This window comes from Streptomyces monomycini, assembly GCF_022271435.1.
In the GTDB taxonomy this organism is placed as follows: Bacteria; Actinomycetota; Actinomycetes; order Streptomycetales; family Streptomycetaceae; genus Streptomyces; species Streptomyces monomycini.
This window is the reverse complement of sequence record NZ_JAFIQY010000030.1, coordinates 1-57,671: the sequence shown is the minus strand read 5'-3', so window position 1 is coordinate 57,671 and position 57,671 is coordinate 1. Positions and strand designations below refer to the sequence as shown.

Here is a 57,671-nt window from a genome sequence, read left to right as displayed (position 1 = left end):
TCCCGCGCCGGCCGCGGTCCCCCTGCCCGGCAGGGGGACCACCCTCGGCTCAGGCGCTCTGCGCCTCCGGGTGCAGCAGCTCCGCCGCTATCCCGCGCGCGTGGTCCGACCACGGGGTGGGCCGCAGCGCCTGCGGGTCGACGCGCACCAGGACGCGGTGGCCGCGCGCGTAGGTCCGCTCGCCGTCGGCGGAGCAGAGCCGGAAGCCGTACGTCAGGCCGGTGCGGCCCAGGCGCTCGACCCACAGGTGGGCGGCGTAGTACCCGGGCCGGGTGACCGGCTGCTCGTACGAGACCTTCATCTCCTTGATGACGTTGCACATGTCGCCGGCCGCCGCCCAGTCCCCGTCGAAACCGAAGCCGCGGCCGTGCCAGAACTCGGCCCAGGCGCGCTCGACGAGCAGCGGGTAGCGCGAGTTGTGGAGCATGCCGAGCGCGTCGAGGTCGTCGAAGTGCACGGTGACGGGGACCAGCTGGCCGTACGGGACGGCGGGGGCTGCCTCAAGGGCTTCGACGCTCACGGGTGGGTGCTCCTGGTTCTGCGGCGGGCCGTGCCGCCGGCGTACGCGGGGCGGGACACGGCCGTACGGGGGTACGGCGGACTCCGCCCGATGCTGTTGACTGTTCAAGAAGTGAACCCAGCCATCGTAAGCGCCTGCTTAAAATGCTCCGGCCGCCGGGGCGGGCCGCGCCGCTCGGCGGGCCGCCCGGTCCGGTCGCCCCAGGTCGGCCCGGTGCCGCCTTAACATGACCCGGCCGGTGTCTCGCCCGGCCGACCCCCGCGACGTACGTGAAGAAGTGGAGCATTCATGGGCCTCGGTGTGCGCTGGACCGTGCACGGCGACGGGCGCACCCCCGCCCCCGGAGCCGTCGTCAGACCGGACGAACGGCTGTCCTGGCCGCGGACCGCCGGCCTCGGCGCGCAGCACGTGGTCGCCATGTTCGGCGCCAGCTTCGTCGCCCCGGTCCTCATGGGCCTGGACCCGAACCTCGCCATCATGATGTCGGGCGTCTCGACCGTCATCTTCCTGCTGGCGACGCGCGGCCGGGTGCCGTCCTACCTCGGCTGCTCGCTCTCCTTCGTCGGTGTCGCCGCCGTGATCCGCGCGCAGGGCGGCACCAGTGCCACCGTGACCGGCGCGGTCCTCGTCGTCGGCGTCGCGCTCTTCCTGGTCGGCGTGGCGGTGCAGCGGTTCGGCGCGCGGATCATCCACGCGGCGATGCCGCCGGTGGTCACCGGCGCCGTCGTCATGCTCATCGGCTTCAACCTGGCGCCGGTGACGGCGAGCACGTACTGGCCGCAGGACCAGTGGGTGGCGCTGCTGACCATGCTCTTCACCGGGCTGGCCGTGGTCTGCCTGCGCGGCTTCTGGTCGCGCGTCGCGATCTTCCTCGGGCTGGTCTTCGGGTACGGCGTCTCCTGGCTCCTCGACCTGGTCTTCGGCAAGATCCACTCGGTGAACGGCGCCGGACAGCTCACCGACCACTGGCGCCTGGACCTGTCGGGCGTCGGCAAGGCCGAGTGGATCGGCCTGCCGTCCTTCCACGCGCCGTCCTTCCAGTGGTCGGCGATCCTGGTCGCGCTGCCGGTGGTGATCGCGCTGGTCGCCGAGAACGCCGGGCACGTCAAGGCGGTCGGCGAGATGACCGGCGACCCGCTCGACGACAAGCTGGGCACCGCGATCTCCGCCGACGGCGTCGGTTCGGTGCTCTCCACCGCGCTCGGCGGCCCGCCCAACACCACGTACTCCGAGAACATCGGCGTGATGGCGGCGACCCGCGTCTACTCCACCGCGGCCTACTGGGCGGCGGCCGGTTTCGCGCTGCTCTTCGGCCTGTGCCCGAAGTTCGGCGCGGTGGTGGCCGCGATCCCCGGCGGCGTGCTGGGCGGCATCACCGTCATCCTGTACGGCATGATCGGCCTGCTCGGCGCGCAGATCTGGGTGCACAACAAGGTGGACCTGCGCAATCCGCTGAACCTGGTGCCGGTCGCCGCGGGCGTCATCATCGGCATCGGCGGCGTCAGCCTGAAGATCAGCGACAACTTCGAGCTGGGCGGCATCGCGCTCGGCACGATCGTGGTGCTCTCCGGCTACCACGTGCTGCGCGCGCTGGCCCCCGCCCACCTGAAGCAGCAGGGTCCGCTGCTCGACGAGGGCACCAGCGCGTACGACGAGGAGGACGCGCCCCACGAGCCGTCGGCCCCGGACGAGCCGCTGAGGCCGAAGCCGAAGCCGACGGAGTGAGGCCCCGGCTCAGCCGAGGTTCTTGACCGCCTCGTAGTACGTCCAGGCCAGCGCCTTGCACGAGGTCTGCTTCGCGCCGCTGTACTTGGCGCAGACCCGCTTGAGGTCCTCGTACAGCGCGCTGTCCAGGCGCGGCTTGTTCGCCGGGAAGGTGCCGGCCTTCTTGTAGTTGCGGTAGCCGAAGTCATGGCGCGCGCAGGATGTTTCGAACGGGAAGCCGAACGGGTTGTCGGGCGACTTGGAGCAGTAGTCGGTGCTCCAGTCGAACTCGTACGCGGCCCACTTCCCCTGGTCGCCGCGGGCCGCGAGCCAGCCGCTGTAGCTTCCGGCGTCGGTCTGCGTCCAGCCGGCCAGCACCTTGGACTTGTCGGCGGGGACGGCCTGCGCCGGGGCCGCGGCCGCCACCAGAGCGGTCACGGTCATGGCCGAGGCGGACAGGGCGGCGGCGAATCTTCGGGACATCTGCAACCTCCGAGGGGGAGCGGTCCCTTGGCAGGACGGACCGCTGTGTCGAAGGCCGAAAATAATCACTTCGGACGAGTCCCGGTGGGGTTTTGGTTGAACAGTGATCGGCGAACCGGCGCCCTACGGGCAAGAGGACGCCGCGGATTACCCCGATCCGGTCATCCGCCCCCGGGCCGCCTCTCCGGTGCACGCCCGGCTGCCACGCTGTGCGCATGACGACGACTCAGCAGGTCCCGGGCGGCCCGGAGACCGGAGCGGCCGCCCGCGCGGCCCGGCCGGGCAGGGTTCCCCCGCAGGCCACCGCGCCCCCGGCCGCGGTGGCCTCGGTGGCCGCGGTCCTGGCGCGGATGCGGGCGCTGGAGGCCACCCTCCCGCCCGCCGACGGCATCGCGGTGTTCAACCGGGTCTACCTGTCCGTCACCGAGGAGGTCGCCCGGCGGCTCGGCACGGGCGGCTTCCAGGACCCGTCGGCGGCGGGCGCCCTGGACGCGGTCTTCGCCCGGCGCTATCTCGCCGCGGTGGACGCGGCCGGCGCCGGCCTGACCGTACCGGCCTGCTGGCGCCCGGTGTTCCAGCTGCGCCGGCACCCCGGCGTACGGCCGCTGCAGTTCGCGCTGGCGGGCATCAACGCCCACATCGGCCACGACCTGGCACTGGCGGTCGTGGACACCTGCCGCGTCCTGGAATGCGAACCGACCGCTCTCGCGGCGGACTTCGACCGGGTCGGCGACCTGCTGACGGGTATGGAGGAACGCATCCGGGAGAGCCTGATGCCCGGCCCCGACCTGCTGGACGTCGCCGACCCGCTCACCCATCTCGCCGGTTCCTGGAGTCTGGAGATGGCCCGGGACGGCGCGTGGGCGGCGGCGCGGGTGCTGTGGAGCCTGCGCGGGCTGCCCGGGACGGCGCAGGAGTTCGCCGGACAGCTCGGGTCGGGCGTGGGCCTGGTGGGCCGCTGCCTGCTGACTCCGCTGGGCTGACGGGGGCCGCGTCCGGGCCGGGCCGCGTACGAAACGCCGTACGCGGCCCCCGTACCGTACGTGTCCCCGCGCCGTACGCGGACCCCGTCGGCTCTCAGTCCTCCGGCAGTTCGACCGGCGCGATCTCGTCGTACACGTCGCCCGGCCCGGGGTTGGCCGCGTCCGTGCTGCCGCCGAACTGCGTCATCACGCCCCAGACCGCGTTCAGCGCGGTCTGCACGGCGCCCTCGGCCCAGCCGGCCGTCCAGGAGATGTCGTCACCGGCGAGGAAGAGGCCGCGCTTGTCCTCGGGCAGCCGGTCCTGCATGAAGTGGGTGAACAGGCGCCGCTGGTAGCGGTAGTGGCCCGGCAGGTTGGCCTTGAACGCGCCCATGAAGTACGGCTCGTTCTCCCAGGAGACGGTCACCGGGTTGCCGATGATGTGCTTCCGGATGTCGACCTTCGGGTAGATCTCCGAGAGCGACTTGAGCATGACCTCCATACGGTCGTTGGCGTTCAGCGGCAGCCACTTCAGGCTGTCGTCGCACCAGGTGTAGGAGAGGCAGATGACGGCGGGCTTGTCCGGGCCGTCGTCCAGCAGGTAGGTGCCGCGGGTCATCCGGTCGGTGAGCGTCATGCTCATCACGTCCCGCCCGGTCTCGTTGCCTTCGTCGTCGACGGCCTTGTCCAGCCAGAACGGCCGGTCCACCGGCACGAACAGCTTGGAGGACTCCATGTAGTGGGTGCGCTCCATCGCCGTCCAGTGGTCGATGGGGAACAGCGCGTCGTCGCAGGCGATCTTCGACAGCAGCATCCAGGACTGCGCGGTGAACACGGCCGCCTCGTACGTACGGATGTCGCCGCTCGCGTCCGTGACGGTGATGCGGTTGCCGGCCGTACGGTGCAGCCGGGTGACCGCCGGGCGCGGGGTACCGCCGTGCAGGGCGGACAGCGAGGTGCCCGGCGCCCAGTGGACGATCTTCTCCGGCTCGCGCTCCCACAGGCGCAGCGGGAGCTGCTGGCTGCCGCCGACGATGCCGCGGTGGTGGTCGTCGGCCTCGGTGTAGACGACGCGCAGGATCTCCAGGATGGAGTTGGGGAAGTCGGTGTCCCAGCCGCCGGTGCCGAAGCCGACCTGGCCGAAGATCTCGCGGTGCCGGAAGGACGAGAAGGCGCTGGAGTCGCAGAGATAGCCGTAGAAGGTCTGGTTGTCGAGCTTCTCGACCAGCCGCGCCCAGATCTCCCGGATGCGCGGGACGTCGCGCTCGCGGATGGCGCGGTTCATGTCGGAGAAGTCCGCGCCCTCCTCCAGGCAGGCGTTCCAGGCGTCCATGACCTGGGTGTAGACCTCGGGCAGGTCCTCGACGGTGCGCGCGTAGTGCGACTCGCCCTTGAGGTCGACGACGGTCGACGGGGTGTCGGGCGCGAGCGGGTTGGGGAACGGCTTGGTCTCCAGGCCCACCAGGTCGATGTAGTGCTGGAGGGCGGTGGAGGACGGCGGGAAGCGCATCGCGCCCATCTCCGCCGTCAGCCCCGGGTCGCAGCCCTCGAAGCCGACGGTGCGCAGCCGGCCGCCTATCTGGTCCGCCTCGTAGACGACGGGCTTGAGGCCCATCTTCATCAGCTCGTAGGCGGTGATGATGCCGGACAGGCCGCCGCCGATGACGGCGACCTCCTTGCCGTGCTCGGTCGCGGGCACCTGGCCGAGGCCCGCCGGGTGGGCGAGGAAGTCGTCGTAGGCGTACGGGAAGTCCGGCCCGAACATGGTGATGGGCGGCTGGGCGTCCGCGTGGTGGGCGGCGGTGGGCACGGTCATCGGTTCGGGCTCCTTGCAGGCAGGTACATGAGGGGGGTGCGGTGCGCGCGGGCAGGCGTGCGAGCGGCGCGGTGGCGCCGCTGCGGGGGGGCCTTCAGGGGGGTGGCGGGGTCAGGTGAGCGAGCCGTAGAGGCCGGGGCGGCGGTCGGCGAGGTACGGGTTGTCCTCGCGCGAGCGCCTGAGCAGACCGGCGTCGACGTCGCCGAACACCAGCTCCTCGCCGCGTCCGGCGCGGGCCCGTACGGTCCCGTCCGGCCCGGCCAGGCAGCTCAGGCCGACGAACTCGAAATCGCCCTCCGGGCCGACCCGGTTGACGTAGGCGATGTAGAGCTGGCTCTCGAAGGCCCGGACCGGCACGAGCGACTCGGCAACGAACTGGAAGGGGTGCAGCTGGGCGGTGGGGACCAGCAGCAGGTCGGTGCCGGCCAGCGCGTGGGCACGGACGTTCTCCGGGAACTCCACGTCGTAGCAGATCATCACGCCGAGGCGCAGGCCGTCCAGATCCGCCTGGACGACCGGGCCGTCCCCGGGGGTGAACCATTCGCGCTCAAAACAGCCAAAAAGGTGCGTTTTGCGGTAGTTCATCATGCTACGCCCCTCGGGGCCGATGAGCTGTACCGCGTTGTAGACGGCCGCACCGTCGCGCTCGGGGTAACCGTAGAGCACCGCGATGCCGTGCTCGGCGGCCATGCGGGCCACCGTCCGGGCGGCCGGGCCGTCCGCGGGCTCGGCGAGCCGGTGCAGGTCCTCGCCGATGGCGTAGCCGGTCAGGAACAGCTCCGGGCAGACCAGCAGCCCGGCGCCGCCCGCCGCCGCCTCACGCGCCGCGTCCTCGACGGCCTTCAGGTTGTACGCGACGTCGCCGGGCCGTCCCGAACTCTGGAGCAGGGCGGTGCGCAGCGACGACATGGGACCCCTCGGAGGACACGACTGAGCGGACCGGCCGGCCGGTGCGGGCGCTTCGGCGCCGCGGCGGCCCGGCGATCGGCGGGACGCCTAGACGGTACGGTTCGGCGAACCGCCCGTACAAGGCATCACCATTGCGTGCAGCCGGGTGTTTCGTTGCGTGTTGTACGGCCGGGACGGCGATTCGTTGCGCCGTACGGTGCGGCAGGTGCTGCGGTGGCCTGTGAGGCCACGCCGCCCGGTGTCCGGGCCCGTCTCCTCCGCCGGTCGTACCGCGGCTCCCCGACACCGTCACCGGCGGCATCGTCACCCGGACCGGCGTCCCCAACCGCGGCGGCAGGCGGGGCGAGTCCTCCCTCCCCGATCCCGGCGACCGGTGCGGCGACGACCGGCGGGGCCGGCGCTCCGGCCGCCGCGGCCCGCAACGGCTCCCCCCGATGGGCCGGTTCGGCACCGCCCGTGGCGCGGTCCCGCGCCGTCACCGGCGATCTCCGCGATCCGTCGTCGGTCCATGACGCAATCGGCTCCGAACACATGATCGTCCTGTCTACGATGTGCTCATGCTCGCGTACGCCCTACCGGCCCTGTTCTTCGTCCTGTTCGCGATCGGTGTGCTGCGCGACCGGCGCCGCTTCAGCAACGCCGTCTACCTGGGTCTGACCGTCGTGTTCCTGGTGCCGGCCCTGCTCCTGCAAGTGCCGCGGATGCCCACGGTGGCGGCCGTGGCGGTCACCGTGCTCATCCTGCTGCTGCCGTCGCTCGGCGTCCTCGTCCTCGGGGTGTTCCTGATCCTCAACGGCGTGAAGATGATCCGCAAGGAGGGCCGGAGCCTGGCGAACCTGCTGTCGCTGCTGGCCGGTCTCGGCATCTTCGGCGTCATCGCGCTGCTGATCACGGCCGTGGCCACCGGGTCGCGCACCCTGGTGGCGCTCGCCGGCACCACCCTGCTGGTCGTCGGCTACGTGTCCTTCCTCTTCCTGTGCTTCGTGGGCTACGCGTTCCTCTACGGGCGGCTGCGGGTGCGCCGCAACGCCGACTTCGTGGTGGTCCTGGGCTCCGGGCTGATCGGCGGCACGCGCGTACCGCCGCTGCTGGCGAGCCGGCTGGAGCGGGCCCGTGCGGTGTACGAGCGCCAGGCACGGCGCGGCAACCCGCCGATGCTGCTGACCTCCGGCGGCCAGGGCCCCGACGAACAGCTCCCGGAGGCCCGGGCGATGGCCGCCTACCTGGTCGAGCGCGGCTTCCCCGCGGACCGGATCGTGTGCGAGGAGGAGTCCAGGACCACGGAGGAGAACCTGGCGTTCAGCAAGAAGATCATGGAGCAGACGGTGCCGGACCACCGGTGCGTGATCGTCACGAACAACTACCACGTCCTGCGCGCCGCCATCCTGGCCCGCCGCGCCGGCGTCAACGGCCAGGTCGTCGGGGCCCCCACCGCCGCCTACTTCTGGCCGAGCGCCACCATCCGGGAGTTCGCCGCGGTCTTCCTCTCCTACAAGCTCGTCAACCTCGGCATCTGCGGACTGCTCGTCCTGGGCGGCACGCTCGCCCTGCTGAGCGTCTGAGCGTCCGGGCCCGGCTGCGCCGGGGCCGGCCCCGGGACGTCTCGTCGACGGCGGGCATCGGACCGCCGCCCGGGTGCCACGCGTCGAGGAACGCGGCCTGCCTGCCGACGTCGACGAGTTCGCCCCGTGCGCCGATGCTGTCCATACGGTGGCAGGCGAACGGCCTGCCGTAGGGACAGCCGGAGAAGTCCTCGGGCAGGCCCTGCTCCGCCAGGCGCCGGGACCCGTCGCGCACATCGCTGCTCCAGCAGCCGATGTGGTCGAACCTGGCTCCCCCGGACGCGTCCCAGGGGCTGCCCGGGGGCCCTTCGACGAGTTCGATGAAGGGCGGGCCACCGGTGGTGAACACGATGCGGTGGTCCCGGTCGCCGAGCCGGTCGGACACCGGCTCGCTCCATCCGGTCCCGGCCGCCCGCCGGAAGTCGCGCAGGGACCGCTCGTTGTCGGGGACCACGAAGCACACATGGTGGAAGGACGTCATCCCGCCATGACCGGGTACGCCGTCCGCGGCTGGCTGACCGGGCGGGCCGGGCCGGGGCGAAGCCCGTACCGGCCCCGTGGACCGTATCGGCTCGCTGCCCCGTACCGGCCCGGTGACCCGTCTCAGCCCGGCGACCCCGAGCTGAAGCGGCGCAGCAGCGGGGAGAGGACCAGGACCGACTTGGTGCGTTCCACGAACGGTTCGCCCGCGATGCGTTCCAGCACCCGTTCGAAGTGCCGCATGTCGGAGGCGAAGACCTGGACGATGGCGTCCGCCTCACCGGTGACGGTGGAGGCGGACGCCACTTCCGGGTAGCGCGACAGACCCCGGTGGATGGAGTCCGGTGAGGTGTTGCGGCGGCAGAACAGCTCGATGAACCCCTCGGTCTCCCAGCCCAGCGCCGCCGGGTCGACCCGTACCGTGAACCCGGTGATGGCGCCTTCGGCGCGCAGCCGGTCCACCCGGCGTTTGACCGCCGGGGCGGAGAGCCCGACCTCCGCCCCGATGTCGGCGTAGGAGCGGCGGGCGTCCTCCGCCAGGGCATGGACGATGCGCTGGTCGAGTTCGTTCATCTGTCGCACTGCGGGTGGATCACTTCTCTGCGGTGGCCAATCGGGAGCGGCGGATGCCGTAGACGAAGTAGACCACGAGCCCGACGGCCATCCAGACACCGAAGACCACCCAGGTGACCGGGCCGAGGCTGCCCATCATGTACAGGCACAGCAGGAAGCCGATCGCCGGGAAGACCGGCGCCAGCGGCGTACGGAAGGTGCGCGGCATGTCCGGCTTGGTGAAGCGCAGCACGATCACCGCGACGTTGACCAGCGCGAAGGCGAAGAGGGTGCCGATGCTGGTGGCGTCGGCGAGCTGGCCGAGCGGAATGGCGGCGGCCAGGATGCCGCAGAACAGCGAGACGATGACGGTGTTGGCGCGCGGGGCGCCGGTCTTGGGGTGGACCCTGGAGAACACCTTCGGCACCAGGCCGTCGCGGGACATCGCGAACAGGATGCGGGTCTGTCCGTACAGCACGGTCAGGACGACGCTGGCGATGGCGATGACGGCACCGGCGGCCAGCAGCACGGACCAGAAGCTCTGTCCGGTGACCTCCTTCATGATCCCCGCGAGAGCGGCCTCCGAGCCCTCGAAGCCCTTCCAGGACTTGGCACCCACGGCGACGGCCGCGACCAGGCAGTACAGCGTGGTGACGATGATCAGCGACAGCATGATCGCGCGCGGCAGGTCGCGCTGCGGGTTCTTGGCCTCCTCGCCCGCGGTGGAGGCGGCGTCGAAGCCGATGTAGGAGAAGAAGAGGGTGGCTCCGGCGCCGCTGACGCCCGCGATGCCCAGCGGCATGAAGTTGGAGTAGTTGCCGGAGGAGATGCCCTGGACGGCGACGCCGCAGAACAGCAGCAGCGCGATGATCTTGATGGTCACCATGATCGTGTTGGCGCGGGCGCTCTCCTTGGCGCCGCCCAGCAGGAAGACCATGGCGAGCATCACGACGATCAGCGCCGGCAGGTTGAAGATGCCGCCGTCGCCCGGCGGCGCGGACAGCGCGGCGGGGATGGTGACGCCGATCGTGCCGGACAGCAGCTCGTTGAGGTACTCGCCCCAGCCGACGGCGACGGCCGCGACGGAGACGCCGTACTCCAGGATCAGGCACCAGCCGCAGACCCAGGCGACCAGCTCGCCGAGGGTGGCGTAGGCGTAGGAGTACGACGAGCCGGAGACCGGGATGGAGCCCGCCAGCTCCGCGTAGGACAGCGCGGAGAACAGCGCGGTGACGCCGGCGATGACGAACGAGATGATGACGGCCGGACCGGCCTTGGGCACCGCTTCGCCGAGCACGACGAAGATGCCGGTGCCCAGCGTCGCCCCGATGCTGATCATGGTCAGCTGCCACATGCCCAGCGAGCGGCGCAGGGTGCCGCCCTCGCCCTGGCCGCCCTCGGCCACCAGCCGCTCGACGGGCTTGCGCCGCATGAGCCGGGTGCCGAGGCCCCCGGAAGGGGCGGGGGGCCGGGGATCGCTGCCCGCTGCGGGCGGGGCTGCGCCGTGCTCCAACACTGGGGTGGCTCCTTCATCGCTGCCGGTCACGGTGGCGGACGACCGACAGCGGTTCCCGGGTGCGGGTACGCCGAAACGACCCGTGTCAGAAAGGGGGGAACCGCCGAGCAGGCGGTCCCCGCCACTCCACGTACAGCGCATGACTGTACGGGGCGCGCGTGAGCTGCCGTAATGCAGGATCCTTGCGCAACCGTGAACTTTCGTTGCGCACCTTGTCGCGGAACGGTCGTTCGTTGCGCACAAACGACAAATCTCACCGGTCGGACGTTCCCGGCCCGTCCACCCCGTAAACGCCTCCGGCCCCGCACCGAAACACTCGGTGCGGGGCCGGACGGCCGGTGCCCTGACGGGCGGCGGATCAGTTCCAGCTGGCGTGCAGCGGCTTGCCCTCCGCGTAGCCCGCGGCGCTCTGCACGCCGACGACGGCCTTCTCGGCGAACTCCTCCAGGGAGGCCGCGCCCGCGTACGTGCAGGAGCTGCGGACGCCCGCGATGATCGAGTCGATCAGGTCCTCGACGCCGGGGCGGGCCGGGTCGACGAACATCCGCGAGGTGGAGATGCCCTCCTCGAACAGGCCCTTGCGCGCCCGGTCGTACGCCGACTCCTCGCTCGTACGGTTGCGGACCGCGCGCGCCGAGGCCATGCCGAAGCTCTCCTTGTACGGGCGGCCGTCGGCGGTGTGCTGGAGGTCGCCGGGCGACTCGTACGTACCGGCGAACCAGGAGCCGATCATGACGTTGGACGCGCCGGCGGCCAGCGCCATCGCCACGTCGCGCGGGTGGCGCACGCCGCCGTCCGCCCAGACGTGCTTGCCGAACTTCTTCGCCTCGGCGGCGCACTCCAGGACGGCGGAGAACTGCGGGCGGCCCACGCCGGTCATCATGCGGGTGGTGCACATGGCGCCCGGGCCCACACCGACCTTGATGATGTCCGCGCCGGCCTCGATCAGGTCGCGCACGCCCGAGGCGGCGACGATGTTGCCGGCCACGATCGGCACCTGCGGGTCGAGCGCCCGGACGGCCTTGACCGCGCTGATCATCGACTCCTGGTGGCCGTGCGCGGTGTCCACCACGAGGGTGTCCACACCGGCCGCCAGCAGCGCCTTGGCCTTGCCGGCCACGTCGCCGTTGATGCCCACGGCGGCGGCGATGCGCAGCTTGCCGTCGGCGTCCGTGGCGGGCGTGTAGAGGGTCGCGCGGAGGGCGCCCTTACGGGTCAGGATGCCCGCCAACATGCCGTCGGCGTCGACCGCCGGGGCCAGCTTGCGGTTGGCGGCGTCGAGCCGGTTGAACGCCTCGCGGGGGTCGATGTCCGCGTCCAGGACCAGCAGGTCCTTGGACATGACCTCGGAGACCTGGGTGAAGCGGTCCACGCCGGCCAGGTCGTGCTCGGTGACGACGCCGACCGGGCGGCCGCCCTCGACGACGATGCCCGCGCCGTGCGCCCGCTTGGGCAGCAGCGACAGGGCGTCGGCGACGGTGGAGACCGGGGACAGCACGATCGGCGTGTCCAGGACCAGGTGGCGGCGCTTGACCCAGCTGACGACGTCGGTGACGACCTCGATCGGGATGTCCTGCGGAATGACGACCAGGCCGCCGCGGCGGGCCACGGTCTCGGCCATCCGGCGGCCGGCGATGGCGGTCATGTTGGCGACCACCAGCGGGATGGTCGTACCGGTGCCGTCCGGCGCGGACAGGTCCACGCCCTGACGGGAGCCCACCGCGGAGCGGCCGGGCACCATGAACACATCGTCGTACGTCAGGTCGTACGGCGGCTTGGCATCGTTCAGAAACTTCATACTGGCTCTCTCACCTGCGGGTTCACTGCTCGGGCGGGTGGGGAGTCAGCTTCCGAACCGGCACCGGTCAGGATGCGGCTCCTAGGACATCATCCCTGATGAATCCGCCCGAGGGCGAACCGGTGATCCCTTACCCCCGCCGCCGCCCCCGCCGCGCGCCCCTCCCGGGACGGCACCGCACACCGTGCGGCGACCTCTCACGGAACGCCACTTAGTGACTATGAGTAACCGAAATGGCTGGTCTTCGACGGTAGGGACGGCCGGTCACCTGCGGTTCGACATTGATGTGACCATATGACGGCCCGAGAGGTTCTTGCTGGCCAGCAGGTGGGTAGAACCGTGTACAGGCCGCTTCGGGTGTCGATCCGCCGCGACCGCCGGGCCACCGAAAGCCTGGGCGAGCACTTCGCATATGGATACGTACAGTAACCGCGACGCGCGGCGGTGCCCGGCCGGGCCGGGCGCAGCCGCATCGGCCGTGGGGGAAGGGGAGGACATGCGCGAAGTCCGACAGGGCGCCCTGCTGCTGCTCACGGCCGTGGCGGGGGCCGCCGTGGCGGCCTGCGACCTGGCACTGGGCCCCGACGTCAGCCTGGCCGGGCTGCTGCTGGTGGGCCCACTGGTGGCGGCGACGAGACTCGAAGGCGCGTGCACGGCCGTGGTCTCGTTCACCGCCCTGCTCCTGGGCATAGCCGTCGCCGGACGCGAACACACGCTGGCCCGCACCGACCAGCTGCTGTCCCTGACCGTGCTCGCCGCCGCCGCGGCCTACGCGACCTGGGCCTCGGACCGGCAGGCCGCCCTGGACAACCAGCTCGCCGGGGTCGCGGCCGCGGCCCAGCGCGCCATCCTGCGGCCGACCTCGTTCCGGGTCAGCGGGGCCTCGGTCTGCGCCCGCTACCGCTCCGCTGCGCCCCGCGCCGTCATCGGCGGTGATCTGTACGCCTTCGCCGACACCCCCAGCGGACTGCGGGTGCTGATCGGCGACGTCCGCGGCAAGGGCCTGGAGGCCGTACGCCTGTCCGCCGCGGCCATAGGGCACTTCCGCGACTGCGCCTACACCCGCAGCAACCTCGCCGAGGTGGCCGAGGAGGTCGACCGGCGGCTGATCGACGACCTCGGGCCCGAGGACTTCATCACCGCCGTCATAGCCGAGATATCCCCCGGCCGGCTCCGCCTGGTCAACTGCGGCCACCACCCGCCCCTGCACCTGCCCGCCACCGGCCCGCCCGTCCTGCTCACCCCGTCCGAGCCGACCACCCCCATCGGGCTGCTGCCGCTGCCGCGCGTGCAGGAGGTGGAGCTGTCCCCCGGCGACCGGCTGCTGCTCTACACCGACGGCCTCGCCGAGGCCCGCGACCCCGACGGCACGATGCTCGACCTGGCCGGGCTGCTGCCGGCCTGCTCACTGCCCGATCTCAACGACGCGATCGAGGCGGTGCTGTCGACGATGTGCCGGCACACCCACGGCGCCCAGGACGACGACGTCGCGCTCGTCCTGGTCGAGCTGGAGCCGAGCATGCCCCGGCAGCACCACGTCCGCACTCCGCCCGCTGTCACCCGTACGAGCGCCGAGCCTCCCGGCGGTCCGCGGCGGCCGGCCGTCCGCCCCTCGCCTTCCGCGGCGGTGTCCGACTGATCGGCGCGGTGTCCGGATGCGGGCGCGGGCGCACCGGCCCTGCCGCGGCTCCCGGCTCCGTCCCGGCTCCGTCCCGGCTCTGTCCCGGCTCTGTCCCGGCTCTCGGTCGTGTCCTGCCAGTCCTGCGTGTCATGGTTCCCGGTGCGCGTCCCCGTCACGGCTCCCGGTCCGCCGGCCGGCGCCGGGCCCGTTCCGGCGGGCCCACCAGCTCGTCCAGCACGTCCGTCATGGTGACGAAGCCGAGCACCACGCCCTGCTCGGCGCTGACGGCGGCCAGCTGGGTGCCGGCCGTCCGCATCGCGGTCAGGGTGTCGTCGAGCGGCGTGCCGCAGCCGACCCGCGGCATCGGGCGCAGCGCGTCGCGGGGGAACGGCCGGTCCCGGTCGGTGACGCCGAGGGTGTCCTTGATGTGGAGGTAGCCGAGGACCGTGCCGGCCGCTCCGGTGACCGGCAGCCGGGAGAAACCGGCGCGGGCCGCGGTGCGTTCCAGCTCGTCCGGGGTGACGGACCGGTCGACGGTGACCATCTCCGCCAGCGGGACGAGCAGCTTGCCGACCGGCCGCCGCCCCAGCGCCAGCGCGTCCCGCAGGCGCTCGCCGCCGGTGTCCGAGAGCAGCCCGGCGTGATGGGACTCCTGGACGATACGGGCGAGTTCCTCGTCGGTGAACGCGGCGGCGACCTCGTTCTTGGGCTCGGTCCTGAAGAGCCGCAGCAGGGCGTTGGCGAGGGCGTTGATGCTCACGACGACGGGACGCAGCGCGCGGGTGAGGGCCACCAGCGGCGGCCCCAGCAGCAGCGCGGCGCGCTCCGGCGCGGCCAGGGCGACGTTCTTGGGGACCATCTCACCGACGAGCATGTGCAGATACGTCGCCAGGGTCAGCGCCAGGACGAACGCGATCGGGTGGACCAGCCCGTGCGGGACGCGCAGCGCCTCGAAGGCGGGCTCGGCGAGGTGGGCGATGGCCGGTTCCGCCATCGCGCCGAGGAGCAGCGAGGAGGCGGTGACGCCCAGTTGGGCGGTGGCGAGCATCTCGGAGAGGTGTTCCAGGCCCCACAGCACCCGGCCGGCACGCCGGTCACCGGCCTTGGCGCGCGGTTCGACCTGGCTGCGCCGTACGGAGATCATCGCGAATTCGCCGCCGACGAAGAAGGCGTTGCTGAACAACGTCAGTACGGCGACGGCCAGTTGTACGGCGGTCACGGCCGCTCCCCTCCCCCGTCCGCGGCCCGGGCGCCGGACGAGGAAGCGCCCGCGGGCGCCGTCACCCGTACCCGCTCCGCCCGGTGCCGGCGCGCCGCGAGCACCGTCAGCCGCCAGCCGTCCGCCACCCCCACCTCGTCGCCGGGTTTTGGGATCCGGCCCAGCCGGGTGGCCAGCAGGCCGGCGAGCGTCTCGTACGGACCTTCGGGCGCCTCCAGGCCGATCCCGGCCAGCCCGTCCAGGCGTACCCCGCCGTCCGCCTCCCAGGTACGCGCCCCGGTCCGCAGCAGATCCGGGCCCGCCGCCGGGTCGTGCTCGTCCCGTACGTCGCCGACGATCTCCTCGACGATGTCCTCCAGGGTGACGATCCCGGCCGTACCGCCGTACTCGTCGATCACCACGGCCATGGTGCGGACCGTGCGCAGCCGGTCCAGCAGCCGGTCGACGGGCAGCGACTCCGGTACGAGCACGGGCTCGGTGGCCAGCTCCGCGACGGAGGTGGCGGCCCGCTGATCCGGGGTGAGGGCGAGGACGTCGCGGATGTGCACGGTACCGGCGACCTCGTCCAGGCCGCCGCGGTACACGGGGAACCGGGACAGTCCGGTGGCCAGGGTCAGCGTGGCCGCGTCGGCGGCCGTGGCGTGGGCCTCCAGGGCCCGTACGTCCACCCGCGGCGTCATGACGTTCTGCGCGGTCAGCTCGCTCAGGTGCAGGGTCCGGACGAACAGCTCGGCCGAGTCGGCGGGCAGCGCGCCCTCCTGCGCCGAGTAGCGGGCCAGGGACACCAGTTCGGCCGGGCCCCGGGAAGACTCCAGCTCCTCGGTGGGCTCCAGTCCGCAACGGCGTACGAGCCGGTTGGCGGACTGGTTCAGATGGCGGATGAACGGGGCGAACACCGCGCTGAAGGCGCGCAGTGGTCCGGCCACGATCCGGGCCACGGCCAGCGGCCGGGAGATCGCCCAGTTCTTGGGCACCAGTTCGCCGACGACCATCAGCACCACCGTGGACACACCGACACCGAGCGCGGACGCGACGCCGGGGGCCACCGTGCCGGGCAGTCCGGCCGCCGCGAGCGGGCCGCGCAGCAGCGCCGCCAGGGACGGTTCCGCGAGCATGCCGATGACCAGGGAGGTCACGGTGATGCCCAGCTGGGCGCCGGACAGTTGGAAGGCGAGCGCGCGGACGGCGCTCAGCACCCCTGCCGCTCCCCGCTCCCCCTCCTCCACCGCGCGCTCCACCGCACTGCGCTCGACCGTCGTCAGCGAGAACTCCGCCGCGACGAACACGGCACAGGCCAGCGTGAGCGCCAACGCCACCAGTAGGAGCAGCACCTCGGCCACCGCATCACCTCCCGCCGCACCTCGGTGCCCGGCGGCGGGCGGGTGAAACCTCGCGGGGGCGGGAGGGGAGGCGGGAGCGGGCGTGGGAGGCGGCTCGCGCGCGGGCGTGGAAGCGGGCGTGGAAGCGGGCGCGGGTACGGAAGCGGGCGCCGGTTTGTGGCGGCGGGCGCCGGTTCGTGGTGGCGGGGCGCGGTCGCCGGCTCAGTACGCCCCGGTACGGCGCCGGGCCCGCAGCCACCCGTGCACCGCCCACGCGGCCGCGGCACCCACCGCGTACCAGAGCAGGTCCGGCGCGTTGAAGGTCGAGCCGAGCACCAGGCGGGCCACCGCGCTGCGCCGGGAAAGCTCCGCCGGTACGTCGCTGAGCTGCGCGAACTCCACCGCCCAGCTGAAGGCCAGCGCCACGGCGGCCGCGACCGGCGGCCGGATGCGTGGCACGGCCACCACCACCAGCGCCTGGATCAGCACGGTGTACAGCGCGTCGCCCGCGTACTTGGCCACCTCGGGCCCCAGCCCCACGCGCGCCGCACCGGCCCGGACACCGAGCCCGGCGGCGACGGTCAGCAACGCCGCCACACCCGCCACCAGGCGCGTTCGCCCCCCGCCCCGCAGCTCCCCGCCCCCGTACGTCACGCCGTCCGTGCCCCCGGCTCCCGGCCCCGCGCCATCACGACGACCAGCCCGGTGTCCGTGTCGCGCCAGAAACCCACCGCGTCCGCGATGACCTCCTCCGCGACGCTCCAGTCGTCGGGCGCTGCGGACGCGTACTGCTGCCAGCCGCACACCACCAGAACCCGGCCGCGGTCGGCAGGGCACCACGACAGGTCCGTGAGGCAGTCCGCGAGTGCGTCCCAGTTGCGGCCGAACCAGGACGGCAGCCGCAGGGCCCCCGCGCAGCGGTCCATGAACTCCGCCTTGTCGGAGACTCCTTCGAGGTCGAGCAGCGCACCATGCCAGCCGGCCGCGCGCGCCGCGTCCAGCGCTTCCTGCGCGGGCCGGTCGTGCGGCCAGGGCACGACCCCGGGGGGCGTACTGCCGTCGAGCACCGCCGCGAGCGGCCGGGGCACGGGAGCCGTCATCGGAGCACCGCCTTGAAGGTCCGGTAGTGGTCGTCGGTGTAGTACGTCTCGTGGCTGTCGCCGGTGACGATCCGCCGCGCGCCGCGGTCCTTCGACCCCGGGGTGCGGACCGTGTACTCGTGGTAGTAGCCGCGCTTCTGCTTGGGCAGCTGCCGCTCGTGGTTGCCGAAGACCGTGCCGTCCTTCGGGTACGGGAACGGGCCGCGCGCGTCGATCAGCCGCAGCGTGTCGCGGGCCTGCGCGGGCAGCTTGCCGACCGGTACGGTCGCCATGCCCTTGGCCCAGTCCGGCGCGGTGGCGTTCGTGGCGCCCGCCGAGGGCGCCCCGTGCGTAGGCTTCGCGGTCCCCTGTCCGCTGCCGCCTCCGGAGCAGCCGGACACCAACAGCAGCAGGCAGGCCAGCAGCGCAGCGAGTACGCCGACAGCCGCGCGGGGAGCGGAGCGGATCACCATGCGCCGATGCTGTCACAGCCCGGCACGGGGTGCGCGCCCGCACCCCGTACAAGATCACTTAGCCGGCCGGTGCCGGGCGGACGGCGATTGACACGGGAGCGGACAACCGTCCGCACCAGGGCCCGAGCCCCGTCCGGACCGCCCGCTCAGACCCCGTCCGGATCCGCCCGCTCAAGACCCGTCCGGATCGCCCGCTCAGACCCCGTCCGGATCCGCCCGCTCCAGCGCCGGACGCGGGCCGGGCCCGGTCTCCAGCAGCAGGTGGTCGGCGGCGGCCGTGTCCGTGACCAGGCTGGTCACCAGCCCGGACCGCAGCACCGCGCCGATCGCGGCCGCCTTCTGCCGGCCGCCCGCGATGGCCACGACCTCGGGGATGCGCCGCAGCCGGTCCGCCTCGACCGTGATGCACCGCTCGCCCAGGTCCCGCCCGATACGGCGGCCGTCGGCGTCGAAGAGGTGCGCGGACATCTCGGCGGCGGCGCCCAGCGAGGCGTAGTGCTCCCGCTCCTGTTCCGAGAGCATGTCGTAGACGGTCGAGATGCCCGGCGCCCAGGAGCCGATGGAGACGCAGGCGACGGTGACCTTGTCGAAGTACTCGAACGCGCGGGCGATGCCGGTCTGGCCGCGCAGCGCGGCGGCCGTCGCCGAGTCGGGCAGCAGCATCGGCGCGTAGATCGGGTGCGCCTCGCCGCCGGAGACGTCGGCCGCCCGGCGTACCGCCTCGACCGAGCCGCGGTCCGCGGTGCCCGCGTCGTACACGCCGGTGAGCTGGACGACCGTGCACGGCGGGAGGCGGTGCAGCGCGGCCGCCATGTGGATGGTGGACCGGCCCCAGGCCAGGCCCAGCACATCGCCCTCGGTGACCAGTTCGCCGAGCAGGTCGGCCGCGACCTCGCCGAGGTTCTCCGGGTCGGGGGCGTCGTCGGTGGCATCGGCGGGCGACTCCACCACGACCGCGTGCCGCAGGCCGTAGCGGGCCCGCAGCGCGTCCGAACGCTCGGCGTCCAGCTCCGCCGGAACCCGGATCTCGATCCGTACGAGGTCACGCTCCAGCGCCGTCTCCAGCACCCGGGCGACCTTGAAGCGGCTGACGCCGAACTCCTCGGCGATCTGGATCTTGGACTTGCCCTCCAGATAGAAGCGGCGGGCCATGGCCGCGGCCTGCACCAGCTCGGCGGGGCCCATTGCGGACTGCGGGCGGCTGGCAACCACGAGATTCTCCCCTTGTGCGCACCTGATCGAGTCTTTGCTCATCCTTGCAGAAACCCGAGGTGGTCGGGGACCATCACCGCCCGGCCGTCGTGAACACCCGGTAGCGGCGACACCAAGAAACACCGGCGTGCGGGGATCGGTGCGCGCTCCCCGCACACCACGTGCGGCGCCGGCGCCCGCGCGATCAGGCGGGCGCCCCTGTGTCAGTGGGCGCAGCCCCAGCCGGCCGCGGCCGTCGCGGACTCGGCCTGCGCGCGCAGTTCGCGCACCGCCTTCGCCGGGTCGTCCGCGCCGTAGACCGCCGAACCCGCCACGAACACGTCCGCGCCGGCCTCGGCGCACCGCTCGATCGTGGACGCCGACACCCCGCCGTCCACCTGGAGCCACATCTCCAGACCGTGCTGGGAGATCAGCTCCCGGGTCCGGCGGATCTTCGGCAGCATGATGTCCAGGAAGGCCTGGCCGCCGAAGCCGGGCTCCACGGTCATGATCAGCAGCATGTCCAGCTCGGGCAGCAGGTCCTCGTACGGCTCGATCGGCGTGGCCGGCTTGAGCGCCATCGAGGCCCGCGCGCCCTTGGCCCGGATCTCCCGCGCCAGGCGTACGGGCGCGGCCGCGGCCTCCGCGTGGAAGGTGACCGAACCGGCGCCCGCCTCGATGTACTGCGGCGCCCAGCGGTCCGGGTCCTCGATCATCAGGTGCAGGTCGAGCGGGGTGTCCGTCGCCTTGCTCAGCGCCTCGACGACCGGAGCGCCCAGCGTCAGGTTCGGCACGAAGTGGTTGTCCATCACATCGACATGCAGCCAGTCGGCGCCCTCGACGGCCTTCGCCTCCTCGGCGAGCCGGGCGAAGTCTGCGGACAGGATGCTGGGGTTGATCAAGGCCATACCTCCAGTATGTCCTGCCACCCCGGACGCGCCTAAGCGGGTGGGCCGGGCCGCTGGATGGAGACGGCGCAGGGGGGCCACCGGGCGTACGGGAACGAGCCCGCCGCCTTCACCCGAGCCGCGACCTGCGACCCGCGACCCGCGACCCGCGCAACGAAAGGCCGCCGGCCCTCCGCCCGCCCCAGGACGAACGCAAGGCCGGCGGCCGATGCGCGACGAATGACCCGTCACCATGTCAGGGACCGGTCACGTAGCTACCGTGCGCCGGACTCCGACGCCCGGCGTCCGGCGCCCGACGCCCGGCGCCTTCGGTGCTCAGCTCCAGCGCTGGTGCTTGATACCGCCGTCGAAACCCGCGTAGACGGGCGAGCCGGAGCTGGTCTTCGAGCCGAGGGTGAGCCCGGTGGCCTTGTTCTGCAGACGCCAGCCCAGGGAGTCCTTGAGCTCACGCCACTTCTGGTTCTTGCCGCCGTTGCAGACGTTGGCGCGGACGGTGCCGTCCTTCTTGCTGTCGAGGCAGAAACCGTGGTCCCCGGACTTCAGCACGAAGGTTCCGTCGGACTGCTTGGTCTCCTTCCACTTCGCGGCAGGCCCGCAGTCGCCCACGCCGACCCAGTAGCCCCGGGCGACCAGGCACTTGCCGTTGCCCTTGTTCTTCCAGGTGACCGTCTTGGTGGCGGCGAACGCCTGCCCCGAGGCGCTGAACATCAGGGCCGGCGCGAGCACCGCGGTGGCCGCGACCGTACCGATCAGACGCTTCTTCATAGTTTTTCCCCGTTCCGAGGGTCGTATGACGACCCCGGCAGCAGTGGCCGTCCGTCTGGCGGACCGATGACGGCCGATACATGATCCCCGTCGACGTGTACGTGGACAAGCGCGGTCGGCGCCTTGTCCGTACACATGGTGGCGTGGGGCCCGGCAAGCCTCAGGACCGCTTGCCCAGCGTTCCGTCTCCGGCCTGTTCGCCGTCTCCCCACTCACGTCTCCGCGAGGTTTCTGTCCGGTGCCTGTCCGACACCCCTGCGGCCGTGATCCCCGTTGTCACCGGCAGCTTATCCCTGCATGATCACGTCAGGCAAAGCGCCCTGGCGCGGCAGCGGTGCAGGTGCCGGGCAGCGGTGCACCCTGTAGGTTCCCGCTTCCACTGGCCCATCGCGAGCACTCGACCTGGGATTCTCCGTGGTGTCTCAACCGAGGCCGATCAAGATTGGTCTCACCTCACCCACCGCAGATGCTGGTCGACCAAGCGCTCGAAGGCGCGTGCCGCCGCGCTGGAGGTGCGGTTGCCGGACGTGGCCAGGGAGATGGGCCAGTTGAGGTCCGCCCCGGTGACGGGCAGCGCGATGAGGCCGTCGTCGGGACCGGTACTACCCCGAGGCAGCAGAGCGACGCCCAGGCCGTGGCGGACGAAGTCGGCGCCGTCCCCGATGGCGGTGATCTCGATGGCGACTTGGCGTTGCAGCCCGGCCGTGGCGAACGCGCGATCTGTCACGGCGCGGTTGCCGTAACCGGAGGGGAAGTCGACGAACGCCTCGTCGGCCAGCTCCCCGAGCGCCACCCGGCTCTGCGTGGCAAGCCGGTGTCCCGCAGGAACGACGAGGTCCAACGGGGTAGTGGTGAGATCTGTCCACTGCACGCCGGGCGGCGGCGAGCCCGGAATGGAGACGAACGCGAGGTCGAGCCTGCCCTCGGTGAGCGCCTCGAGGAGCCCGGGGGAGCCGCCGCATGACGCCGCGGTGGCCAGGCGCACGGAGACCGCGGGGTGCTCGCGGTGGAAGCGGCCCAGCAGCGTCGGCAGGTCGATCGACCCGAGAGAACTCATCGTCCCGACGCGCAGGGTGCCGCGGACGCCACCGTTGACGTCGTCGACGGCGTCCCGCGCGTCCCGGACGGCGTCGAGGGCCGCCCGGGCCTTCGGCAGCAACGCGTGTCCCGCGTCCGTGAGGGTGACCCGCCTGGAGGTGCGTTCCAGCAGCCTGGTGTGCAGTTCCCCTTCCAGGGCCGCGATCGTCGCCGACACAGCCGACTGCACGACGTGCAGTCGGGCGGCGGCGCGCGTGAAGCTCGACTCCTCGGCCACCGCGACAAAGCACTCCAACTGGCGCAGTTCCATTCCCCAACCATCTCTCATGGTGATGGTTGCGAGCAAAAACATTCGTTGGACGTGATCCATCAGAGGCCGGAGTGTGGGAGGCGTACGAGCCCACTTCTCCAGGAGCTGACCACCATGACCACCGCACCCTCCGGCCGCCGCCACGCCCGCCATGACCTGCGCACCCACCGCGAAGTCCGGCTGGCCGCCCGCCCCGCGCCGGGGACGCCGCTCACGGACGACCTCTTCGAGACCGCCGAGGTCCCGACCCCCTCCCCTGAGCCCGGCCAGCTCCTGGTACGCACCGAGGTGATGAGCGTGGCCGCCGTCATGCGGACGCTCATGGACGAAACGACCAGCGTGCCGATGCGCTCCTTCGCACTCGGTGAGCCGCTGTACGGCCCCGCGATCGGCGAGGTCGTGTCCGCCCCCGGTACCGGCTTCGCCCCCGGCGACCTCGTACAACACGACCTGGGCTGGCGCGAGTACGCCCTGGTGGACGCCTCCGCCGCACAGCACGTCGATCCCGGCCTGCTGCCCGACCCGGCCGCCTACCTGTCCCAGGGCCCCACGGCCTGGATGGGCGTCACCCGCGGAGCCGAGGTACGCCCCGGGGACACGGTCTTCGTCAGCGGCGCTGCGGGCGGTGTGGGGTCCCTTGCCGGGCAGGCCGCCCGGCTGCGCGGGGCCCGGCGGATCATCGGCAGCGCCGGCTCGCAGCGAAAGGCGGACATCTTGCGCAAGGAACTCGGCTACGACGCCGTCGTCCTCCGCGGCGCAGGGCCAATCGAGGAGCAGCTGCGCGCTGCCGCTCCGGAGGGCGTCGACGCGGTGATCGACAACGTCGGCGGTGAGCAGCTGCAGGCGTCCATCGCCGTCGCCAACCGCGGCGCCCGCATCGCCCTCGTCGGGGCGCTGGGCGCCCAGCTCGCAGACTCCGGCTCACCCACCACGGCCATCGACACCTTCTCCCTGCTGACCCGGGGCATCACCTTGCGCGGCACCGTCCTGCACGCGGACCACCTCGACCTGATCCCCGAGTGGTACCAACAGTTCGGCGCCGGGCTGCGCGCCGGCACACTGACTTTTCCGCACTCCAGGCTGCACGGCCTCGACAGCGCCCCCAGGGCCCTGCGCGAACTGGTCGAAGGTTGCCACGTGGGAGCGGTCCTGGTGGAGCTGTAAGGCCCCGCTTTCCGGAAGCGTCGACCTGCCGAGCAGGGCGTCCGGTCGCCCGTTGAGTCCGTCCGTGGATGCTGTGGTGAGCTGCGGGGTTGCCAGGTGGAGCAAGAACGCTCGGCGCGGGATTCTCAGTGCCTGGTAGCGCGCCGTCTTCGGCGTGCCCGGGGCGTACTGCGGGCGCGGCTCGCCCGGCGCCGCCAGCAGGGGAGAGCCGGACCGGAAGCCGCAGATGACCTCGTTCATGTGCGCGGCCCGTTCGCGAACTGCGGCAAGCGCGTCGTCATCAAGCTGGGGCAGCATCACCGATGCCGTCTCGCCTGGATCTTCGGAGGACGGCCCAGGCCCTGGCGGGATCACGGTGGCACGGCCGGACGTCAGCACTTCCCGTAGGGACAGCCGAAATCGTCGGTCCCGTCCGTCCCGGACGAGGATCTCGTTGTCGGCTGCGGCGCCGAACATCTTCTCTACTGTGATGGTCTCCCCGTCGTAAAGCAGCCGTGTTCCTACCCCGACACGCACGCCACCCGCACCGCTCATGCGCCCTCCCGAAAGCGGGGCTTCAGTCTTCTGTCGCTCGGTCCGCTGCTGGTCACCGCCCTCGAGAGCGGCCGTGGGACGAGGCAGGAGGTTCATGCCCGCGCCCGTGACCACAGCCGGGACCCGACGAAGCTCATGCTCAGCGGTCAAGACCGTGCTCAGGTCCGTTGAATACACCTGGGCCCACAGGGCATGCAGTACGCCTGCACGAGCCACCTCGGCCGGCCAAGCGGGGAAGGCTCGGAAGGCATCCTTCAGCGACGCCCCGTTGAAGTCGCTCTCCCGTATCGCTTCCAGCAGCCCCGGGGTGAGAAGCCATTCCCGCCGGTACCCGGCCAGGAACCGTAAATTGGCCAGTTCCTTCTCTGGCGGCTCGCACCACACCTCAAATTCCCTGTGACCCGACTCCACCACGTCCCAGGCCCAATCCAGACAAAATGCGACCGTGGGCCGCGTCAGGAACTGGCGGGGCTTGACGCCCACCACCAAGGGCACCCGGCCATCACGCAGGATGAGAAAATCCGGCACGTGGCGCCGCGCCTTCCCATCGACTTCCGCAGTGATCAGAAATGGTTGAGCGCATATGAAGCGAACCTCGCACGCAAAATCTGCATACAGCAGACGCGTGAGCTCCAACCGCGACTCATGGATGACATGGGCGCCCATGGTCGAGGACCAGTAGGTCCCTGAGTAGTGCTTTTGCCCGGAGCGCCAGCGGAAGGTGCGCCACGGAAGCAGGTCCTCCAGACCATCAACGCCGAGACGGGACCATGGCTCGGGGGTGATCTTGCCGTCCTGACGGCGCATGGTCACCGAAGTAGCACAATCGTCCCCATGCACACAGCCTCCGGAAGTTGCGGGCTAGATGGACCGTCGGCAGTTCACCGCAGGTTTTCAGCCTGAACGTCCCACAGGAAAGGCGAACCGTACAGGCGCTCAGCGGAACTTTTGCAAGAGTTCGATTGCATGGACACGCCTTGTCTCATTCTTCGTGGCCCTTGGGCCAGACAGGAGCCACGAAGAATGAGAAAGGGTCATTCATTCTGGGACGCTACACAATCCCCCGGGCGTCACGCCGTCCGCCGCAGCAGCGCCAGGTACATCGCGTCCGTACCGTGCAGGTGCGGCCACAGCTGTACGTCCGGTCCGTCGCCCAGTGCAGGCACGCCCGGGATCAGCGGGCGGGCGTCGATCCATTCCGCCGTCACGTCCGCGCCGGCCCGCCCCTTGAGGACGTCCTCCACCACGGCTCGTGTCTCGGCCGGGTGGGGCGAGCAGGTCGCGTAGCCGACGACTCCGCCGACCCGTACCGACACCAGCGCCTGGCGCAGCAGCTCCCGCTGCAACGGCGCGAAGCTGTCCAGGTCCTCCGGGCGGCGCCGCCAGCGCGCTTCGGGGCGGCGGCGCAGCGCGCCGAGACCGGTGCACGGGACGTCCATCAGCACCCGGTCGAAGGAGCCGGGCCGCCACGGCGGGCGGGTGCCGTCTGCCGCGATGACCTCGTACGGGCCGGGGTTGCCGGCCAGCGATCGGGCCACCAGGCGCGCGCGGTGGGGCTGCTTCTCGGAGGCGAGCAGCTTGGCACCGCGCTGCGCGGCGAGCGCGCCCAGCAGGGCTGCCTTGCCGCCCGGCCCCGCGCAGCCGTCCAGCCAGATGCGGTCGGTGCCTTCCACGGGCGCGTTGGCCAGCGCCGCCGCGACCAGCTGGCTGCCTTCGTCCTGCACACCGGCCCGGCCCTCGCGCACCGCGTCCAGGGCGCCGGGCTCACCGCCCTCGGCAAGCCGTACCGCGTACGGGGACCAGCGTCCCGGCAGGGCGCTCTCCTCCCCCACGGCCTCGATGAGTTCCTCGGTGGTGGACCGCCCCGGCCGTGCCACCAGCGTGACCTCGGGCCGCTCGTTGTCGGCCTCCAGCAGGTCCTCCATGCCGGCGCGGCCGCCGCCGAGCGCGTCCCAGAGCGCCGAGACGACCCAGCGCGGGTGCGCGTGCACGATCCCCAGGTGCTCCTCGGGGTCGTCGTCGTACTCGGGCGCGACGCGCTCCAGCCAGCCGTCCATGTCGTCCGCGGCGATCTTGCGCAGCACCGCGTTGACGAACTTGGCCCGCCCGTCGCCCAGCACCACACGGGCCAGTTCGACGGTCGCGCTCACCGCGGCGTGCGTCGGGATGCGCGTACCGAGCAGCTGGTGCGCGCCGAGCGACAGGACGTCCAGGACCGGCGGGTCCACCTCCCGCAGCGGCCGGTCCACGCAGCGCGTGATGATCGCGTCGTAGGTGCCCTGCCGCCGCAGCGTGCCGTACACCAGCTCGGTCGCCAGCGCCGCGTCCCGCCCGTCGAAGTCCTCGTTCTCGCGCGCCTTGCGCAGCATCGGGGGCAGCACCAGGTTGGCGTACGCGTCCCGCTCGTCGACGGCCCGCAGCGCCTCGAAGGCGAGTATCCGGACCGGGTCCTTCTTGGGCCGGCGGTAGGGCTTGCTGGGACGACGCGACTGACCACTCACGAGAAATGTGCTCCGCTGATACGAGACGAGGTTCGCCCCCAGCCTACGTGGCACGGCGGGGCGCGCCACGGGGCGGTGCCCGCCGGGGCCGCCGCCTCCGGCGCCGCTCCCGGCTCACTTGCCCGCCTCACCCCGTCCCGCTCCCCGCCTCACTCCCCCAGCCGCTCCCCTTCACCGATCCGCACCCCGCGCGCCCAGTCCGCGCCGCGCATCGGCTTCTTGCCCTGCGGCTGCACCCACAGCAGTTCCACCGCGTGGCTGCCGGTGCCGGCGTACACCGCCTTCTTGGTGACGGCGAGTTCGCCGGGGGCCAGGTCCGTACGGTCCGTCACCAGCCCGACCGTCAACAGCTTCAGCCGCTCCCCCCGGAAGACGGTCCACGCGCCGGGCGCGGGCGCGCACCCGCGCACGACCCGGTCCACACGCAGCGCGGGCGCCGTCCAGTCCGCCTTCGCGTCCTCGACCTCGAGTTTGGGCGCGAGAGTGATGCCGTCGGCCGGCTGCGGCACCGGCGTGAGCGTGCCGTCCTCGATGCCGTCCATGGTGGCGGCGAGCAGCCCGGCCCCGGCGAGGGCCAGCCGGGTCAGCAGGTCGCCGCTGGTGTCGGTCGCCCGTACCTCCTCCGTCACCACCCCGAACACCGGCCCGGAGTCCAGCCCTTCCTCGATGAGGAAGGTGGAGGCGCCGGTCACCTCGTCGCCCGCCAGTACGGCGTGCTGCACCGGGGCGGCGCCGCGCCATGCGGGGAGCAGCGAGAAATGCAGGTTGACCCAGCCGTGCGCGGGAATGTCCAGGGCCACCTTGGGGAGCAGTGCCCCGTAGGCCACCACCGGGCAGCAGTCCGGCGCGATCTCCCGCAGCCGGGCGAGGAAGTCCTCGTCACGCGGTCTGGCGGGCTTGAGCACCTCGATGCCGGCCTCCTCCGCGCGCTCGGCGACCGGGCTGGCGACCAGCCGCCGGCCGCGGCCGGCCGGGGCGTCGGGCCGGGTGACGACGGCGACGACCTCGTGCCGGTCCGAGGCGATCAGGGCATCCAGGGCGGGTACGGCGACCTCGGGGGTGCCGGCGAAGACGAGCCTCATGGGTGGCGTACTACCTCTCACACGCTGCGGAACGGCGCACCAGTCTATGGGCCACACCTTCGGGGGGCGTGCGAACAGACGCGCGCCCCTCATTGGAACCCGTACGCCCCCATACCGTGACCGAAGCCGCGTCTGTCGCGTTGGTCAAGCAGCATTGACCGACCGGGCCGCCCTCGCGGCCCGCTCGTTTTCACCTTCTTGTCACGATTCTCTGCACATTCAACGCCGGTTCGAGAGGCTTGTTCATGGCCGACCACGCAACCCACGACGCCCAGGCACGCGCCAGCCTGCACCTACTGGTACGGGACATCGAGCGGGTCCGCCGGCAGGTGGACGCCCTGCGCACCCTGACAGCTCAGCTCGGCAACGTCTACCGGCCGCGGCGCACCGGCCCGTCCGCCGGCTTCGTCGTCTACGGGCGCGCCCCTGCCCCGACCGTACGTCTCGCCCAGGAACTGCGCGACAGCGTCGAGACCCTCGTCACGGCGGCGGTGGACTTCGACCGTTCGCTGGGCTTCTCCTGGGACGCGGTGGGTTCCGCCCTGGGCGTCACCAAACAGGCCGTGCACCGCCGTTACGGCGCCCGTCGCTCCACCTCCCAGCCCGGCCCGGAGACCGGTGACGCGGTCCGTACACCCGAGCCGTCGGCGGCCCGCGGCCTGGCCGTCTCCCCCGGTCTGCCGAGCGCACCGGCCGTCCCTGCCGCACGTACGCTGCCGGGCCAGGCCTCCGTCCCCGCGCGGGAAGAGGCGCGCCCCGGCGTCTTCCCCGGCCCCCGCAACGGCTGACCACGCCCACCGCCCCGGCCCGCCCCCGGGGCGGCCCCTCTTGCCTCCCACCCCAGCCGCGCCCACCGCACCACCAGCACCAGCACCAGCACCAGCACCAGCACCAGCACCAGCGGACCCCCTGCCCGGCTACCCGAGATCGGGCGGATCGATCCGCACCCGCACCGCCTCCCCCTCCCGTTTGACCAGCCGCGCCGCCTGCGCCGTCTTCAAGGCCGCCGCCAGCGCGGCACCCTGGCCGGGGCGTACCCGTACCAGCGCCCGTTCCCACTCCTCCCCGGGCGGCGGGTCCCCCGGCCGGCGCGGCCGTCCCGCGTCGGGAGCCGGCACCGGTACGGGGCCCAGCACCTCGGCACCCTCCGGCAGCCCGGCCGCCGCGAGCATCTCCGCCACGTCCTCGGGACGGCCCGTCACCGACGCCATCCGGGACACCGGCGGGAAGCCCAGCTCGGCCCGCTCCGCCAGCTCGCGCACCGCGTGCCCGGCCGGGTCCCAGCGCACCAGCGCCTGTACGGGGCGCAGCGTCGCCTCCGCGATGACCGCGACCGTGCCGCCCTCCGCATGGCCCCGGACCAGCGCCGCGGCCTGGAGCCAGCGCCGCAGCGCCTCCTCGCCCGCCCGCAGGTCGGGACGGCTCAGCAGCGCCCACCCGTCCAGCAGCAACGCGGCGGCGTAACCGCCCTCGGCGACCGGCTCCGCGCCCGGCGTGCTCACCACCAGGGACGGGGCGCCGGGCACCGTGTCCAGCACATGGTCGCGCCCCGACGTGCGCACCGGCACCGCCGGAAACGCCCGTCCCAGCTCCTCCGCCGTCCGCCGCGCCCCCACGATCTGGGCGCGCAGCCGCACACCTCCGCACTCCCCGCAGCGCCAGTCTCCCTCCTCACGCCCGCACCAGCCGCACCGCAGCTCGCCCGCGTCCCGCGCCTCCAGCGGCCCGGCACAGGTCCGGCAGCGCGCAGGCTCCCGGCACCGCTCGCACGCCAGCCGCGGTACGTATCCCCGCCGCGGCACCTGCACCAGCACCGGCCCACGCCGGAGCCCCTCGCGCACCACCTGCCACGCCAGCGTCGGCAGCCGCGCGGCCCGAGCCGCCGCGTCCCGCGCCTCGTCGGCGTCACCGACCGTACGGACCAGCGGCGCCGCGGCCCGTACCTGCTCACGCTCGGCCGTCAGCGGGCGTGCCCAGCCCGTCTCCACCAGCTGCGCCGCCTCGACCGTGCAGCTCAGCCCGCCCAGCAGGAAACCCGCCCGCTCCGTCACCGACCGCTGCAACAGCACTTCCCGCGCATGCGGCTGCGGCGCGTGCGGATCACTGTGACTACCGTCCCCGTCATCCCAAATGGCAACCAACCCGACATCGCGCACCGGCGCGAACATCGCCGCCCGCGTCCCGATCACCGCCCGCACCGCGCCCCGGCTGACCGCCAGCCACCGGCGGTACCGCTCCTCGGGCCCGGCATCGGCGCTCAGCACCACATGCCGCCCCTCCCCGATCAACTCCCCCAGCGCCGCGTCCACCCGCGCGGCGGCCCGCCCGTCCGGCAGCACGGCCAGCGCCCCACGCCCCGAGGCCAGCGTCGCGGCCATCGCCCGCGCCAGCTCCTGCGGCCAGTACGGCCCCGGCAACGCCGTCCACACGGCACGCGGCGTGTCCCCCCGCCCCAACGCCGCCAAGAACCCGGGACCCGCCGGATACCTGCTCCAACTCCCTGCCTCCGGAGGCGCGTCGACCGGCAGCAGCTCCCCGCTCCCCCGCCCCTCCACCCGCGCCCGCCGCGGCGGCACCGCCAGCTGCACCACGTCCGCGAGCGTCCCCGCATACCGGTCGGCGACGGCCCGGCACAGCCCCAGCAACTCCGGCGACAGCACCCGCTCCGGCGACAGCACCTGCGCGATCGGCGCCAGCACCCCCCGGTACTCGCTCTCCGCCACCCGCTCCACCACGAACCCGCTGACCAGCTTCCCCCCTTCCCGCCGGCCCCCCTTCTCCCCGGCCCCGAACCGCACCCGCACCCGCACCCCGGGCTGCGCCTCCGCGTCCATCGCCGCCGGCACCGCGTAGTCGAAATACCGGTCGAGATGCACCAGCCCCTTGTCCACCAGCACCCGCGCCACCGGCAACCGCTCCGCCAGCTCGGCCCCCCGCCACGTCCGCGGCTTCGCCCGCGCCGCCTTCGTCCCCCGCACCGCCTCCCGAATCAACGCAAGCTGCTCCGGCTCCGCACCCGGCCCGTCGTCTTCCCTGCTCACAGCATCAGTCTTAGCAGACGGGACTGACAGCGGCGGTGGCGCCGGGGACGGGCCCGAGGGGTCGACAGGGGGCGGCCGTTCCGGTTCGCTGCCTCTCCGGGCCACGCCCGGAACACGAAGAGGAAACGGGAAACCGTCCGGCTGCCTTGTCGGCATCGGCTCGACGCCAGCAGGCTGACGTCCGGAGCCGGGACCGCCCGAGCGGCCGCACGGTCGACATGCCGGAGGTTCACGTGTCGAAGCAGCCGATCGCGTTCGGAACCGCACTCCGAAAGCGCCGCACGACCGCGGGGTGGTCCCTCACCCGGCTGGCCATGGCGGTGCACTACAGCAAGGGCCACCTGAGCAAGGTCGAGACGGGACTCAAACGCCCCACGTCCGAGCTCGCCCGGCTCTGCGACGCCGCTCTGTGCGCCGACGGCGCACTGACGGCGCTGGTGCCGCCACCGGAAGCGACGGAGGCGGCGCCCCTCCCCGAGTCCCGGCCCGACGAAGAGGTGTGGATCATGCAGTGGGACGCAGACGGCTCGGTCCGCTTCGCCGCCATGGACCGCCGCCGTGCCCTGGCACTGGGCGCCTCCTGCCTGCTCGCCGTGGCCGCGGGCGAGGAACCGGCCACGGCGTCCCCGGTGGACGCCGGGCTGCTCCAGGCCTCGCGGGCGATGTTCGACCAGTACCGCCGACTGGGCCAGTACGCGGAACCCGGTGCCCTGGTGCCGCCCCTGGTGGCCCAGGCCCAGGCCTTACGCGATCTCGCCACCCGCTCGGCAGGCGGAACCCGGCGCGGACTTCTCGTCCTGGCGTCCCGCTACGCGGAATTCGCGGGGTGGATGGCCCAGGAGTCCGGCAACGACCGCGCCGCGTCATGGCTGACCCGGCGCGCGGTCGACCTCGCCGAAGCCGGCGGCGACCGGCACCTGGCGACCTACGCGCTGGCCCGGCAGGCGTTGATCTCCTTCTATGCCGGCGACGCCCCCGCGACCATCGACCTGTCCGGACGGGCAGCGGCCACCAAGGACGCGCCACCGCGCATCAGAGGCCTGGCCGCTCAGCAGGAAGCACAGGGGCACGCTCTCGCCGGGGATCACCGGGCCTGTATGCGCCGGCTGGAGACCGCACGCGCCTTGCTGGGTGCCGACACCGAAGACCCCGATCTCCCGGTCATCGGGAGCAGCAACCTGACGGACCCCGTCTCCATGGCGACCGGTTGGTGCCTCTACGACCTCGGCCGTCCGCAACAGGCCGCCGACATCCTCGACGCCGAGACCGCCCGGCTGCCCGGCCATTCCGTACGCAACCAGGTCCGCTACGGCATGCGCCGCGCGCTCAGCCACGCCGCGGCCGGCCACATCGAGCACGCCTGTTCCGTGGCGGGGGCACTGCTCGGGCCCGTGTCCCAGGTCGGTTCGGCAACGGTCCAGGCCGATGTACGACGGCTGGCCCGCCTGCTGACCCGGCACAGCTCGAATGCCGCGGTGCGGGAGATCACCCCGCAGCTCACTTCGGCCCTGCGCCCCACGGCCTGAATTTCCCCGCCGGCGTCGGGGAACCGTCCGCGCCGGACGTCGTCCCGCACCGGTCACTGTCCAGTACCGAAATGGAGATTCTGCGATGCAGCAACCCGAGATATTCATCAATTACCGCACGGCGGACGCACCGGACGGTGCCGCTCTCATCGAAAATCATCTGTCCCAGCGGTTCGGTACGGAGCTGGTCTTCCGGGACGGTAAATCGATTCCGGCGGGCAGCCTCTTCCCGGAAGCCCTGCGGTCAGCCGTACGGAACTGCAGCGTGCTGCTGGCCGTCATGGGGCCACGCTGGCTGGACGGCCTTCTCGGACAGACAGCGGGCGGCGGGGACGACTGGACGTGTCGCGAAATCGCCGAGGCGCTGGAGAGCGGAGCCCAGGTCATTCCCGTACTCATCGGTCCGGACACCACCCCGCCGGCCGCCGACCGTCTTCCGGTCGGCATTCGCGAACTGACGCGCCGCCAGTTCCGCCGGGTCTCCTCCTACACCTCGCACCACGACCTGGACCTGCTCGCCGACGAGCTCGCCCGGCTGATTCCCCGGCTGGGTGCGGCGGATTCCCGTACCGCCCGGGACGGCGACGCCGGAACGAAGACCCGCAACACCGTCGACGGCAATCACGGCACGGTCTTCCAGGCGGGCACCATCGGCACCGCGCTCAACAAGCCGAGCGGTGCCGTGCACAGTGGCCAGGGGAACCAGTACGTGAACTCGCACCAAGGCGACCAGTACACCCACTCCAACCACCAGTCCGGGGGAAGTGGCGTACACGTCACCGGTGGCAACCAAGGCGGTATCAGCTTCCACGCCACTCCGCCCCAGGACGAGAGCGACGGCCGGTGACCGAATTCATCGGGACGGCTCTCGGTGACGCCTCCGGCCCGCTGCATTCGGGAACCGGCGATCAGTACGTCTACTTCGGCTCATCACCCACCGGCACTCCCCGCCGCCCTCCACGCGACGCCGCCCGGGACGAACTCTTCCGACTGCACCGCCGATTCGTCTTCCCGCCGGGTTTCGACCAGGCCCGGGACCGCCTTTCGGAATACCGCACCGTATTGATCAGCGGCCCGGTCGGCAGCGGGCGCAGCGCGGCAGCGCGCGAGCTGCTGTACGAGCGGCAGCAGGGCAGCGGCAGCCGATTCGTCAGGCTGCCGGACCGGGTGGAGGAGAACGACGGGTCGGGCGGGTCCATCCTTCACCCGGACGATGTTCAGCAGTCCGACTTGATGCTGCTGGATCTCACGGCCGCCGGGCCGGACGTCCTGGAGCAAGCACAACGGGAGATGTCCGAGTTCCGCGCCGCCGTGCAGGCGAAGTCCGCCTGGCTCACCGTCGCGCTGCCGTCCGAGGCCCGTGTCCGCGACGATCTGAGCGGCTTACGCGTCCCGGTGGGCCGGCCGGAAGCCCTCAAGGTGCTGCGCAGGCATTTGCACGCCGAGCGCATCATTCCGGAGGAGGCGGAATTCTCCCGTGGCGAGCTGACCTCGTTTCTCGCCACCGCGCACATGCGCGAGGTCGCCCAGTTCGCGGACCTCGTCAAGCAGTACCGCGACCAGCAGAGCCCGGATACCGGTTACTTCAAGGACTGGCTGGAACGCGCGCTGGCGGCCACCCTCCGGCGGCAGACTGAGGTGCGCGAGATTCTGGAGCGGTCCTCCGGTGCACAACGGGCCCTCTTTCTGTCGTGCGCCATGCTGCATGGAGCCCGCGGACAGACCGTCCAGAAAGCGGCTGCCCAATTGCTGCAGGCCGCGGACGAGCCGCATGTGGTGCAACCCCTGCTCAGCCGTACGACACTGCCGCAACGCCTGTCCGACGTCGGCGCGGAACTGACGGCCGGGGGCCGGGTGGAATTCCGCGGCCTTCGCTACGACGAAGCGGTCAGCGACTGCTTCTGGGACGATTTCCCGGAATTACGGCCCGTCCTGCGCGTCTGGACGGACCGCCTGGTCCGGGACTCCGCTGCCGCCGGCGAGAAGCCTGACGCTCTTGTCCTGCGATATGCCCGGCAGTGTCTGCGCACCGAAAGCCCCGAAGAGCTGTCCGGAACCGCGGTCGCGTGGGCCTCCGCGTCCGGCGGAACGCCGTCGTGGCTGCATCGATCAGCCTACCTCGCCTTGGACACCGGACTGCGCGACGAGACGCACGGTGGTCATTTCCGGGAGAAGACCTACGAATGGGCGACCGGGCGGCAGCCGAGCCCCGGCTTGGTACGGGTCCTGGTCGGTGTCTGCTCCGGGGCCATGGCCGTCCAGCACCCCGACAGCGCTTTGGTACGGCTCCTTCACCTCGCCCGCCGGGAAACCGCCGATACCGCGCCCATCGCCCACGACGCACTGTTCGACCTGGCCTTTTCCGAAAGCCGCCTGACACGACGCCTGCTGGACCGTATCGACCGCGCCTGGAGCCGGTCTCTCTCCGCCTGGCGCCGCGCCCGTGAAATCGAGTTGTTCTGGCGGCTCGCCGAACCGGAGCGCTTCGCCGACCCGGGAGGACGGGCCCGGCCACTGATAGCCGAACCAGTCGTACGGCGGCAATTGACCGCCGGCTGGCGCGCAGTTCTCGCGGCGCGTCCCTTTGCTGATTGCCGTGCCAGAACGGCCGACTGGCTGAGGACTGCCCGTAAGTGGCCGGCTGCGCGGGAAAACGTTCTGGACGTTCTGGTGCAGGCCTGTGAGGGACGCGGCGAACTTCTCGGCGAAATCTACGCATTGGACTGGCACCTGCCGTGCGCCTTCGGAGAAGAGCAAGCGGCGAAGGCGGACGTCTCAGCACTGGTCTGGCGCAAAATCAATGCTGCCCAGCACGTGAGCAGCTGACTCGGGGGACAGGAAAGATGAGTTCGGGCCATAAAACCTTCACCATGTTCGTCACGGTGATCGGCGAACTGCTCGTCGCCATCGCCGGGCTGGCGCTGGGCTGGCAGCCGTTGTGGCTGTGGCCCGTGCTGGCCCTGTCCCTGCTGGCCGGAGCGGTCACCGTGTTCGTGGTCACCGACCGCAGGAAGCCGTTGATCCCGCGGGAGGCGCTCGCCGACCCCGATCTGCCGATCCCTCCCAGAGAGCCGCAGGAACGTTTCATCACCGAGGTGGCGCTGCCCAGTCAGTCACCCGACTACGACTTCCTCTTCTCCGCCCGGATCCGCTGGGCCGTCCTCGACGAATCCGGTTACGGCCCTCCGGTGAGCCCCGGCGGCCTGGCTGTGAGCGCGATACTGGAGCGCGCCCGCGCCGTCACCGCTCAGCAGCTCCCGCAGCGCTGTTCGCTGATCCAGCACCAGCTGGGCGGAGTACTGGGCACCATGCAAGGCGATGCGTCCGGCCGGGTCCTGGCGATGGCCGACGCCGTCACTCTCACCCTGAGCGAGCCCGACCGTGACCGGCTGAGCAAGCTCTCGACCGTGCGCAAGGACGAGGCCGTCTGGGAGCACGAGCGCAAATACGAGAAGAGCAAACGCGCGTACCTGGGCGACGACGTACTCAAGGACCCCGGCAGCGCCGTCGTCTGGTACCTGTCCCGGAACGAGGAAGCGATCGAGCACACCGTCGATCTGATCGGCACCCTCACCCGGCTCGCCGGAGCGGCCAACACCAGGGATTTCCCCGAACCCGTCGAGGAAGCGGAAGCGGAAGCATCACCGTCGGCCGACGGGTACCGCCCGCACACCCCGTGGGAGGACTTCGCCACCGGTCCGGAGGACGGCGAGCCGGGCCCCGGTTCCGGAACCGTCGACTGTGTCGGCCTCCTGCTGAAGGAGCTGGGCATCCCCGGCACAGCGGAGGGCGCGATGCTGGCCCAACGCGTCGCGGAGAACATCGCCAAGTGTTCCGGCCCGGTCGCGGCTGAAGCGGCAGCAGCCGTCCGCGATCATTTTGCTCCGCCCGCTCCCCCGCCGTACGAGAGCGCCGTTCAAGAAGAAGACCCGGACGCCGGGGGTCCCGGACTCGGCCCGTCTTCACCCGGGGATCGCGGCCCCGAACCGCCTTCGCCTCAGGAGCCGCCACCCGCGCCCCGGCCCTGACCCCACCCGCACGCCAAAGGCCCGCCCCAGCGGGGGCGGGCCTTCAACGCTGTGCGAGTACGAAATCTGTCGGAGCCTTACAGCCCCACAGCCCCCCGCAGCGCCTCCACGCGGTCCGTGCGCTCCCACGTGAACTCGTCCAGTTCGCGGCCGAAGTGGCCGTAGGCGGCGGTCTGGGCGTAGATCGGGCGGAGCAGGTCGAGGTCGCGGATGATGGCGGCCGGGCGGAGGTCGAAGACCTCGGCGATGGCGTTCTCGATCTTGTCGACGTCGACGGTGGCGGTGCCGAAGGTCTCGACGAACAGGCCCACCGGCTCGGCCTTGCCGATGGCGTAGGCGACCTGGACCTCGCAGCGGGCGGCCAGCCCGGCCGCTACGACGTTCTTGGCGACCCAGCGCATGGCGTAGGCGGCCGAGCGGTCGACCTTGGACGGGTCCTTGCCGGAGAAGGCGCCGCCGCCGTGGCGGGACATGCCGCCGTAGGTGTCGATGATGATCTTGCGGCCGGTCAGGCCGGCGTCGCCCATCGGGCCGCCGATCTCGAAGCGGCCGGTGGGGTTGACCAGCAGGCGGTAGCCGTCGGTGTCCAGCTTGATGCCGTCCTCGACGAGCTGGTTGAGGACGTGCTCGACGACGAATTCGCGGATGTCGGGGGCGAGCAGCGAGTCGAGGTCGATGTCCGAGGCGTGCTGGGAGGAGACGACGACGGTGTCGAGGCGGACGGCCTTGTGGCCGTCGTACTCGATGGTGACCTGGGTCTTGCCGTCGGGGCGCAGGTACGGGATGGTCCCGTTCTTGCGGACCTCGGACAGGCGCTTGGAGAGGCGGTGCGCGAGGTTGATCGGGAGCGGCATCAGCTCCGGGGTCTCGTCGCAGGCGTAGCCGAACATCAGGCCCTGGTCGCCCGCGCCCTGCTTGTCCAGCTCGTCGGTGTCTTCACCTGCGGCGGCACCCTCGACGCGCTTCTCATAGGCGGTGTCGACGCCCTGGGCGATGTCGGGCGACTGTGCGCCGATCGAGACGGAGACGCCGCAGGAGGCGCCGTCGAAGCCCTTCTTCGACGAGTCGTAGCCGATCTCCAGAACCTTGTTGCGCACGAGGTTGGGGATGTCGGCGTACGCCTTCGTCGTCACCTCGCCGGCCACATGGACCAGGCCGGTGGTGATCAACGTCTCGACGGCGACCCGGGAGGTCGGGTCCTCCTTCAGGAGGGCGTCGAGAATGGTGTCGCTGATCTGGTCAGCGATCTTGTCGGGGTGACCCTCGGTGACGGACTCCGAGGTGAACAGGCGGCGGGACACATCGCTCCCTGGGGTTGCAGCGGCTGCTGGCTGATCATTGGTGGAAAGGCCGAGAGCTGCGCTCGGCGCGATCCGGGGCCAGTTTATCGGTCATGAGCCGCGTTCGGGCACGTAGTCTCGATTTCTGGACCCACCGTGACCTGGGACACCTTGCCGGAAAGAGGAAGATCTTGTTCCGACAGCGGCCCGGAAGAGGGGCTCCGATCACGGAAAAGGCGGGGAAGGAGGGGGCTACGAGGCGGTCAGGCGGGGGGCCACGAGGTCCCAGATCCGGTCCGAGAGGGCTTCCTTCGGGCCGTACGGTACGGGGGTCTCGGCGCCGTCGGCGGCCAGGATCACCGCTTCGTTCGCGGCCGATCCGAACGCCTTGTGGTCGCCGACCTCGTTGACGACCAGCAGGTCGCACCCCTTTCGGGTGAGTTTGGCCCGGCCGTTGGCGAGGACGTCGTCGGTCTCGGCGGCGAAGCCGACGACCACCTGGCCGGGACGCGGGCGGTCCGCGGAGATCTCAGCGAGAATGTCCGGATTGCGGACGAGGGCCACCGGCTCGGGCTCCTGGCCGTCCTGCTTCTTGATCTTGCCGGTGGCGTACGCGGCGGGGCGGAAGTCGGCCACGGCGGCCGCCATGACCACCGCGTCGGCGTCCGCCGCGGCCTTCAGCACGGCCTCGCGGAGCTGGACGGCCGTACCGATGTGCACGACGTCCACCCCGGCCGGGTCGGGCAGCTCGCTGTTGCCGGCGACGAGGGTGACGCGGGCGCCGCGGGCCACGGCGGTACGGGCGAGCGCGTACCCCTGCTTGCCGGAGGAACGATTGCCCAGGAAGCGGACCGGGTCCAGGGGCTCACGGGTGCCGCCGGCGCTGACGACGACGTGCCGGCCCGAGAGGTCGCGCTCCAGCCCCCGCGGGCCGCGGGCCAGGACGCGGCGGCACGTCTCGAAGATCTCGGCGGGGTCCGGGAAGCGGCCCTTGCCGGTGTCCACGCCGGTCAGACGGCCGACGGCGGGCTCGATGACGACCGCGCCGCGGCGGCGCAGCGTGGCGACGTTCTCCTGGGTGGCCGGGTGCTCCCACATCTCCGTGTGCATCGCCGGGGCGAAGATCACCGGACAGCGCGCGGTGAGGAGAGTGTTGGTGAGCAGGTCGTCGGCCAGGCCGTGGGCGGCCTTGGCCAGCATGTCGGCCGTACAGGGGGCCACCACGACCAGGTCGGCGGACTGGCCGATGCGTACGTGCGGGACCTCGTGGACGGATTCCCACACCTCGGTGGAGGCCGGGTTGCCGGAGAGCGCGGACCAGGTGGCCTCGCCGACGAAGTGCAGGGAGGCCGCGGTCGGCACGACCCGGACGTCGTGCCCGGACTCGGTGAGCCGGCGCAGCAGCTCGCACGCCTTGTAGGCGGCGATGCCGCCGCTGACACCCAGGACCACCTTGGGGCGGCGGTCCGGGCCGTTCCCCTCCACCGCGCCAGTTCCGCCCGCTGCCCCGGCGGCCGGCTGCTGCGGCTCCGGCCGCGGCTGTGTCGGCTTGTCCATCGCGTTCTCTCCCCACGCCGTGGGTTCCGTCCCCGTGGGGTGCGGACCCGGTTGGTCATCTCTCCCATGACACACCAAGGGCCCGGCAGCGGCGCTGCCGGGCCCTTGGTGAAGGCATCGGGGCGGAATCCTCAGGACGCCGTACCGCTCGACGCCGTACTGCTCACTGAGCCGGGCCCTCGACGGCCTCGGAGGTCAGCAGGCCCGCGTTGATCTCACGGAGCGCGATGGACAGGGGCTTCTCGTGGACGTGGGTGTCGACCAGCGGGCCGACGTACTCCAGCAGGCCCTCGCCGAGCTGCGAGTAGTACGCGTTGATCTGACGGGCGCGCTTGGCGGCGTAGATCACGAGGCTGTACTTCGAGTCGGTTGCCTCGAGAAGCTCATCAATCGGCGGGTTGATGATGCCCTCGGGCGCGGTGATGGAAGAGGACACTCTCTGCCTTCCGAAGGGGGGTGAAAACCGGTGTAAAGATCAAAGAACCTTCATCAAGGCTAGCAGCTCGCGGCTGACGGCCTCGACGGAGGTGTTGACCAGGGTGACGTCGAACTCGGTCTCGGCCGCGAGCTCGACCTTGGCGGCCGTCAGGCGGCGCTCGATGACCTCGGGCGCCTCCGTGCCCCGGCCGGTGAGCCGGCGGACCAGCTCCTCCCAGCTCGGCGGAGCCAGGAAGACCAGCTGGGCCTCCGTCATGGACTCGCGGACCTGCCGCGCGCCCTGGAGGTCGATCTCCAGCAGGACGGGCTCGCCGGCCTCCAGGCGGTCCTGGACGGCCTTGCGCGGCGTGCCGTAGCGGTTGCCCGCGAATTCGGCCCACTCCAGCAGTTCGCCGTTGGCGACGAGCTTGTCGAATTCCTCGTCGTCCACGAAGAAGTACTGGACGCCGTGCCGCTCCCCGGGGCGCGGCTTGCGGGTGGTGGCCGACACCGAGAGCCAGACCTCGGGGTGGACCTTGCGCATATGGGCGACGACCGTGCTCTTCCCGACCCCGGAGGGGCCGGAGAGCACGGTCAGCCGCGGACGGGAGTCCGGGGATGCGGGGGATGAGCCCCGGGGTGTTGCAGCCATGCGGCGATTATTCCAGTTCCCCGGCGGTGCCAGAAAACTCAGCTGGCCTTGCTGCCGAATTCCCGCTCCAGGGCAGCGATCTGGTTGGTGCCCAGACCGCGGACCCGGCGGCTCTCGGAAATGCCGAGCCGCTCCATGATCTGCTTGGCGCGGACCTTGCCCACGCCGGGCATGGACTCCAGGAGGGCGGAGACCTTCATCTTGCCGATGACGTCGTTCTCCTGGCCCTGCTTGATGACGTCATGGAGGGAAGCGCCGGAGTTTTTGAGCCGATTCTTGACCTCGGCGCGCTCCCGGCGAGCCGCGGCGGCCTTCTCGAGCGCGGCTGCGCGCTGTTCAGGGGTAAGGGGCGGAAGAGCCACGCCTACGTCACCTCGGATGTCGAACTGTCGGATAAGGACCGGTGTGGAACCTAGTCGCCCCGCATCTGCGGAGCAACGAGCAACGCGCTTACGTGCACTGCTCTCGTCGGAGACTAGCGGCCAAGGCGCTCGGAGTCAGCGAGAACAGACGAAAAGTCCTGGTCAGACTCTGCTGACCAGGACATATCGGGACTAAAGTCCCTGCCGTTCGACCGCTGTACGCACCTCGTCGACCGCTGCGCGCACTTCGTCGGCGCATCCGAGGGCGGCCGCGCGAAGTGCCGCGACGTCCGGACCGTGCCGCAGCACCCCCCGGCTGACGCTCGGCACGACATTGCGGACCGCCTCCCCGAAGACCCGCGGGAGGTCCGCCGGAGTAGCGCCCTGCGCGCCGATGCCGGGCGCGAGCAGCGGCCCGCCGGTCGCCAGGTCGTACGAGGACAGGTCGCCGAGCGTGGCGCCGACGACGGCCCCGTAGGAGCCCAGCTCCCCCCGGCCGGCGGCGTCGGCGTTCTCCGCCTTCAGGTGGCCCAGTACGGTCGCGGCGACGGTACGGCCGTCGGCCCGTACGGCGTGCTGGACCTCCTGCCCCTCGGGGTTCGAGGTCAGCGCGAGGGCGAACAGGCCGCAGCCGTTCTCCCGGGCCAGCTCGACGGCCGGGCGCAGCGACCCGTAGCCCAGGTACGGGCTGACCGTGACCGCGTCCGAGAACAGCGGGGAGGCCGGATCCAGGTAGGTGGCGGCGTACGCGGCCATGGTGGAACCGATGTCACCGCGCTTGGCGTCCATCAGCACGAGGGCACCGGCCTGCCGGGCCGCCGCGACGGTCTCCTCCAGGACGACGATGCCGCGCGAGCCGAAGCGCTCGAAGAAGGCGGACTGCGGCTTGAGGACGGCGACGCGGTCGGCCAGCGCCTCGACGACGGTCCGCGAGAAGGCCGCCAGGCCCGCCACGTCGTCGCTCAGGCCCCAGTCGGCCAGCAGGGAGGCGTGCGGGTCGATGCCGACGCAGAGCGGGCCGCGTGCGTCCATGGCGGCCCGCAGACGGACACCGAAGGGTACGGAGCTCACGAGGTCACCTTCTTGTGCTCGGCGCCGACGGCGTCGGCGAGGGTGGCGTACGGGCTGTTGCGCAGGCGGGCGGCCAGGCCCTTGTGGATCGCGCGGGCGTAGAACGGGCCCTCGTAGATGAAGGCGCTGTAGCCCTGTACGAGAGTGGCACCGGCGAGGATGCGCTGCCAAGCGTCCTCGGCGTTCTCGACGCCGCCGACGCCGACCAGGGTGACGCGGTCGCCGACACGGGCGTACAGGCGGCGCAGCACCTCCAGGGAGCGGGCCTTGACCGGGGCGCCGGACAGTCCGCCGGTCTCCTGGACCAGGGCCGGATCGGAGGCCGTCCCGAGGCTCTCGCGGGCGATGGTGGTGTTGGTGGCGATGATGCCGTCCAGGCCCAGTTCCACCGCGAGGTCGGCGACCGCGTCCACGTCCTGGTCGGCGAGGTCCGGGGCGATCTTGACCAGCAGCGGGACGCGGCGCCCGGTGACGGTGCGGTCGGCCGCCTCGCGGACCGCGGCGAGCAGCGGCCGCAGGTGCTCGACGGCCTGGAGGTCGCGCAGGCCGGGAGTGTTCGGCGAGGAGACGTTGACGACCAGGTAGTCGGCGTGGCCGGCGAGGCGCTCCGTGGAGGTCACGTAGTCGGCGATCGCCGCGTCCTCCGGGACGACCTTGGTCTTGCCGATGTTGACGCCCAGCGTCGTGCGGAAGACCGGGTTGCGGGCCGCCAGACGGGCCGCCACGGCCGCCGAACCGTCGTTGTTGAAGCCCATGCGGTTGATGAGCGCGCGGTCCGGTACGAGGCGGAACAGGCGCTTCTTGGGGTTGCCCGGCTGCGGCTCGGCGGTGACCGTGCCGATCTCGACGTGGTCGAAGCCCAGCATGGCCATGCCGTCGATCGCGACGGCGTTCTTGTCGAAGCCGGCGGCCAGCCCGAAGGGGCCGTGCATCCGGCGGCCCAGGGCCTCGGTGCGCAGCTCCTTGTAGCGGGGGGCCAGGACGGCCGCGGCGAAGGTGCGCAGCACCGGGACGCGCGCGGCCAGCCGGATCCAGCGGAAGGCCAGGTGGTGGGCCTTCTCCGGGTCCATGCGCTGGAAGATCAGTTTGAAGAAGAGGGAGTACACGAGCGGGCGGGGCCTTCCGCGGGTCGAGGAGGTCGGAGGAGACGGGCTCAGGAGTGGTCGTCCGGAGTGGACGGGGCTCGTGAGCGGTCCGGGACGGGACGGGCTCATCGACCGTCCGAGGGGACGAACTCATGAGCGGTCCAGAGGGCGGGGCTCATGAAGAGGGGGACACCGCGGCCGGTGTCCCCCTCCGGTGGCCCTACTCCTCGCGGGCCGCGGTCAGCTGCCGCGCGTGTTCCTGGAGGGAGCGCACGCCCACGTCACCGCGGGACAGCGCCTCGATGCCCTGGACGGCGGCGGCCAGCGCCTGGACCGTGGTCAGGCACGGGACGGCGCGGGCGACGGCCGCGGTGCGGATGTCGTAACCGTCCAGGCGGCCGCCGGTGCCGTAGGGCGTGTTGACGATGAGGTCGACCTCGCCGTCGTGGATGAGCTGGACGATGGTCTTCTCCCCGTTGGGGCCCTCGCCCTCGCTCTTCTTGCGCACCACGGTGGCGTTGATGCCGTTGCGGCGCAGCACCTCGGCGGTGCCGGAGGTGGCGAGCAGCTCGAAGCCGTGGGCGACCAGTTCCCGCGCCGGGAAGATCATCGAGCGCTTGTCGCGGTTGGCGACGGAGACGAACGCGCGGCCCTTGGTGGGCAGCGCGCCGTACGCGCCGGCCTGCGACTTGGCGTACGCCGTGCCGAAGACCGAGTCGATGCCCATGACCTCGCCGGTGGAGCGCATCTCCGGGCCCAGCACGGTGTCCACGCCGTGTCCCGCGGCGTCGCGGAAGCGCGACCAGGGCATCACGGCCTCCTTGACGGAGATCGGCGAGTCCAGCGGCAGCGTGCCGCCGTCGCCGCTCCTGGGCAGCATGCCCTCGGCGCGCAGCTCGGCGACGGTGGCGCCCAGCGAGATCCGCGCGGCGGCCTTGGCCAGCGGTACCGCGGTGGCCTTCGAGGTGAAGGGCACGGTGCGCGAGGCGCGCGGGTTGGCCTCCAGCACGTACAGGATGTCGCCGGCCATCGCGAACTGGATGTTGATCAGGCCGCGTACGCCGACACCCTTGGCGATGGCCTCGGTGGAGGCGCGCAGCCGCTTGATGTCGTAGCCGCCGAGCGTGATGGGCGGCAGCGCGCACGCGGAGTCGCCGGAGTGGATGCCGGCTTCCTCGATGTGCTCCATGACGCCGCCGAGGTAGAGTTCGTGGCCGTCGTAGAGGGCGTCCACGTCGATCTCGATGGCGTCGTCCAGGAAGCGGTCGATGAGGACCGGGTGCTGGTCGATGAGGCCGGCGTGCCGCTCCAGGTACTCGCCCAGCGACGGCTCGTCGTAGACGATCTCCATGCCGCGGCCGCCCAGGACGTAGGACGGCCGGACCATGACCGGGTAGCCGATCTCGGCGGCGATGCCCTTGGCCTCGGCGAAGGAGTAGGCGGTGCCGTACTTGGGGGCGGGCAGGCCCGCGTCGGTCAGCACCTGGCCGAACGCGCCGCGCTCCTCGGCCAGGTCGATGGCCTCCGGCGAGGTGCCGACGATCGGTACGCCGTTGTCCTTGAGCGCCTGCGCCAGGCCCAGCGGGGTCTGGCCGCCGAGCTGGACGATGACGCCGGCGACCGGGCCCGCCTGCTGCTCGGCGTGCACGATCTCCAGGACGTCCTCCAGGGTGAGCGGCTCGAAGTAGAGCCGGTCGGAGGTGTCGTAGTCGGTGGAGACGGTCTCCGGGTTGCAGTTGACCATGACGGTCTCGTAGCCCGCGTCGCTCAGCGCGAAGGAGGCGTGGACGCAGGAGTAGTCGAACTCGATGCCCTGGCCGATGCGGTTGGGGCCGGAGCCCAGGATGATCACGGCGGGCTTCTCGCGCGGCGCGACCTCGCTCTCCTCGTCGTAGGACGAGTAGAAGTACGGGGTCTTCGCGGCGAACTCGGCGGCACAGGTGTCCACCGTCTTGTAGACGGGCCGGACACCGAGCGCGTGCCGGACCTCGCGGACGACGTCCTCGGTCAGGCCGCGGATCGCGGCGATCTGGCTGTCGGAGAAGCCGTGCCGCTTGGCGTACGCCAGGACCTCGGGGCCGAGCTGGTCGGCGGCCGCGATCTCGTCGGCGGTCTCCTTGACCAGGAACAGCTGGTCCACGAACCACGGGTCGATCTTCGTGGCGTCGAAGACCTCCTCCGGGGTGGCGCCGGCCCGGATCGCCTGCATGACGGTGTTGATCCGGCCGTCCGTGGGGATCTCGGCCTTGACCAGCAGCTCCGCCTTGTCACCGGGGTCACCGGCGAAGTCGAACTGGCTGCCCTTCTTCTCCAGCGAGCGCAGCGCCTTGTTGAGCGCCTCGGTGAAGTTGCGGCCGATGGCCATGGCCTCGCCGACCGACTTCATGGTGGTGGTCAGCCGGGCGTCCGCCGCCGGGAACTTCTCGAAGGCGAAGCGCGGCACCTTGACCACGACGTAGTCGAGGGTCGGCTCGAAGGACGCCGGGGTCTGCTCGGTGATGTCGTTGGGGATCTCGTCGAGCGTGTAACCCACCGCGAGCCGGGCGGCGATCTTCGCGATCGGGAAGCCGGTGGCCTTGGAGGCGAGCGCCGAGGAGCGCGAGACGCGCGGGTTCATCTCGATGACGATGACCCGGCCGTCGACGGGGTTGACGGCGAACTGGATGTTGCAGCCGCCGGTGTCCACGCCGACCTCGCGGATCACGGCGATGCCGACGTCCCGCAGGGTCTGGTACTCGCGGTCGGTGAGCGTCATCGCCGGCGCCACGGTGATGGAGTCACCGGTGTGCACACCCATCGGGTCGAAGTTCTCGATGGAGCAGACGACCACGACGTTGTCGTTCTTGTCGCGCATCAGCTCCAGCTCGTACTCCTTCCAGCCGAGGATGGACTCCTCCAGGAGGACCTCGGTGGTCGGCGACAGGGCCAGGCCCTGGCCGGCGATGCGGCGCAGCTCCTCCTCGTCGTGGGCGAAGCCGGAGCCGGCGCCGCCCATGGTGAAGGAGGGGCGGACGACGACCGGGTAGCCGCCCAGCTCCTCGACGCCCTTCAGGACGTCGTCCATGGTGTGGCAGATGTAGGAACGGGCGGACTCGCCGTGGCCGATCTTGCGGCGGACGGCCTCCACGACCTCCTTGAACAGGTCGCGGTCCTCACCCTTGTTGATCGCCTCGACGTTGGCGCCGATCAGCTCGACGCCGTACTGCTCCAGGGTGCCGGACTCGTGCAGCGAGATCGCGGTGTTCAGCGCGGTCTGGCCGCCCAGGGTGGGCAGCAGGGCGTCCGGGCGCTCCTTGGCGATGATCTTCTCGACGAACTCCGGGGTGATCGGCTCGACGTAGGTGGCGTCGGCGATCTCCGGGTCGGTCATGATCGTGGCCGGGTTGGAGTTGACCAGGATGACCCGCAGGCCCTCGGCCTTCAGGACCCGGCACGCCTGCGTACCGGAGTAGTCGAACTCCGCTGCCTGGCCGATGACGATCGGGCCGGAGCCGATGACCAGGACGGACTGGATATCGGTGCGCTTAGGCACGCTGGCCCTCCATGAGCTGGACGAAGCGGTCGAACAGGTAGGCCGCGTCGTGCGGGCCCGCGGCGGCCTCGGGATGGTACTGGACGCTGAAGGCCGGCCGGTCGAGGAGCTGGAGCCCCTCCACCACGTTGTCGTTGAGGCAGACGTGGGAGACCTCGGCGCGGCCGTAGGGGGTCTCGGAGACCTGGTCGAGCGGCGCGTCGACGGCGAAGCCGTGGTTGTGCGCGGTGACCTCGACCTTGCCGGTCGTACGGTCCTGCACCGGCTGGTTGATGCCGCGGTGCCCGTACTTCAGCTTGTACGTGCCGAAGCCCAGCGCGCGGCCGAGGATCTGGTTGCCGAAGCAGATGCCGAACAGCGGCGTGCCGCGCTCCAGGACCGCCCGCATGACGGAGACCGGGTGGTCGGCGGTGGACGGGTCGCCCGGGCCGTTGGAGAAGAACACACCGTCGGGGTTGACGGCGTACACGTCCTCGGCGGTGGCGGTGGCGGGCAGCACGTGCACCTCGATGCCGCGCTCGGCCATCCGGTACGGGGTCATGCCCTTGATGCCCAGGTCGACCGCGGCGACGGTGAAGCGCTTGGTGCCCTGCGCGGGCACGACGTACGCCTCCTTGGTGGCCACCTCGGCGGACAGGTCGGCGCCCGTCATCTGCGGGGCCGCCTGCACCTTGGCGAGCAGCGCCGCCTCGTCGGCGAGACCGGTGCCGGACGGGCCGTCCAGGCCGGGGCCGGAGAAGATGCCGACCCGCATCGCGCCGCGCTCGCGCAGATGGCGGGTGAGCGCGCGGGTGTCGATGCCGCTGATGCCGACGACGCCCTGGGCGGCCAGTTCGTCGTCGAGGGTGCGGGCCGAGCGCCAGTTGGACGGGGTGCGGGCGGGGTCGCGTACGACGAAGCCGGACACCCAGATGCGGGCGGACTCCGGGTCCTCGTCGTTGACGCCCGTGTTGCCGATGTGCGGGGCGGTCATGACGACGACCTGGCGGTGGTACGAGGGGTCGGTCAGGGTCTCCTGGTAGCCGGTCATGCCGGTGGAGAACACCGCCTCGCCGTAGGTCTCCCCCACGGCCCCGTAGGCGCGGCCGCGGAAGCTGCGGCCGTCCTCCAGGACGAGTATGGCGGGAGCCTTCACGGCTGCCCTGGTGGAGGTCGTCATCGTGCGCCTTCCGTTTCGGTGATCTTGATGTTCTTGCTGGTCAGGTCGGTCAGAGCGGCGACCCAGGCGGAGTGCTCGGCGGCCCGGTCGGAGCGGAAGCCGGAGTCCAGCTCCTGGTCGCCGAGGACCCAGGTGATCACCAGCAGGCCGCCCTCGGGCAGGACCTTGCCGGCGATGCCCTTGTCCAGGCGGGCGCCGCGCAGCGCGGCGGCCGGGACGAAGAAGTCCTGGGCTCCGGGCCGTACGACGTCCAGGCCGGCGTCCGTCAGGGTCAGCTCGGCGCGGCTGCGGGTGCCCAGGCCGCGTGCGACGACGCGGTCCAGCCACTGTCCGGCGGTGGTGGAGCCGTGGTAGCGGCCGGTCATCGTCAGCCGCGGCTCCCCGGCGTCCTCGGGGGCCGTGGGCAGCTCGGGCAGGTCGCCCTGGAGGGTGCCGCGCCACTTCCAGCCCTCGCGCATCAGCCAGTACAGGAGCGCGACGAACAGGAGCAGTCCGACGACCCAGCCGATCCGGGCCGCCCAGTCGGTGACCTCGGCGGACTTCTGCTCGGTTGCCAGTTGGATGATTGAAGATGTCACGCGAGTTTCCCGTCCACGACCGTTGCCCGGCCCCGCAGGAAGGTGTGGCTCACGCGCCCCGGCAGCTCACGGCCCTCGTAGGGCGTGTTACGGCTGCGGGAGGCGAAGCCCGCGGGGTCCACGGGTCCACGGTATGCCGGATCGAGCAGCGTGAGGTTGGCGGGCTCGCCAGGCGAGACGGGGCGGCCGTGGCCCTTGAGACGGCCGATCTCGGCGGGGCGGAAGGACATCCGGTCCGCGACGCCGGCCCAGTCCAGCAGGCCGGTGTCGACCATCGTGTGCTGGACGACGGACAGCGCCGTTTCCAGGCCGACCATGCCCATGGCGGCCGCGCCCCACTCGCAGTCCTTGTCCTCGTGCGGGTGCGGGGCGTGGTCGGTGGCCACGCAGTCGATGGTGCCGTCGGCCAGCGCCTCGCGCAGCGCGAGCACGTCGGCCTCGGTGCGCAGCGGCGGGTTCACCTTGTAGACGGGGTTGTAGGACCGTACGAGCTCGTCGGTGAGCAGCAGGTGGTGCGGGGTGACCTCGGCGGTCACGTTCCAGCCCTTGGACTTGGCCCAGCGGACGATCTCGACGGACCCGGCGGTGGACAGGTGGCAGATGTGCACCCGCGAACCGACGTGCGCGGCGAGCAGCACGTCCCGCGCGATGATCGACTCCTCGGCCACCGCGGGCCAGCCGGCCAGGCCCAGCTCGGCGGAGACGATGCCCTCGTTCATCTGGGCGCCCTCGGTCAGCCGGGGCTCCTGGGCGTGCTGGGCGATCACGCCGTCGAAGGCCTTCACGTACTCCAGCGCGCGGCGCATGATCACCGCGTCGTCCACGCACTTGCCGTCGTCGGAGAAGACCCGCACGCCCGCGGCCGAGTCATGCATGGCGCCCAGCTCGGCGAGCTTCTTGCCCTCCAGGCCCACGGTCACCGCGCCGACCGGCTGCACGTCGCAGTAGCCGGACTCCTTGCCCAGCCGCCAGACCTGCTCGACGACGCCCGCGGTGTCGGCGACGGGGAAGGTGTTGGCCATGGCGTGCACGGCGGTGAAGCCGCCGACGGCGGCGGCCTTGGTGCCGGTCAGGACGGTCTCGGAGTCCTCGCGGCCCGGCTCGCGCAGGTGGGTGTGGAGGTCGACCAGGCCGGGCAGCAGGATCCGGCCCGCGGCCTCGACGACGGCGGCGTCCTCGGTGCCGGCCAGTTCGTCGCCCACGGCGGCGATCACGCCGTCCGTGATGAGGACGTCCTGCGCCTCGCCGCCCAGGACCTTCGCCCCACGGATCAGGGTCTTGCTCATGATTACTTGGTCTCCTCAGTGCGGCTGGAGGGGCGGCGCGCAGCGCCTCCGTCCGGGGTGGTGGCGGGCGACGGGTGGGCGGTGGTCGTGACGGCGGGCTCGTTGCCGCCCAGCAGCAGGTACAGAACGGCCATCCGGATGCTGACACCGTTGGCCACCTGCTCGACGGCGGTGCAGCGCGGCGAGTCGGCGACCTGGGCGGTGATCTCCATGCCGCGGTTCATCGGGCCGGGGTGCATCACGATCGCGTGGTCGGGCATCCGGCCCATCCGGTCGCCGTCCAGGCCGTAGCGCCGGGCGTACTCCCGCTCGGTGGGGAAGAAGGCGGCGTTCATCCGCTCGCGCTGGACGCGCAGCATCATCACCGCGTCCGACTTGGTCAGCACCGCGTCCAGGTCGTAGCTGACCTCGCACGGCCACCGCTCGACGCCGACCGGCACCAGCGTGGGCGGGGCGACCAGCGTCACCTCGGCGCCCAGGGTGGTCAGCAGGTGGACGTTGGAGCGAGCGACACGGCTGTGCAGGATGTCGCCGACGATGGTGATGTGGCGGCCGGAGAGGTCCTGGCCCGCGCCGTCGGTCAGGTGCCGGCGCATGGTGAAGGCGTCCAGCAGGGCCTGGGTGGGGTGCTCGTGCGTACCGTCGCCCGCGTTGACGACCGAGCCGCCGATCCAGTCGGAGGTGGCCAGGCGGTGCGGGGCGCCGGAGTCGCCGTGCCGGATGACGACGGCGTCCGCGCCCATCGCCTCCAGGGTCAGCGCGGTGTCCTTGAGGGATTCGCCCTTGGAGACGGACGAGCCCTTCGCGGAGAAGTTGATGACGTCCGCCGACAGCCGCTTGGCGGCCGCCTCGAAGGAGATGCGGGTGCGCGTGGAGTCCTCGAAGAAGAGGTTGACGACGGTGCGTCCGCGCAGGGTCGGGAGTTTCTTGATCGGCCGGTCCGCCACCCGGGCCATCTCCTCGGCGGTGTCGAGGATCAGGACGGCGTCGTCGCGGGTGAGGTCGGCGGCCGAGATGAGATGACGCTTCATCCGGTTTTCTCCGTGAGTGATGGAGGTGTACGGGTATGTCCGTCGAGCAGGCATGACGGGCGGCCCGGCCGTACCGGGTCCGTCCAACGGGGTGCTACTGCTCGCCGGCCGGGGCGGTCCGCTTCACGCCGAGCAGCACGGCGTCACGGCCGTCCTCCTCGGTGAGCTGGACCTTGACCGTCTCCCGCAGCGACGTGGGGAGGTTCTTGCCGACGTAGTCGGCGCGGATCGGCAGCTCGCGGTGGCCGCGGTCGACCAGGACCGCCAGCTGCACGGCGCGCGGCCGGCCGATGTCGTTGAGGGCGTCGAGCGCGGCGCGGATGGTCCGGCCGGAGAAGAGCACGTCGTCGACGAGGAGGACCACGCGGTTCTCGATGCCGTCACCGGGGATGTCGGTGCGCGCGAGGGCACGGGCCGGGCCCAGGCGCAGGTCGTCGCGGTACATGGTGATGTCGAGCGAGCCGACCGGTACCGCGCGGCCGGTGATCTCTTCGAGCTTGGCGGCCAGCCGGCGGGCGAGGAAGACCCCGCGGGTGGGAATGCCGAGGAGCACCACGTCGTCGGCGCCCTTGGCGCGTTCGACGATCTCGTGGGCGATGCGGGTGAGCATGCGCGTGATGTCCGGTCCTTCGAGGACCGGACGCGCAGCGTTGGAGCTGGGGGCGTCCATGACGAACGGACCTCCTTCTCCGCCTCACAGGACGGACTTTAAAGGACGTCGGGGTTACGCCGTTCACGGTACCAGGAGCCGCGACGGGGTCCGAGCGCACCCCTTCGGGGCCACCGTGTGACTCATTCGGCTTGACGATGCCGAATTACGCTGCGTAACCTCACAGTGAGTTACCAGCCGCGCGGCCCGCGCCGCACGTCTACACAGCGTCCGGGGAGCTTTATGTCCAGCGAATACGCCAAACAGCTCGGGGCCAAGCTCCGCGCCATCCGCACCCAGCAGGGCCTCTCTCTCCACGGTGTCGAGGAGAAGTCCCAGGGCCGCTGGAAGGCCGTCGTGGTGGGTTCGTACGAGCGCGGCGACCGTGCCGTGACCGTGCAGCGCCTGGCCGAGCTGGCCGACTTCTACGGTGTTCCGGTGCAGGAACTGCTGCCGGGCACGACCCCGGGCGGCGCGGCCGAGCCGCCGCCGAAGCTGGTCCTGGACCTGGAGCGCCTCGCCCACGTCCCCGCCGAGAAGGCCGGCCCGCTCCAGCGCTACGCCGCCACGATCCAGAGCCAGCGCGGCGACTACAACGGCAAGGTCCTCTCGATCCGCCAGGACGACCTCCGCACCCTCGCGGTGATCTACGACCAGTCGCCCTCCGTGCTGACCGAGCAGCTGATCAGCTGGGGCGTGCTGGACGCCGACGCGCGCCGCGCCGTGCAGCACGAGGACATCTGACCCCGTACGGGCGTCACCTGCAGAAACGTACCGCCGCTTCCGACTCCGTCGGGGCGGCGGTTTTCTGTGTTACCGGGCCGGTGTTTCCGGTGTCTCCGGGCCGGTGTCTCCGGAGCCTCCGAGCCGGTGCCTCCGGTGCCCCCGTACCGCCGTCTCCGGCTCCCCCCGCCCCACCTCGTCCCTCCCCACCCATGCGAAGGGCCCGGAGCGTCGATCCGCTCCGGGCCCCTTCACGGGATCCACCGCCGCCTCAGCGCGCCTCGCGCCGCAGGCCGGGCTTCAGTTCCTTCAGGCGGGCCAGCAGGCCGTTGACGAAGGCCGGGGATTCGTCCGTGGAGAACTCCTTGGCCAGCTGCACCGCTTCGTCGATCGCCACGGCGTCCGGGATCTCGTCCTCCCAGATCAGCTCGTACGCACCGAGCCGCAGCACGTTGCGGTCGACCACCGGCATCCGGTCGAGCGGCCAGTCGACGGAGTAGTCGGAGATCAGATCGTCGATCCGCTCGATGTGCTCCGCGTACCCCTCCACCAGTTGCAGGGTGTACTCGTTGACCGGCGGCTGCCGCGAATCGGTCCGGGCGTGCCGCATCCAGTCCGCCAGCACGGTCTGCACGTCGGCACCGCGCTGGTCGGCCTCGAAGAGAATCTGGAAGGCGCGCTTACGGGCCTTGTTACGGGCGGCCACGGTTAGCTGTTCACCCGGCCGAGGTACTCGCCGGAGCGGGTGTCGACCTTGATCTTCTCGCCGGTCGTGATGAAGAGCGGCACCTGGATCTGGTAGCCGGTCTCCAGCGTGGCGGGCTTGGTGCCACCGGTGGAACGGTCGCCCTGGACGCCCGGCTCGGTCTCCTGGATGACCAGCTCGACGGCGGCCGGCAGCTCGACGTAGAGCACCGAGCCGTCGTGCTGGGCCACGACGGCCTCGAAGCCTTCGAGCAGGTAGTTGGCGGCGTCACCGACGGTCTTGCGGTCGATGTGCAGCTGGTCGTAGGTGTCCATGTCCATGAAGACGAAGTACTCGCCGTCCATGTACGAGAACTGCATGCCGCGCTTGTCGACGTTGGCCGTCTCGACCTTCACACCGGCGTTGAAGGTCTTGTCCACCACCTTGCCGGACAGCACGTTCTTGAGCTTGGTGCGGACGAAGGCCGGGCCCTTGCCGGGCTTGACGTGCTGGAACTCGACGACGGACCAGAGCTGGCCGCCTTCGAGCTTGAGCACCAGGCCGTTCTTGAGGTCGTTCGTGGAAGCCACGGTTGCGGAATCTCCTGGACTGCGGGTGGTGGGACCCCGGGCGGCCGCGCGTCGAACCGGTTCCGGCTCAGAGCGCGAGCAGCTCCTTGGTCGTGATCGTGAGTAGCTCGGGTCCGCCGTCCGCCTCGGGGCGGACGACGAGTGTGTCGTCGATCCGGACACCGCCGCGGCCCGGGATGTGAACCCCCGGATCGACGGTGACCGGCACGCAAGCGTCCAGTTTACCCATGGCCGCAGGTGACAGCCGAGGGTCCTCGTCGATTTCGAGTCCCACGCCGTGTCCGGTACCCGCTCCCAGGCGCTCGCCGTGGCCCGCGCCGACCAGCACCTGCCGTGCCGCCCGGTCCACCTCGCGGCATTCCACCCCCGGTGCAAGTGTCTCCCGTCCGGCCCGCTGGGCTGCGAAAACAAGGTCGTACAGCTCGATCTGCCAGTCCGCCGGCGTGGTACCGATGACGAAGGTACGGCCGATCTCGCAGCGGTAACCGCGGTAGTTCGCGCCCAGGTTGACGGTCAGGAAGTCACCTTCCTCGACCCGCCGGTCGGTGGGCAGATGTCCGGACCGTCCCGAATGCGGCCCCGCGGCGACCGAGGTGGCGAAGGCGGGACCGTCCGCGCCGTGGTCGACCAGACGGCGCTCCAGCTCCAGGGCGAGGTGCCGCTCCGTACGGCCCACCAGGATCGACTCCAGCAACTCGCCGAGCGCCTGGTCGGTGATCTCGGCGGCGATCCGCAGGCAGGAGATCTCCTCGTCGTCCTTGACGACCCGCTGCGCCTCGACGGCGCGGGCGAGGTCGTCGAGCCGCAGCCGGGGCGCCACCTGGGTCAGCGCGCGGTGCCGGGTGACCGTGAGGTGGTGCTCCTCGACGGCGAGCGAGCCCGCCCCGGCCCGCGCGGCCTGGTCGGCGGCGGCCACCACCGGGTCGCCGTCCCGGGTGGGCAGCTCGCAGACCCGCAGCTCCTCGGCGGGCCGCCCCTCCGAAGGATCACCGCTGAGCGGCCCCTGGGTGAGCAGGAGGTCGTCGGCGGGGCCGACCAGCAGGGCCGCGCCGGGCGGCGCGCAGCCGGTGAGGTAGCGGACATTGGCGGGACGCGAGATCAGCGCCGCGGCGCTTCCGGCGGCGACGCAGCGGTCGCGCAGCCGCGTACGCCGGGCCGAGTAGAGCTCGGACATGCACCGAGCGTACGGGCCCCGGTCGGGCCCGGCCGGTCGGGCGGGTCCGGGTGGGGGATCGTCCGGCGGGGCCGAGGAAGCGGGCGGGCACCACCGGGTGAGCGGGTCCGGCCGGGCGGAGGCCGGATCAGGCGGAGGCCGGATCAGGCGGAGGCCGGATCGGGCGGGTCGGCCGTCCTTCCGCTCCCGGACCCCACAGGAGCCGCGAGGTCTCGTCGTCGGGCAGGGCCGTGAGGCTTCACCCCTCGCGGTACAGGGAGAGGGGGAGGCGGCACCGGGGCGGGTACTGCCTCCCGGAGGACCGGTTCACCCGGCGTGGCTCTTCGTGTGCTGGGGCAGGCAGAACATCAGGGCCCACATCAGGGCGAGGGCCCCGCCGGCCCACCAGAGGACGCTGGTGAACGCGTCGCGGTGGAGTCCGGCGTCGGGCGAGCCGTTGGTGGCGGAGAAGAACACGAGGGCGGTCAGCGCGGTACCGAGGGCCATGCCCAGATGCATGACGGTATTGAACAGCCCCGAGGCGGACCCGGCGTCCTCGTGCGGCACCTTCGCGAGGGACAGGTCGGCGAGCGGTCCGCCGACCATGCCGAGACCGAAGCCGATCAGCACCACCGGGACGGTCATCGCGAGGAGAGTCAGGTCGGCCTGCCGACTGCCGGTCTGAAGCCCGTACGCCGCCATCGAGGCGAGCGCGACAAGGGCCCCGGCCTGGGGCAGCAGACGCCCGAAGCGCCCGGCGGTCTTCATCGCGACCGTTGCGCCGGCCAGCTCACCGAGAGCGAGCAGCACAAAGGCGGCGGCCGCCAGCAGCGGACTCATTCCCAGGCCGCGCTGGAGGTACAGCGTCCAGGTCATGAAGAACAGCCCGCACAGCAGGCCGTGCACCAGCTGTGCGGCCATGCCGCCGGAGAACTGCCTGCTCCGGAAGAGGGTCGGCGCCACGAGCGGGGCGTAGTCCTTCCTGCGCTGCTGGTGGCGCAGGAAGACGCCGAGTACGAGGAGGCCGGCGGCGAGCATGGTGACGCACCACAGCGGCCAGTGGTGGGTGTGACCTTCGGTGAGGGGGAAGATGATCAGGACCACGGCCAGCGCGGACAGCAGCATGCCGGTGAGGTCGAGCTGGTCGGCCTTCTGCGCGGTCGACTCGGGGACGGCCTTTCGGCCGAGGAGTGTCACGGCGAGGCCGACGGGCACGTTGACCAGGAAGACCGGCCGCCAGCCCAGCCCGAACAGGTCGGCCTGGGTGAGCACGCCGCCCATCACCGGGCCCAGGACGGAGCCGAGTGACAGAACAGCCCCGTAGAGGCCGAAGGCCCTGCTGCGGTTCTCGCCGTCGAAAGTGACGTGGAGGGTGGCCAGGACCTGCGGGATCATCAGGGCGACGCCGGCACCCTGGAGCACGCGGGCAGCGATCAGGACACCGGGGCCGGTGGCGAGGCCGCACAGCAGCGAGGCCGCGGTGAACACGACGGTGCCGATGAGGAGGATCTTTCGCCGTCCGTGGAGGTCGCCGAGGCGCCCGCCGGTGATCAGTCCGACGGCGACGGGCAGTGAATAGCCGGTGGTCAGCCACTGCACCGCGGCCGGCCCGGCGCCGGTCGACTCCTGGATCGCGGGCAGGGCGGTGAGAACGACCGACTGGTCGAGGATGTCCATGAGCTCGGCGACCAGGAGCACCACGAGGGCGATCCGGGCGGCCCGGGTCATCTTCGACGGTGGAGGTGTGGGGCGGGCCGGGGGCTGGGTGGTGTGCTGCGGCTCGTTGTCGAGCGCGGAGGAAGACACGACGGGAAACTCCTGATCCAACGGAATCGGGGAGCCCTGCCGACAGCCGCACCGGGGCCGGAATACACGAAACCCGGGGCAGACGGCAGAGCTGCACCCGGGAAAGAAAGCTGCGGGGAAGGGTGACGCGACTCAGGCCGACGCGACGTCCGCCCCCGGACACGTGCGACACAACAGCACGTGGGGAACGCGGACGACTACATGGCCTGGTTGATAGGACGTCACCTCAAGATCGACACAGCAGGAACGGGGAATCCGGTCACTGTCACCGACACCTCGGCACAGGAACCCGTACACGGTACGACACTCCCGGCCCCGCGTACAGCGCCAAGCCCCCGCTGAAACGTCCGGTGTGGCCGGTGCCGGCCACCGCGCCGGAGCGCGAGCGGCTCGGCGAGCCGGGTTCGGCCCGTGGGCTCGGGATGTCGAGGCGATCGTCCCAGGTGTCCAGGCGCCGAACGGCCCCGGGCGTCCAGATACCGAAGGGCCCGGGGCATCCAGATACCGAACGGCCCCGGGCGTCCAGATACCGAACGGCCCCAGGCATCCAGATACCGAACGGCCCCAGGCATCCAGATACCGAACGGCCCCGGGCGTCCAGATACCGAACGGCCCGGGGCATCCAGGTGCCGAACGGTCCCGGGCATCCAGATACCGAACGGCCCCGGGCATCCAGGTGCCGAACGGTCCCGGGCGTCCGTCAGGCCGGACCGCCCGGCCGGGGTGGTGGGCGGCGTCGCAGAGGTGGCAGCCGGTCTGCGGCTGGTGGCGGAGCATCCCCCGGTTCGGCGGCGGGTCGCGCGGCTCCTACGGGGCGAATCGAACAGGCTCGTCCCCCCGACGGGGGAATACCCGGAGGGGGCGGCGGGAACCCCGGGAGCCCCCGGGAACCCGGCGCTTTTCGTGCGCTCGGGGCCTCGTGAGTCCGAGGGGCACCGTGCGCCCGAGGGGCACCGTGCGCCCGAGGGGCACCGTGCGCCTGGAGGGGCACCATGCACCCAGAGGAGCACCGTACGCCCGGAGGAGCACCGTACGCCCGAGGGGCACCGTTCACCCGGAGAGGCACCGTACGCCCGGAGAGGCACCGTGCACCCGGAGGAGCACCGTACGCCCGAGGGCTTGGTGAGCCCGAGGGGCGTCATGCCCCTGGAGGGCATCGAGCACCCGGAGCCTCCTGCACCCGAAGGGCTTCGTTGACCGAGGCATCGAGCACCCGGAGCCTCGTGGCCCCGGAGAGCTTCGTGAGCCCTGGACATCGAGCCCCGGCCCCTCAGCCCCCGGCCTCCACCCCTACCAACTCGGCGGACTCGCGATGCTGCGGGCGACCACGTCGTCCAAAAGGCGGGCCGTGGTGGGCACGTCGTGTGCCGAGTTGTCGATGATGGGCAGGCCGGAGCCGTACCAGCCTGCCATCCGGCCGTGGATGCGGGCGACCTCCTCGTCGGAGAGGCGTCGGTTGCCCGTGCGGCGGGCGTTGCGCTCCAGGACGATCTCCAGGCCCGGCAGGAGCACGATCGGCAGCAGGCCAGGGCCCACGTGACGCTTCCAGCCGCCGAGGCCGATGACCGGGCGGTCCGGGAAGACGGCGTCGTCGAGGATGCAGGAGATGCCGTTGGCGAGGAAGTTGCGGGCCGCGAAGCCGCAGGTGCGGCGGGCCAGCCGGTACTGCGCCTCGGAGTGGTCGTTCCAGCCCGACTGGGGGTCGGCGAAGCCGGACCGTACCCATTCGCGGACGTCGTCGAGGCTGATGTGCGCGGTGGGCACCCGGCGGGTGTCGGCCCAGTGCCGGGCGACGCTGGTCTTGCCGGCGCCGGCCGGGCCGATGAGCAGTACGGCCACGGCGGCGTGCGCGGCGTCCGGCGCGGAGGCGCCGGCGGGCGGGCTGGGCAGCGCCACGGGGGCGCCGGGCGGGAGCTGGATGTGCCCGGTGGCCTCGGCGGGCGGCGGCGCGGTC

At 71.7% G+C, this 57,671-nt stretch carries 49 protein-coding genes and 1 pseudogene; 11 read left to right on the top strand and 39 right to left on the bottom strand.

The genetic code is table 11. The annotated features are described in order from the left end of the window. Positions 1 to 49: 49 nt before the first annotated feature. Positions 50 to 520, bottom strand: coding sequence for an acyl-CoA thioesterase (locus tag JXZ78_RS27785; protein ID WP_030017407.1), 471 nt, complete (start codon positions 518 to 520; stop codon positions 50 to 52). A gap of 288 nt (positions 521 to 808) precedes the next feature. Between JXZ78_RS27785 and JXZ78_RS27780 the strand changes: the two genes are divergently transcribed. Beyond that, positions 809 to 2,245, top strand: a complete 1,437-nt coding sequence (locus JXZ78_RS27780; protein WP_030017406.1) for a uracil-xanthine permease family protein — start codon at positions 809 to 811, stop codon at positions 2,243 to 2,245. 9 nt (positions 2,246 to 2,254) lie between these two features. Here JXZ78_RS27780 and JXZ78_RS27775 read toward each other — a convergent pair whose 3' ends face one another. After that, entirely contained in the window at positions 2,255 to 2,707 is a 453-nt protein-coding gene (locus JXZ78_RS27775; RefSeq protein WP_030017405.1) for a phospholipase, read from the bottom strand. Positions 2,708 to 2,922: 215 nt separating this feature from the next. Between JXZ78_RS27775 and JXZ78_RS27770 the strand changes: the two genes are divergently transcribed. Next, complete coding sequence (locus JXZ78_RS27770; protein ID WP_275128273.1) at positions 2,923 to 3,690, top strand: DUF5995 family protein; 768 nt, start codon at positions 2,923 to 2,925, stop codon at positions 3,688 to 3,690. A gap of 94 nt (positions 3,691 to 3,784) precedes the next feature. On the opposite strand, the gene JXZ78_RS27765 is transcribed toward JXZ78_RS27770, so the two are convergent. Then, positions 3,785 to 5,485, bottom strand: a complete 1,701-nt coding sequence (locus tag JXZ78_RS27765) for a flavin monoamine oxidase family protein (protein WP_030017403.1) — start codon at positions 5,483 to 5,485, stop codon at positions 3,785 to 3,787. A 111-nt stretch (positions 5,486 to 5,596) separates the two neighbouring features. Continuing rightward, positions 5,597 to 6,394 carry a carbon-nitrogen hydrolase family protein gene (locus tag JXZ78_RS27760; protein ID WP_030017402.1) on the bottom strand — a complete coding sequence of 266 codons (798 nt, stop codon included), beginning with the start codon at positions 6,392 to 6,394 and terminating at the stop codon, positions 5,597 to 5,599. A gap of 557 nt (positions 6,395 to 6,951) precedes the next feature. On the opposite strand from JXZ78_RS27760, the gene JXZ78_RS27755 reads away from it, so the two are divergent. Next, the gene (locus tag JXZ78_RS27755) at positions 6,952 to 7,956 is read left to right on the top strand and encodes a YdcF family protein (protein ID WP_030017401.1); all 1,005 of its coding nucleotides are present in this window, start codon (positions 6,952 to 6,954) and stop codon (positions 7,954 to 7,956) included. On the opposite strand, the gene JXZ78_RS27750 is transcribed toward JXZ78_RS27755, so the two are convergent. From JXZ78_RS27750 to JXZ78_RS27735, 4 genes are all read right to left on the bottom strand, one after another. After that, on the bottom strand, positions 7,895 to 8,437 hold the full coding sequence (locus JXZ78_RS27750; RefSeq protein ID WP_078623920.1) for a VOC family protein: 543 nt from the start codon (positions 8,435 to 8,437) through the stop codon (positions 7,895 to 7,897). The two genes, JXZ78_RS27755 and JXZ78_RS27750, sit on opposite strands and share 62 nt — an antisense overlap. Positions 8,438 to 8,559: 122 nt before the next feature. Then, entirely contained in the window at positions 8,560 to 9,009 is a 450-nt protein-coding gene (locus JXZ78_RS27745) for an Lrp/AsnC family transcriptional regulator (RefSeq protein WP_030017398.1), read from the bottom strand. Between the two features lie 19 nt (positions 9,010 to 9,028). Continuing rightward, entirely contained in the window at positions 9,029 to 10,504 is a 1,476-nt protein-coding gene (locus tag JXZ78_RS27740; protein WP_030017397.1) for an amino acid permease, read from the bottom strand. Between the two features lie 358 nt (positions 10,505 to 10,862). Continuing rightward, on the bottom strand, positions 10,863 to 12,302 hold the full coding sequence (locus JXZ78_RS27735; RefSeq protein WP_030017396.1) for a GuaB1 family IMP dehydrogenase-related protein: 1,440 nt from the start codon (positions 12,300 to 12,302) through the stop codon (positions 10,863 to 10,865). Positions 12,303 to 12,798: 496 nt separating this feature from the next. Between JXZ78_RS27735 and JXZ78_RS27730 the strand changes: the two genes are divergently transcribed. Beyond that, complete coding sequence (locus JXZ78_RS27730; RefSeq protein WP_050501992.1) at positions 12,799 to 13,941, top strand: PP2C family protein-serine/threonine phosphatase; 1,143 nt, start codon at positions 12,799 to 12,801, stop codon at positions 13,939 to 13,941. A gap of 154 nt (positions 13,942 to 14,095) precedes the next feature. Here JXZ78_RS27730 and JXZ78_RS27725 read toward each other — a convergent pair whose 3' ends face one another. From JXZ78_RS27725 to JXZ78_RS27685, 9 genes are all read right to left on the bottom strand, one after another. Then, the gene (locus JXZ78_RS27725) at positions 14,096 to 15,142 is read right to left on the bottom strand and encodes a hemolysin family protein (protein WP_030017394.1); all 1,047 of its coding nucleotides are present in this window, start codon (positions 15,140 to 15,142) and stop codon (positions 14,096 to 14,098) included. Next, positions 15,139 to 16,482: a hemolysin family protein gene (locus JXZ78_RS27720; RefSeq protein ID WP_030017393.1), complete on the bottom strand. Its 1,344-nt coding sequence runs from the start codon at positions 16,480 to 16,482 to the stop codon at positions 15,139 to 15,141. The genes JXZ78_RS27725 and JXZ78_RS27720 overlap by 4 nt, the downstream gene beginning before the upstream one ends. Positions 16,483 to 16,683: 201 nt before the next feature. Continuing rightward, complete coding sequence (locus tag JXZ78_RS27715) at positions 16,684 to 17,058, bottom strand: ribosomal maturation YjgA family protein (RefSeq protein ID WP_238783423.1); 375 nt, start codon at positions 17,056 to 17,058, stop codon at positions 16,684 to 16,686. A 53-nt stretch (positions 17,059 to 17,111) separates the two neighbouring features. Next, the gene (locus JXZ78_RS27710) at positions 17,112 to 17,561 is read right to left on the bottom strand and encodes a barstar family protein (RefSeq protein ID WP_030017391.1); all 450 of its coding nucleotides are present in this window, start codon (positions 17,559 to 17,561) and stop codon (positions 17,112 to 17,114) included. Further along, a complete protein-coding gene (locus JXZ78_RS27705; protein WP_030017390.1) occupies positions 17,558 to 18,013 on the bottom strand; it encodes a guanyl-specific ribonuclease in 456 nt (151 codons plus the stop codon). Before JXZ78_RS27705 ends, JXZ78_RS27710 begins: the two co-directional genes overlap by 4 nt. Positions 18,014 to 18,208: 195 nt before the next feature. Beyond that, a complete protein-coding gene (locus tag JXZ78_RS27700; protein ID WP_030017389.1) occupies positions 18,209 to 19,198 on the bottom strand; it encodes a sugar-binding transcriptional regulator in 990 nt (329 codons plus the stop codon). A gap of 230 nt (positions 19,199 to 19,428) precedes the next feature. After that, a complete protein-coding gene (gene rpe / locus JXZ78_RS27695; RefSeq protein ID WP_030017388.1) occupies positions 19,429 to 20,112 on the bottom strand; it encodes a ribulose-phosphate 3-epimerase in 684 nt (227 codons plus the stop codon). Between the two features lie 315 nt (positions 20,113 to 20,427). Beyond that, positions 20,428 to 20,877: an RICIN domain-containing protein gene (locus tag JXZ78_RS27690; RefSeq protein ID WP_030017387.1), complete on the bottom strand. Its 450-nt coding sequence runs from the start codon at positions 20,875 to 20,877 to the stop codon at positions 20,428 to 20,430. Between the two features lie 448 nt (positions 20,878 to 21,325). Next, positions 21,326 to 22,225: a LysR family transcriptional regulator gene (locus JXZ78_RS27685; protein ID WP_030017386.1), complete on the bottom strand. Its 900-nt coding sequence runs from the start codon at positions 22,223 to 22,225 to the stop codon at positions 21,326 to 21,328. Positions 22,226 to 22,339: 114 nt separating this feature from the next. Between JXZ78_RS27685 and JXZ78_RS27680 the strand changes: the two genes are divergently transcribed. Then, a complete protein-coding gene (locus JXZ78_RS27680; protein ID WP_050501990.1) occupies positions 22,340 to 23,389 on the top strand; it encodes an MDR family NADP-dependent oxidoreductase in 1,050 nt (349 codons plus the stop codon). Positions 23,390 to 24,067: 678 nt separating this feature from the next. On the opposite strand, the pseudogene JXZ78_RS27675 reads toward JXZ78_RS27680, so the two are convergent. From JXZ78_RS27675 to fmt, 3 genes and pseudogenes are all read right to left on the bottom strand, one after another. Beyond that, positions 24,068 to 24,730, bottom strand: a pseudogene (locus tag JXZ78_RS27675) (TnsA-like heteromeric transposase endonuclease subunit); the annotation flags it as partial. Between the two features lie 263 nt (positions 24,731 to 24,993). Further along, entirely contained in the window at positions 24,994 to 26,424 is a 1,431-nt protein-coding gene (locus tag JXZ78_RS27670) for an RsmB/NOP family class I SAM-dependent RNA methyltransferase (protein WP_030017384.1), read from the bottom strand. A gap of 149 nt (positions 26,425 to 26,573) precedes the next feature. Continuing rightward, a complete protein-coding gene (gene fmt, locus JXZ78_RS27665; protein ID WP_030017383.1) occupies positions 26,574 to 27,506 on the bottom strand; it encodes a methionyl-tRNA formyltransferase in 933 nt (310 codons plus the stop codon). A 245-nt stretch (positions 27,507 to 27,751) separates the two neighbouring features. Here fmt and JXZ78_RS27660 point away from each other — a divergent pair, with 245 nt between their 5' ends. Beyond that, positions 27,752 to 28,294 (top strand): hypothetical protein, encoded by a 543-nt coding sequence (locus JXZ78_RS27660; RefSeq protein ID WP_030017382.1) that lies wholly within the window; start codon positions 27,752 to 27,754, stop codon positions 28,292 to 28,294. Positions 28,295 to 28,423: 129 nt separating this feature from the next. On the opposite strand, the gene JXZ78_RS27655 is transcribed toward JXZ78_RS27660, so the two are convergent. Next, a complete protein-coding gene (locus JXZ78_RS27655; RefSeq protein WP_238783422.1) occupies positions 28,424 to 30,547 on the bottom strand; it encodes a primosomal protein N' in 2,124 nt (707 codons plus the stop codon). Between the two features lie 233 nt (positions 30,548 to 30,780). On the opposite strand from JXZ78_RS27655, the gene JXZ78_RS27650 reads away from it, so the two are divergent. From JXZ78_RS27650 to JXZ78_RS27635, 4 genes are all read left to right on the top strand, one after another. Beyond that, positions 30,781 to 32,073, top strand: a complete 1,293-nt coding sequence (locus tag JXZ78_RS27650; RefSeq protein WP_030024555.1) for a helix-turn-helix domain-containing protein — start codon at positions 30,781 to 30,783, stop codon at positions 32,071 to 32,073. Positions 32,074 to 32,158: 85 nt separating this feature from the next. Further along, positions 32,159 to 32,920: a toll/interleukin-1 receptor domain-containing protein gene (locus JXZ78_RS27645; RefSeq protein ID WP_050503026.1), complete on the top strand. Its 762-nt coding sequence runs from the start codon at positions 32,159 to 32,161 to the stop codon at positions 32,918 to 32,920. After that, complete coding sequence (locus JXZ78_RS27640; protein WP_030024553.1) at positions 32,917 to 34,899, top strand: hypothetical protein; 1,983 nt, start codon at positions 32,917 to 32,919, stop codon at positions 34,897 to 34,899. The genes JXZ78_RS27645 and JXZ78_RS27640 overlap by 4 nt, the downstream gene beginning before the upstream one ends. A 17-nt stretch (positions 34,900 to 34,916) precedes the next feature. Further along, on the top strand, positions 34,917 to 36,101 hold the full coding sequence (locus tag JXZ78_RS27635) for a hypothetical protein (protein ID WP_030024552.1): 1,185 nt from the start codon (positions 34,917 to 34,919) through the stop codon (positions 36,099 to 36,101). A 77-nt stretch (positions 36,102 to 36,178) separates the two neighbouring features. On the opposite strand, the gene metK is transcribed toward JXZ78_RS27635, so the two are convergent. The 13 genes from metK to pyrR form a co-directional block, all read right to left on the bottom strand. Further along, complete coding sequence (metK, locus tag JXZ78_RS27630; RefSeq protein ID WP_030024550.1) at positions 36,179 to 37,402, bottom strand: methionine adenosyltransferase; 1,224 nt, start codon at positions 37,400 to 37,402, stop codon at positions 36,179 to 36,181. 231 nt (positions 37,403 to 37,633) lie between these two features. After that, positions 37,634 to 38,938: a bifunctional phosphopantothenoylcysteine decarboxylase/phosphopantothenate--cysteine ligase CoaBC gene (coaBC, locus tag JXZ78_RS27625; protein WP_238783421.1), complete on the bottom strand. Its 1,305-nt coding sequence runs from the start codon at positions 38,936 to 38,938 to the stop codon at positions 37,634 to 37,636. A gap of 163 nt (positions 38,939 to 39,101) precedes the next feature. Beyond that, positions 39,102 to 39,374 carry a DNA-directed RNA polymerase subunit omega gene (rpoZ, locus tag JXZ78_RS27620; RefSeq protein WP_003982715.1) on the bottom strand — a complete coding sequence of 91 codons (273 nt, stop codon included), beginning with the start codon at positions 39,372 to 39,374 and terminating at the stop codon, positions 39,102 to 39,104. Positions 39,375 to 39,413: 39 nt separating this feature from the next. Continuing rightward, on the bottom strand, positions 39,414 to 40,007 hold the full coding sequence (gene gmk / locus JXZ78_RS27615; RefSeq protein ID WP_033040058.1) for a guanylate kinase: 594 nt from the start codon (positions 40,005 to 40,007) through the stop codon (positions 39,414 to 39,416). 38 nt (positions 40,008 to 40,045) lie between these two features. Beyond that, on the bottom strand, positions 40,046 to 40,369 hold the full coding sequence (gene mihF, locus JXZ78_RS27610) for an integration host factor, actinobacterial type (protein ID WP_030024544.1): 324 nt from the start codon (positions 40,367 to 40,369) through the stop codon (positions 40,046 to 40,048). Between the two features lie 192 nt (positions 40,370 to 40,561). Beyond that, positions 40,562 to 41,440, bottom strand: coding sequence for an orotidine-5'-phosphate decarboxylase (pyrF, locus tag JXZ78_RS27605; protein WP_030024543.1), 879 nt, complete (start codon positions 41,438 to 41,440; stop codon positions 40,562 to 40,564). Next, positions 41,437 to 42,546, bottom strand: a complete 1,110-nt coding sequence (locus JXZ78_RS27600; RefSeq protein ID WP_030024542.1) for a quinone-dependent dihydroorotate dehydrogenase — start codon at positions 42,544 to 42,546, stop codon at positions 41,437 to 41,439. The genes pyrF and JXZ78_RS27600 overlap by 4 nt, the downstream gene beginning before the upstream one ends. A gap of 199 nt (positions 42,547 to 42,745) precedes the next feature. Next, entirely contained in the window at positions 42,746 to 46,057 is a 3,312-nt protein-coding gene (gene carB, locus JXZ78_RS27595) for a carbamoyl-phosphate synthase large subunit (RefSeq protein ID WP_030024541.1), read from the bottom strand. Further along, complete coding sequence (carA, locus tag JXZ78_RS27590; RefSeq protein ID WP_030024540.1) at positions 46,050 to 47,216, bottom strand: glutamine-hydrolyzing carbamoyl-phosphate synthase small subunit; 1,167 nt, start codon at positions 47,214 to 47,216, stop codon at positions 46,050 to 46,052. Before carA ends, carB begins: the two co-directional genes overlap by 8 nt. Further along, positions 47,213 to 47,794 (bottom strand): PH-like domain-containing protein, encoded by a 582-nt coding sequence (locus tag JXZ78_RS27585; protein ID WP_238783420.1) that lies wholly within the window; start codon positions 47,792 to 47,794, stop codon positions 47,213 to 47,215. The genes carA and JXZ78_RS27585 overlap by 4 nt, the downstream gene beginning before the upstream one ends. Beyond that, positions 47,791 to 49,080, bottom strand: a complete 1,290-nt coding sequence (locus tag JXZ78_RS27580; RefSeq protein WP_030024537.1) for a dihydroorotase — start codon at positions 49,078 to 49,080, stop codon at positions 47,791 to 47,793. The genes JXZ78_RS27585 and JXZ78_RS27580 overlap by 4 nt, the downstream gene beginning before the upstream one ends. Before the next feature lie 2 nt (positions 49,081 to 49,082). After that, a complete protein-coding gene (locus tag JXZ78_RS27575) occupies positions 49,083 to 50,111 on the bottom strand; it encodes an aspartate carbamoyltransferase catalytic subunit (RefSeq protein WP_030024536.1) in 1,029 nt (342 codons plus the stop codon). A gap of 94 nt (positions 50,112 to 50,205) precedes the next feature. Continuing rightward, a complete protein-coding gene (gene pyrR / locus JXZ78_RS27570) occupies positions 50,206 to 50,781 on the bottom strand; it encodes a bifunctional pyr operon transcriptional regulator/uracil phosphoribosyltransferase PyrR (RefSeq protein WP_030024535.1) in 576 nt (191 codons plus the stop codon). 222 nt (positions 50,782 to 51,003) lie between these two features. On the opposite strand from pyrR, the gene bldD reads away from it, so the two are divergent. Next, the gene (gene bldD, locus JXZ78_RS27565; protein ID WP_003982726.1) at positions 51,004 to 51,504 is read left to right on the top strand and encodes a transcriptional regulator BldD; all 501 of its coding nucleotides are present in this window, start codon (positions 51,004 to 51,006) and stop codon (positions 51,502 to 51,504) included. A 250-nt stretch (positions 51,505 to 51,754) separates the two neighbouring features. On the opposite strand, the gene nusB is transcribed toward bldD, so the two are convergent. The 5 genes from nusB to JXZ78_RS27540 form a co-directional block, all read right to left on the bottom strand. After that, positions 51,755 to 52,189 (bottom strand): transcription antitermination factor NusB, encoded by a 435-nt coding sequence (gene nusB / locus JXZ78_RS27560; protein WP_030024534.1) that lies wholly within the window; start codon positions 52,187 to 52,189, stop codon positions 51,755 to 51,757. Between the two features lie 2 nt (positions 52,190 to 52,191). Beyond that, entirely contained in the window at positions 52,192 to 52,758 is a 567-nt protein-coding gene (gene efp, locus JXZ78_RS27555; RefSeq protein WP_030024533.1) for an elongation factor P, read from the bottom strand. 67 nt (positions 52,759 to 52,825) lie between these two features. Beyond that, positions 52,826 to 53,932 (bottom strand): aminopeptidase P family protein, encoded by a 1,107-nt coding sequence (locus tag JXZ78_RS27550; protein WP_030024532.1) that lies wholly within the window; start codon positions 53,930 to 53,932, stop codon positions 52,826 to 52,828. A gap of 306 nt (positions 53,933 to 54,238) precedes the next feature. Then, positions 54,239 to 55,717 carry an MFS transporter gene (locus JXZ78_RS27545; RefSeq protein ID WP_030024531.1) on the bottom strand — a complete coding sequence of 493 codons (1,479 nt, stop codon included), beginning with the start codon at positions 55,715 to 55,717 and terminating at the stop codon, positions 54,239 to 54,241. 1,290 nt (positions 55,718 to 57,007) lie between these two features. Beyond that, the coding region (locus JXZ78_RS27540) for an AAA family ATPase (RefSeq protein WP_238783419.1) at positions 57,008 to 57,671 on the bottom strand (664 nt) is incomplete at its 5' end.

Coding starts and splice junctions, on each gene's coding strand:
- JXZ78_RS27780 (WP_030017406.1), top strand. CDS start 809: ATGGGCCTCGGTGTGCGCTGGACCGTGCACGGCGACGGGCGCACCCCC.
- JXZ78_RS27775 (WP_030017405.1), bottom strand. CDS start 2,707: ATGTCCCGAAGATTCGCCGCCGCCCTGTCCGCCTCGGCCATGACCGTG.
- JXZ78_RS27770 (WP_275128273.1), top strand. CDS start 2,923: ATGACGACGACTCAGCAGGTCCCGGGCGGCCCGGAGACCGGAGCGGCC.
- JXZ78_RS27765 (WP_030017403.1), bottom strand. CDS start 5,485: ATGACCGTGCCCACCGCCGCCCACCACGCGGACGCCCAGCCGCCCATC.
- JXZ78_RS27760 (WP_030017402.1), bottom strand. CDS start 6,394: ATGTCGTCGCTGCGCACCGCCCTGCTCCAGAGTTCGGGACGGCCCGGC.
- JXZ78_RS27755 (WP_030017401.1), top strand. CDS start 6,952: ATGCTCGCGTACGCCCTACCGGCCCTGTTCTTCGTCCTGTTCGCGATC.
- JXZ78_RS27750 (WP_078623920.1), bottom strand. CDS start 8,437: ATGACGTCCTTCCACCATGTGTGCTTCGTGGTCCCCGACAACGAGCGG.
- JXZ78_RS27745 (WP_030017398.1), bottom strand. CDS start 9,009: ATGAACGAACTCGACCAGCGCATCGTCCATGCCCTGGCGGAGGACGCC.
- JXZ78_RS27735 (WP_030017396.1), bottom strand. CDS start 12,302: ATGAAGTTTCTGAACGATGCCAAGCCGCCGTACGACCTGACGTACGAC.
- JXZ78_RS27730 (WP_050501992.1), top strand. CDS start 12,799: ATGCGCGAAGTCCGACAGGGCGCCCTGCTGCTGCTCACGGCCGTGGCG.
- JXZ78_RS27710 (WP_030017391.1), bottom strand. CDS start 17,561: ATGACGGCTCCCGTGCCCCGGCCGCTCGCGGCGGTGCTCGACGGCAGT.
- JXZ78_RS27705 (WP_030017390.1), bottom strand. CDS start 18,013: ATGGTGATCCGCTCCGCTCCCCGCGCGGCTGTCGGCGTACTCGCTGCG.
- JXZ78_RS27700 (WP_030017389.1), bottom strand. CDS start 19,198: ATGGGCCCCGCCGAGCTGGTGCAGGCCGCGGCCATGGCCCGCCGCTTC.
- rpe (WP_030017388.1), bottom strand. CDS start 20,112: ATGGCCTTGATCAACCCCAGCATCCTGTCCGCAGACTTCGCCCGGCTC.
- JXZ78_RS27690 (WP_030017387.1), bottom strand. CDS start 20,877: ATGAAGAAGCGTCTGATCGGTACGGTCGCGGCCACCGCGGTGCTCGCG.
- JXZ78_RS27685 (WP_030017386.1), bottom strand. CDS start 22,225: ATGGAACTGCGCCAGTTGGAGTGCTTTGTCGCGGTGGCCGAGGAGTCG.
- JXZ78_RS27680 (WP_050501990.1), top strand. CDS start 22,340: ATGACCACCGCACCCTCCGGCCGCCGCCACGCCCGCCATGACCTGCGC.
- fmt (WP_030017383.1), bottom strand. CDS start 27,506: ATGAGGCTCGTCTTCGCCGGCACCCCCGAGGTCGCCGTACCCGCCCTG.
- JXZ78_RS27660 (WP_030017382.1), top strand. CDS start 27,752: ATGGCCGACCACGCAACCCACGACGCCCAGGCACGCGCCAGCCTGCAC.
- JXZ78_RS27645 (WP_050503026.1), top strand. CDS start 32,159: ATGCAGCAACCCGAGATATTCATCAATTACCGCACGGCGGACGCACCG.
- JXZ78_RS27635 (WP_030024552.1), top strand. CDS start 34,917: ATGAGTTCGGGCCATAAAACCTTCACCATGTTCGTCACGGTGATCGGC.
- coaBC (WP_238783421.1), bottom strand. CDS start 38,938: ATGGACAAGCCGACACAGCCGCGGCCGGAGCCGCAGCAGCCGGCCGCC.
- gmk (WP_033040058.1), bottom strand. CDS start 40,007: ATGGCTGCAACACCCCGGGGCTCATCCCCCGCATCCCCGGACTCCCGT.
- carA (WP_030024540.1), bottom strand. CDS start 47,216: ATGACGACCTCCACCAGGGCAGCCGTGAAGGCTCCCGCCATACTCGTC.
- JXZ78_RS27580 (WP_030024537.1), bottom strand. CDS start 49,080: ATGAGCAAGACCCTGATCCGTGGGGCGAAGGTCCTGGGCGGCGAGGCG.
- JXZ78_RS27575 (WP_030024536.1), bottom strand. CDS start 50,111: ATGAAGCGTCATCTCATCTCGGCCGCCGACCTCACCCGCGACGACGCC.
- pyrR (WP_030024535.1), bottom strand. CDS start 50,781: ATGGACGCCCCCAGCTCCAACGCTGCGCGTCCGGTCCTCGAAGGACCG.
- bldD (WP_003982726.1), top strand. CDS start 51,004: ATGTCCAGCGAATACGCCAAACAGCTCGGGGCCAAGCTCCGCGCCATC.
- JXZ78_RS27550 (WP_030024532.1), bottom strand. CDS start 53,932: ATGTCCGAGCTCTACTCGGCCCGGCGTACGCGGCTGCGCGACCGCTGC.